This window comes from Microcoleus sp. AT3-D2, from assembly GCF_036705715.1.
GTDB lineage: Bacteria > Cyanobacteriota > Cyanobacteriia > Cyanobacteriales > Microcoleaceae > Microcoleus.
Genome location: NZ_JAUBVE010000057.1, coordinates 1 through 47450, shown reverse-complemented (window position 1 = coordinate 47450; position 47450 = coordinate 1). Strand labels below are relative to the sequence as shown.

Here is a 47450-nt window from a genome sequence, read left to right as displayed (position 1 = left end):
GCGGCTGGTAGCCCGCGCGCAGTATGCAGCGCTTATTCCCAGCCATCAAAATAATAACATCAGTGTGTGGGGATTCAATCTAGATATTTTCCCGGTTGTTTTAAAGAACAAAATATGAATGCCCCTGTTGTGAGGACGGAACCTGGGGCAAAGCAGAGGCCGCTCATCCAACAGACTTGAGATGACAGTAGTCAGAAAGTAGGTAATAGAAGGTCTCGGGGTCAGAGAGCTAATTTCTTGTTATAGTTGTCATTTTTCTTCTGGGCGAGTGAGCCCCGCTGCAGCGCTTTACGAGGGCGAAAGCGGTAAGAGGAAACGGGGGGAAGGGATACGGCGGTATAATTGATCGCTTCTGGTTGTGTTTGTGAACCGGGTTGTTGAGGGAAACTAAGCAATTCCACTCCCATTGCTGGGGTGAAGTTAGCACGCGCCTTTGTTTTCTGAGCTGATTCGGCTAATGGCACGTCCTTAACCCAAATAAAAATGTTTAACCCTTAACGACAGAACAGAGGACTAGCTACGCATCCGCTTTGTGTCATTACTCAAAAAACCTAGACATCAAAGGTATCAGGCTGCTCAACTAAAAATGAAGTTTTAGGCCCGAAGCCCAGTCACTTCCGTGCTGGGTCCTTGACTACTTTCAACAATCTTATTCCAGTATAATATTAATATATAATTTGTTAACTTGTACTTAACACTATCCGGGTAAATGAGCAATCCAACTCAACTCACCCCCGATTTCACGATCGGACATCTGCCGTGTCACGACTTCCAAGTGAGCGCTGCAACTCTAGGACAGGTAGTGGCTGAAAGATTTGAGCAAGAACCCGACCTGCCGGGAGTCATTATTACTCATGAATCACAGGTATTGGGCATGATTTCTCGCGTCAAATTTCGAGAGCAAATGAGTTTTCCCGATCGCGTAGAACTTTACGGGTCACACCCGATTCGAGCCTTGTTAGATTTTATTAGAATTCCGCCTTTGCTGCTTTCGGAAAACTGGAAAATTGACGATGCCGTGCAAGCCTCATTCAACAGGCACAAAGACTTGATTTATGAACCGATTATTGTGGTAATGGAAGACCAGAGCCACCGCCTTTTGGACGTTAAAGTTCTGGTAATTGCCCAGTCAAAGCTTTTAGCGCAAGCTAACAAACTTATTCAAAAATACCGAGTAGAAAGACACAAGTATTTGGCGCTACTTCAACAAGAACAGGCTAAGGTTCACGAATGTAATGAGCTTTTAAAAATCCAACAACGTCAAACAGAAAAGCTGCATACCAATCCCAATTCCCAGCAAGTGGCGCTGGTCAAACAAGCTGAAGAAATTGCTCAAATGAATCAGCGATTTGTGAGGATTGCGAAACTGATTTCTTCGGAAGGTCGCCAAGCATTTCAAGCTACTTTTCAAGGTGCTAATTCTATTTGCAACAATACAGATAAAATTTTGGGCGTGGGCAAAGCAATAGCTAATGATTTAGAAACGGTTAACCGCACTTCCCGAACCATCCGGGAGGCGATCGAACAAGTCAGGCATTTAGCAGTACAGGTGGCTGTAGTTACCAATCAAATGGGAAGTCAGCCCAGCGGTCTGAGCAAAGTGAGTCTAGAAATTGGCAGACTGGCAAGTAAAACTTTTGAATTGGGGACTCAAATGGAGCAAATTGCCAGCCGGTTTAAACTTCGAGTTCACGAACTCACGGAGGCAGCAAGAGCGGGTGCTAATGTGGCTAAATCCGTGACTATCAAGATCGATCGCGCAGAAATGGCCCTGTTAGAGTTGGAAGAATTAATAGCGGAAAAAAAATTCAATTCACACACCGCTATCCAAGAACCTTTGGGAGTCATAAAAAGTGTTACCGCTGATTCTTTAGTTCGAGAGATAGAACAAGCCGAAGTAGCAGTTTCCGAGTTAGAAGACTTAGTTAAACATCAAGATTCCTCGCAATATCTGATTCAAAAGATTCAGCAGGCGCTGAAGTCCAAAAAGCCATAAAATCCCACCCTGAATCTAATGAAGCATTTTGAGAGGAAAACAAATAGAATCAAAATAATAATTTACAATTATTCTATTTCAAGAATACTATTTGTTATACTGAAGGTGGAAGAAATTTCCATTCAGTTGTAAAAAGGCTATTTAATTAGCCCTAAAAACCGCTAAAAAATTCCAAAAACAGTTGGAAGGACAGGTGACGTTTATGAAAATCCTGCTGGTAGAAGATGACACAGTTACAGTCAGTTTGCTGACTCAAGCGCTGGAGTCTCACAATTACAATGTGAATGCGGCAGCAGACGGTGAAACAGCGTTGCATTTGGTGCAGGCATATGATTACGACCTGATTGTTTTGGATGTGCTGATTCCTAAACTCGACGGGATTAGTTTGTGTCGGAAATTGCGAGCGTCCGGCTGCCAAATGCCGATTTTACTGCTGACAGCGCTAGATAGCAGCAACGATCGAGTCCAAGGTTTAGAGGCGGGTGCAGACGATTATGTGGTCAAACCCTTTAATCTCGAAGAATTAATCGCTCGAATTCGGGCTTTGCTGCGCCGGGGTAAGGCAACTTTGTCAAGTACAAATTTGACCTGGGAAAAACTGCAAGTCAACCCAGACACTACGGAAGTAACTTATGCCGAAAAAGTGCTGCACTTGACTCCCAAAGAGTACAATTTGCTAGAACTTTTCCTGAGAAATCCTCGGCGCATTTTCAGTCGCAGCGCCATCCTCGATCGCATTTGGTCGGCCGGCGAATTTCCTCAAGAAGAAGCCGTTACCGCTCACATCAAGGGGCTGCGGCAGAAACTGAAAGCAGCCGGGATGACTGTAGATTTAGTGGAAACGGTTTACGGATTGGGCTATCGGCTCAAAAGTCTGCCGGAGGAGATTGAGAGGCAACAAGTTGGGCAGGAAACGGCAGAAACTGCTAAAACTCAAGAGACTTTATCTACTGAATCCAGCGGGTCGAACCCGGAATTAAACAAAGACGAGCGCCGCCTCAAAGTATTGAATGCGATTGCCCAAATGCGGGGAAATTTAAAAGCTAATTTTATAGAAAAGGTGGCGATATTTGATCGCGCGATCGCTCAACTTAAAAGCGGAACCTTGGAGGGCGAACTTCGGCAGGAAGCCCAGGCTCAAGCTCACAAATTAGTCGGTTCTTTGGGAACGTTAGGGCTGCCGAAAGGTTCAGAAGTGGCGCGCCAGATAGAACATTTGTTCAAGGCTGAAAATATCTGGAAACCGGATACGGCTCAGCAGATTGAGGGATTTCTGCATAAGCTCAAACAGATATTCGATCGCCCGTCGGCCGAACCAGAAGGCGATTTGGTTCCTGCGGTTTCCCAAAAGCGTCGAATGCTGGTTGTGGATGATGATACTTTTGGGAGCGATCGACTGAAAACAGTAGCATCCGGTTCCGGCTTCCAGATAGAAGTCGCCAACTCTCCGCAAGCGGCAAGAAATGCGATTTCTCAACAGCCTCCCGACGCGATTTTGCTGGATTTGACATTTTCCAGATCTCAGGAAAACGGACTTTCTCTCCTAGCCGAACTCCGCAGTGAAAAACCCGAAATTCCGGTGATGGTTTTTAGCGGGCACAATCAATTGAGCGATCGAATAGAAGTTGCTCGTTTGGGAGCTTCGGGCTTTTTACACAAATCTATGCCCCCAGCAGATATACTCAAAGCAGTCGCCCAACTACTCGACCAGACTGGCCCTGCTGAAGCAAAAGTTATGGTGGTAGACGATGACGTGCAACTATTGGCTGCACTGCAAGTGATTCTAAAACCTTGGGGATTTCAAGTAACAACATTGAACGATCCCGAAAAGTTCTGGGAGGTACTCGAAACGACTTGTCCCGATTTGCTAATTTTAGATGTGGAGATGCCCGGTTACAGCGGTATCGAGCTGTGTTTGGCAGTTCGCAACGATTTGCGCTGGAGCAAGCTCCCCGTGCTATTTTTGACAGCTCATTCCGAATCGGAAATAGTGCGCCAAATGTTTGTCGCAGGTGCTGACGACTACGTTAACAAGCCGATCGTGAAACCGGAATTAATTGCTCGCCTCCTGAATCGTTTGGAGCGGACTCAACTCAGAAACAGACTGGCTCAGGCACAGCGCTAATCCCATTTTAGATTTAAAAGATTAAAGAATTAAAGAAGTGAAGAACTGGGAATGACTGATGAGATATGGGTTTCGAGCACGTACCTACAGTTGTATTCTTTTTTTAAACTGGTATAACTAGGAGCAAATATGCAGTGCGTGTCCGCAACAAATCAGGAAGCCTTCGCCAAGACTTGGGATTGTTAGATTGTGTGATTTCGACGCGGTGCTGTTGATTGATGCTTGCCCGCCGATCAAGAACACAGACTAATTTAGAGAATTATTAATCAGATGAAAGCAATGGTATTGCCCTCAGACACAGACAATCTCAATGACAGCGACTGCGAACTAATTTACGCCCCGGCTGCGATCCAACCTCATGGTATCCTTTTAGTGCTGGAACCTCCTGAGTTAAAAATTTTGCAAGTTAGCAACAATATTTTTGAGGATCTCGGCATTTATCCCGAAGAACTTTTGGGCAAATTTTTACAGGAATTTGTCGAAACTGAGGAAATTGAGGCTATAGAAAAATCTTTATTTGAAAACTGCCATCAATCTAACGCTATCAGATTATCATTCAAAAGCCAAAACCGCCAGTCTTTTTTTCAGGGGACGCTGCATCAATCTAGTTCAGCATTAATTCTTGAACTCGAGTCGGCTGTTTCCCCAAAACCTAGCGATGCTTTCAATTTTTATCATTTAGTCCAAGAGCCAGTAGACAAAATCCACAGAACACCAAACCTGCAAGTGCTGTGTCAGACAGCAGTTGAAGAAGTGCGGAGGATGATCGGTTTCGATCGAGCCCTGGTCTATCAATTTGATGCCACAGGTGCGGGGCAAGTTGTCGCCGAAGATAAAGTAGAAAATTTGGCTCCTTTATTGGGACTGCACTATCCGGCTACCGATATCCCCCCCCAGGCAAGAAATCTCTTCCACATGAATTTAATTCGGTTTATTCCCGATATTAACTGTCAGCCTGTAGAACTAATTCCTCACTGCAATCCGCTGACGGGTCGCCCTTTAGATCTGGGCGGTTCTTTGTTGAGAACAGTTTCGCCTTGCCACGTTCAATATCTCACAAATATGAACGTTGCCGCTAGCATGACCCTGACACTAATCAAAGATAAAAAACTCTGGGGATTGATTGCCTGTCACCATCCAACACGAAAGTATGTTAACTACGAAACAAGAACTGCTTGCGAACTTCTAGCCAAGTTTGTGAATCTAGAACTCAGTTACAAACAAGATAGCGAAAATTGGGAATATGCAATTTATTTAAAAGAAAATTGCCATAAATTTGTCACAAAAATTTCTCAATCACACTGCTTTGTAGAAGGTTTACTTAAATCCCGATATGAATTGCTAGCCTTAGTGGGCGCTACCGGTGGAGTTGTGTGTGCCAATGAAAATTTAACACCCATCGGCAAAACCCCGGAATTGGTAGAAATCGAAAGCTTAATTGCTTGGATAAAAACTCAAAGAAATAATGATATTTTTCATACAGATTCTCTCTCAAAACTGTATCCGCCATCCGAGAAGTTTAAAGAAGTTGCTAGCGGTTTGCTGGTACTTGCCATGTCCGAAATGCAAAATTATTACATTTTGTGGTTCCGTCCAGAAACAATTCAAACTGTCAACTGGGCCGGCAAACCAGACGGGGAAATTGAAGTGAAACCGGATGGCAGCCGGCCGCTGTCTCCTCGCAATTCCTTTGACTTGTGGCAAGAAACTGTGAGGTTAAAATCTTTGCCTTGGCAGCGGTGCGAAATCGAAATAGCCCGAGAACTTCGAGTTGCTATTACTAGCATGGAGTTGCGGAAAAAAAATCAGCAGCTTAGCTTAGCTTTGTCCGCTACCAAAATCGGATTTTGGGACTGGGACTTGCAGAAAAATCACATTGTTTGGTCGAGGGAACACGAAGAGTTGTTTGGGTTGACCCCGGGTACTTTTGCCGGAACTTATCAAAGTTTTGCAGCTTGCGTTCACCCAGAAGATTTAAAAAGTATGGAGAATGCGATAAATCAGACCCTGGCCCAGCGAGCAGATTACTTTCTGGAATACCGCGTGGTTTGGCCCGACGGCAGCATTCACTGGATCGAGGGAAAAGGTAAGTTTTTTTACAACGAAGCCGGCGATGCAGTGCGGATGGTGGGGACTATTACAGAAATTACCGATCGCAAAGCTAGAGAATTGCAGTTGCGCCTGTTGGAATCAGCAGTCACCACCACTAACGACGCCGTGTTAATTACCGAAGCTGAACCGATTGAGGAACCGGGCCCGCGAATTCTTTATGTCAACCCAGCTTTCACGCGGATGACCGGCTATACGCTAGAAGAAGTTGTGGGCAAAACGCCGCGCATCTTGCAAGGAGAAAAAACAGACCGCGCAAGTCTCCATCAAGTTCGGACAGCTTTAGAAACCTGGCAGCCGGTGCGGGTTGATTCGATCAATTACCGCAAAGACGGGACGGAATTTTGGGTAGAAATGAGCATTGTGCCCATAGCTGGCGAAACAGGTGAGTTTACCCACTGGGTATCAGTGCACCGCGATATTAGCGATCGCAAACTTGCTGAAGCAGCTCTCCAACAGCTCAACGAACAGTTAGAAATGCGAGTTTTGCAGCGAACCAGAGAACTAGAAAGCTCTCAAGCAGAACTTCAGGAAAGCGAAGCTTTATTTCGCTCTCTGAGCGAGAGTTCCCCCGTGGGCATTTTCAAAATCGATACTGAGGGGAAATGTACTTATACAAATCCTCGCTGTCAAGCAATTGGTGGCTTCACATCGGCAGCAGCTTTAGGAAACGGCTGGATGCGGTTTGTTCACCGCGAAGACCTCAAACTAATTCTGTCTAAGTGGTCCCAATCGCAATCGCTAGATGGGGAATTTTCCTGCGAATTCCGCCACATCCAGCGAGACGGAACCATCCGGTTTTGTCGGCTTAAAACAGCTCCGATCTTTTCCGACAGATCTCAACTAATTGGTCACGTCGGCACAGTTACAGATATCACAGAAAGTCGGGCAATTGAAAAAATGAAAAATGAGTTTATTTCGATTGTCAGCCACGAACTGCGAACTCCGCTTGCGTCCATTCGCGGTTCTTTAGGTTTGCTGGCGGCTGGGGTACTGAAAAGTAAACCGGAAACTGCCAAACAGATGTTAGAAATCGCTTCGAGCGATACCGAACGGTTAGTGCGTTTGGTAAACGATATTCTCGACTTAGAACGGCTCGATTCGAGCCAAGTTATCCTCGTCAAGCAGTGGTGCGATGGCCAGGTTTTGATGCGGAAGTCTGCAGAAGCTGTACTTTCTTTGGCTGCTGAAAATAACATTGATTTGTCGATTCTGTCGGGGTCAGCCAAAATTTTGGCTGACCCCGACAGAATCGTTCAACTGCTGGTAAATTTGTTGAGCAATGCGATTAAATTTTCCGCTCCAGGGAGTACAGTAACTGTCAGGGTTGAAGATTTGGGCAATCGGGTTTTATTTGAAGTCAAAGATCGAGGGCGGGGGATTCCTAGAGATAAACTAGAAACTATCTTTGGACGGTTTCAACAGGTCGATGCTTCTGACTCCCGCCAAAAAGGAGGTACTGGTTTGGGTTTGGCTATCTGTCGCAGCATAGTACAGCAGCACGGCGGCAGAATTTGGGTCGAAAGTGTTGTCTCACAAGGCTGCAGTTTCTATTTCACAGTGCCTGCACCGTTGGAAGGCGAAGGGGGAAAAAGTTTGGAGGTTTGAGATTGCTTTGATAAGATCTCGCGACAGCTCAAGTTCCTGGCAACCCACGCGGGGAGGGTGATTTTGGGAGCCTGATAGGTCGATTTTTCTGTTCAGGGTTAAAGTAGGTGAGCAGCACAATATATAAACCGTTCCCGACGATTAGGACGTTTTTAATTGCTGAAACTCTTTATTTTATTGCTTCTTCCTGTTGCTACATCTGTGAATAAAGCGGGTTGATGAGCCAGGGTGCAAAAGTCATTTTTCAGTTTACGATGATTAGTTTACCATGATTAATTTAAAATTTGAGTTTTAATTATGTCAGCAAAACGTATTCTGGTAATCGATGATGAAAAAAACCTTTGCAGCGTGATCCAGGCCTGTCTGGAACATTTAGGTGGCTGGACGGTACTAAGCGCGCCCGACGGCGGGCAAGGATTGCTTTTAGCTGAAACTCAACTCCCTGACGCTATTCTGCTAGATGTGATGATGCCGGATATGGACGGACCTACTCTGTTTGGTTTGCTGCAAAAGAATGCGGCGACTCGGGGGATGCCGGTGATTTTCCTGACGGCTAAGGTGCAGGCGATGGATTTGAGCGAATTTGCTGATTTGGGGGTAGCGGGGGTGATTGCAAAGCCTTTCGATCCTTTGAGTTTGGCACAGCAAGTGGCGGAAATTCTGGGTTGGGAACCGTTGCTTTAAACTGGGGTAAAATTCGATCGCAGATAGCAGATCAAACTCGGCAGTTGAAACCGCTACTAGACCAACAAAGTCGGCCCAGCGCGACGGAAGAATCAAGGGGGCATTAAAACCGGATGACGATCAAAAATCCGCTTTCTCATTCCCTTGATTCTTGCAAAAATCATGAAATTATGTTATTAAACCGGGTTTATGCGTCCAGGAAAGTTCTAGTTTTTCCTGCTATTTTCATAATTTCCTCATTTTTTTAATTTAGCTTTGAGATGGATCGGTGATTGGTTAATTTAAACTCTGATTCCCTAGAATTTCTAGAGATGATCTCAGGGAGTCGGGGTTTTTTGTTACCCGCAAAGCCGATCGGCTAATACCATATTTACAGGCCGAATAACCCCGCCAGAAGTTACGCACACTTGTGTCAAAAACGGTTTTTTTTAACCCGGGATCGCAGAGACAGGGAAGTTTTTTGCTAAAAAACCCGGTTTCAGCCTGCTAATCCAAGATTGACGCAGAGTTCCCTCAGAAACCGGGTTTTTTAACCCAGGATCACAGATGCCGCCAAGTTTTTGGCTAAAAAACCCGGTTTTTGCCTAACTGTTGTAATCCCTGCTTCGGCAAAAGTATATTTATCAAAAAAAATGATGGTCTTCATAATTTCCTCATATTTTTTAGATAAAGTTTACTCCAAGCTCTGGATTTGAAGACCGATCGCACTCTCAGCACCATTCCGCTGCCAAAGAGTGAATCTGTTGTTAGGAGAGTTCGGGAAAGTGACGGTACTTTCAATTAACTGCTGCTACAGCACAACCAACCTCAATAAGTCAGGGCCTAGGCCCTGCATACCAAACAAACCGGGTTTTTAAACCTGGAAAAACGGAGTTTCTGCGCCATACCTCTAAGTGTTGGCAGGATAACTCAATGCTACAAAAATTAATAACTGAAGATGTGATTTGCGATCTCGAATAACACCCCAAAAATAAGTCGGTCGTTTGATCGAGAGCCAAACTCGCAATTGCCACTAACAGGCAAAGCCAAGTCTCAGTAAGTTTTTGAAAGAGTGTGGAGATTTTTTCAATGTCTGATCAGCTATCTTATAAAGGTAACAACCAGATTCTGTGCTATTACGCAAATGTTACCAACCTAGTTCAAGTGGTTCGGATTGGGAACATTCCTAATTGGTACTTTGAAAGAGTGATGTTTCCGGGACAGCGACTGATGTTTGAAGCTGCTGCTGAAGCAGTCTTAGAAATTCACACTGGTACAGTGGCAAGTGCTATTTTATCCGACAAGATTCCCTGCTACGTGCTGCGGGTTATAGAAGAGGTAAGTTCCGAGTTCGAGCTGGTGATCACCGAAGAACGATTGGCGGTATTAGCCGGTTAAAATTCATGAGAAATCAGACGAGATCGAGAACGGCCACAAGAATATTAGTTAACGAGTGTTTGGGGACGGGGAAAATGCAGAAAAATCTTGTCAATATTACCTTAGCTGTAGTCACAGAGGAAGTAGAAATTATCTTGGAGTCTTATCCGAAGCACCCATACCAACAAGCTTTTTCGCCTTCGGGATTGCGACAAGATTTAATTGCTTATGTGCTCAGCCGAGTTCCTAATAGATATACTGCGATCGACTCCGGCGAGTCTGTGTCAAACCAAACAGTTCAGGTTCGCTGTTCTTCGGAGCAGTTGCTGCACATAGAAAATTTGATTCATACTGGCATTCGCGAGGTGCTGCACAGCTATCAGAAGATAGATTACTGCCTGCCTGAAGAAGTTAAATTTGATTCCAGAGTTGCTAGTTGGTTGTGATAGTTTCTCGTGAAGGAGGGAGACGCCGAGATTCTCGGCCCTCTCGGTTGGGCGAGGTGGAATTGTGTACTGACCGAAAGCATCCAGGATACAAGCCCCCGGATTCATTCCTTCGCAGACTCAGGACCCAGAAATAAAAAACCTGTATCCGATAAAGGCGCCCCCAAATTTATCCGTGGGGTCAATGCTTAAATCTAAAATCTAAAATCTAAAATCTAAAATCGATTGACTAGATGGTTCAAGACTTTTGGTAATCGCAGCAGCAGTTGCACGGGCCATTGGGATTGACAGCGCAGCGCAGAATTTCCGATCGAGCATTAAAGCGACAGCTAGCATCTCCGATAACCCAGATGCCGCTTACAAAAGTTCTTTCCGTCGGCGGTGTGGCCGACTGCACGTACAGGGCAATTTTTTGCAGTCGGTAGCGGCCGGATTTGAGTTGATAGCGGTGGTGGCGTTCCAAGACAGCGTAGGTTTGTCCCTCTAAATCTAGATAGTTCCCCGGTTGTGGCGTCCAATCCAGCCGAATGCTACCTAAATATTGGCGGGGGTGAGAGAGAATCACCTCTACGGGTAAAGTATTTTGTTCCATTTGGCGGTGCGTTGGCGAACTGAACTAAAGGGGCAAATAGTTGACTCAACCTACATCTGGTTCATCTAGAAAGATAAGTTTTTATAGAGAAAGTAATTTAGGTTTAGGCCCTACACTTAACTATAGAACCTTTGGCGATCGGGGGATAGCCGACTCCCTCCATTACGTTGGGCCCAACAGGCTAGGAAATAAACTTCAACTCGCTTGAGGTAACTAAAGTTAAGTTCGATTAGGTTTGATAAAGCAGTACACGCTGATGGTATCGCAACTCGCAGGTTCGATCGATACGCGGTTGAGATTGCTGAACATATTTTAACTGTTTGCAGGACTTGGGGTGCTTCGGGTGCTTTTGTACTGAGGACTTCAGTCCTGTGATTTGTATGAGGACTTCACTGCTCACTACAAACCAAACCCAATTTTTGGCAATCAAAATTCCCAAAAATATGCCATTCCTTCCATGATTCCCCAAGCGCAAGCAGAACTAGCTAAATAATGATTTTCAGTGCCGCATTCGCGATGCCATTCTAATAGTTCTGATAGAGCATTAGCGACGATTACTCCCCGGACATCCTGTTCAAACATATTGATATCATTGCCAGAATCACCGCAAACTAATGTTGCCTCAAATGGAATTTGTAGGCGCTTTTGTAAATAAGTAAGGGCATTGCCTTTATTGCTAGTTTGCGGTAAAATATCCACATCACGATTGCTGCTAAAAATGATTTGAGCTGGCAGTCGCGATTCAGTTAACTTTTGCTGCAAAGCCTGGACAGTCGAGCTATTTTCTGCTGCTGGTTCCAAACAATAACTGATTTTCCAAGGATTTTGTTCTTTTAGGGATTGGGGTTTAAGCTGGGAAAACTGCTGAGCTAAAGAGGCGATCGCCATTTTATCCCAGTCTTGAGAAAGATATTCCGCCCAATCTAAATCGAGGATTCCGTCTTGGTAAATTTCGCTACCTACACCTGCGATCAAATAGTCGGGTGCTAGCAGTTGCTTTTGGGCAATTAATTCGCAAGTTGAAGCATGAGAACGCCCGGTAGCGTAAACCAAACAAATTTGCGAGCGGTGTGATTGCAAGCGCTGGTTAAAAAATTGAGTTGCTTCGTCATCTCCGACTAGCGTGTTGTCTAAATCTGTAACTAATAAAAACTTCATTTTGGGAATTAGTCAGCAGTCATCAGTGATTAGGGATTGGGAATCGATGGCTTCCTAAAATAATTTTAACTATTTATAAGAATTTGTTAAACCAACTACATTTATAAGCAAGCTTATCGGTTAAGCTTGGCGAGATTTAATTTTCAACAAGTGGTGTGAGTTTTATGGTGAATAATGCAACCTCCGTTAAAGCTTTTTGGCTGTCTTTCTTGATTTCTGGTGCGGCAGTGCCTTTGGGGCCGATCGCAGCAACAGCTCAAATTCAGGATACCTCAACTCCAGAAGTTGCGCTAGAAGCGAGTGCCGTCCCTACGGCTACCCCAGACGCAGCGCTGGCAGCAGGTAAGATTGAGATACCGCAGTTAGCGGCGATTACCACAGAGACTAACTCCGCAGTCGATCGCGCTTTACCCGAAACAGATGCAGCATGGGTGAATCGTGCTTTACCCAAACAAGATATAGCAACAGTCGATCACGCTTTACCTCAAACAGATGCAGCAACAGTTGATCGCGCTTTACCTCAAACAGATGCAGCAACAGTCGATCGCGCTTTACCCGAAACAGATGCAGCAACAGTCGATCGTGCTTTACCCGAAACAGATATAGGATGGGTGAATCGCGCTTTACCCAAACGAGATAAAGCAACAGTCGATCGTGCAACAACAGCCCCAGAAATAACGGAGGCAATTCGCGAATTGCCCCCACAGGAGTTAGAAATTGCAAACTCTCCTCAGTCTCAAAACCTTGCTGAAGCCAGCAAAGTTGCCGACATCAGCAGCGAGACGGGCACCGCTGATGACCTCAGCATACAAGAAGACGCAGCACAAGTCACTTCTGTTTCCCAACTCTCCGACGTGCGGCCTACAGATTGGGCTTTTCAAGCCTTGCAATCCCTAGTAGAAAGATACGGCTGCATTGCGGGATATCCAGACGGCACATTCCGAGGCAATCGAGCAATGACTCGGTATGAATTCGCCGCCGGATTAAACGCTTGCTTAGACCAAATTACCAAACAACTTGGCGGTTCTACTGGTAATTTAGTCAAGCGAGAAGATTTACTTGCTTTGCAAAGATTGCAAGAAGAATTTGCAGCAGAATTAGCTACATTGCGCGGTCGAGTAGATGCTTTAGAAGCCCGCACTGCCGAATTGGAGGCCAACCAATTTTCAACTACTACTAAACTCAACGGATTTGCTTGGTTTAACCTGACTGGAGCTTTTGCGGGCGATCGAGTCCGAGTTGAAGCAACAAATGGAAATGCTGCTCCGCTCGATCGAGTAGCCGGACGCGATCCAGTCACCAACAGACCAATTGTGCAGAGAGTGGACGATGATCCAGAAATCACTTTCAGCCAATTAGTTTGGTTGACCCTCACTACTTCCTTTACAGGGAAAGACGAATTGATTACACAGCTAGCTGTAGGTAACGGCAATTCCCCAGCCAATCAATATACTTCTACAGGCCTGTTCAATACCTTTGGCACTCCTTTTCTCGACCAGACTGCTGGGGTGAATCCCAATGAAGTTACCCTGCGAGAACTTTCCTATCGGTTCCCGCTTAGCAACAGCTTGCAAGTAGTAGTCGGGCCGCGGATTAATTTTTACCGCTACTTTGACAACAATAAATTTAACTTTTTCGTAGACGGTGCGAGCAGCTTTAATTCTAACAACAGCCCTTTGTTAAGCGCTACCCGACGCGGTGCCGGTGCTTTGGTTTTGTGGGATATCGCCCGCGCATTGAAACTGCGTTTTGGCTATTTGGGCGAGAGTACAGAATTTTTGCCAACTTCCGTGTTTAATTCCGCTTCCAATCCGTCTCAAGGCTTGTTTGGTGGGACAAATACGACTACAGCAGAATTAACATTCAGTCCGAGCGATCGAACTAATTTGCGCTTTTTGTACAGCCGTTCCAACATCCAGCAAATCGGTGGCTTAATTGGATCTCCTAACAGCAAGCCGTTAAACGGTGTGGCAGATGACGGTTTTGGTGGCCGCCTGGGGAATGCGACTGCGAATACTTATAGTTTCAATTTCGATTGGTTAGTCGCTCGCCGCTTTGGTCTTTTCGGCCGCTACGGCTACGCCGAAACCAATATATTTCCCAAGACTAACCGACCCGACGGCACGATCAAAAATCAATCTTATCAGTTAGGAGTTGCATTTCCCGATTTGTTCAAAGAAGGAGCTTTGCTTACGGTATCATATTTAGTACCTTTTGACTTTACTGGCGGTCGGAGGTTTCTGGTTTCTGGCGGAGGGAATGGCGGCACGCAGTACGAAATTGAGGCAACTTATTATTTTCCTATCACCGACCATGTTTCGATCGTGCCAGCATTTTATGCGATCGCCAATGCCAATAATTTCGATAACAACCCGACAATTTTTGTGGGCAATTTGCGGACTCAGTTTAGTTTTTAATTCCCAGCATAAGTAGATACCGTAGGGTGCGTCGCTACCCTCCAATCTGTAATTAAAATAGAAAATCTGGTAGCGACGCACCATACAAGATACCGACGTTGCAGCCAAAAGAAACCGGGTTTTTTGGATCAACCCGGTTTCTAGATATCGGACTGTTCCTTTTTCCTTCTTCCTGATTCCTTCTACTTAATTGGAATTTCGATGATAAATTCAGTACCTTTACCGGGTTCCGAGAGGCATTGCAATTTGCCGTTGTGTTTTTCAACGACAATTTGGTGCGAAATTGATAAACCCAAACCTGTGCCTTTGCCTACGGGTTTTGTGGTAAAAAACGGGTCAAATAAACGCACAATCTGATCTTCGGGGATGCCCTGACCGTTGTCTTTAATCCGAATTAAAATGCTCTGGTCATCAATCGTTTCAGTTTGAATCGTGATAGTAGGAAAGGTAGAATCTGCGGTGTCTTTTGCTTGGCTGCTGCTTTCTTCCAAAGCGTCGATCGCATTTGCCAATACATTCATAAATACCTGATTTAACAGTCCGGGATGACAGTTTATTTGCGGCAGTTCTCCGTATTCTTTGATAACTTTAATGCCCTGCCATTTTGCCTTGGCTTTCAGCCGGGTGTTCAACATTAACAAGGTACTTTCTAAACCTTCGTGAATGTCGGCAGTCTTAATTTTCGCTTCGTCCGCCCGCGAGAAATTGCGAAGAGTTTGAATAATTTCTACAATGCGCTCGCATCCGGTTTGCATCGAATTGAGCAATTTTGGCAGGTCTTCTGCTAGAAATTCTAAGTCTATATCTTCGGCTTGTTGCTGAAGTTTTGCTGGGGGATTTGGGTACTCTTCTTGATAGACTTGCACGATTTCTAACAAGTCTAGAACGTAGCCTCGGACGTGGCAGAGGTTGCCGGCGACAAAGCCAACTGGGTTGTTAATTTCGTGGGCAATTCCTGCTAGCACCTGTCCGAGGGAAGACATTTTTTCGGTTTGTACTAGCTGCATTTGAGTTTGCTGCAAGTCGCTCAAAGCTGTTTGCAGTTCTTGGGATTTTTGCCGATCGCGATCGGCGGCGGCGGCCCGTTCTTCCTCCACTCCGATCGCCCCAGCAATAATTCCGATCAGCTTGCAGTCGGCTTCTGTGGGCGCGATCGACTCAGTGTTGACAACGCACACCGCACCCACGTAATTGTCGCCCAGCCGCACTGCTTGTCCCAGATAGCTTCGCAGTTGGTAGCGGATGACAGCGGGATCGGTTTGGGCGTAGATCGTGTTCTGCAAGTCAGGAATGGCCACAGCCCGATCGCTTCCTTTGCTGCATACGTCGGTGCAGATGTGGCCCTCGGCGCGATCGACCAGCGGGTAGTCCGTCGGCGCTTGCCAAGTCGCGATCGCGCGCAGCAGACCGCCACCGACGCGGCTGTAGATAGCGCAGCTTCCGCCCAAAAGCTCGCCGGCTAAGGATGTCAAGCGCTGGATGTTGTCGGCGGCGTCTGTGGTGAATCCCAAAAAGCACTCGTTGATTTTGCTGAGGCGGTACTCTGCTTGCCTGCGCGCCGTCATGTCGCGGGAGTTGATCACAATTCCTTTCACAGCGGGGTCTGCTAGCAAGTTGATGCCTACACCTTCGAGAAAACACCAAGAACCGTCAGCGCGTCGTAACCGACCTTCTAGGGCGATCGGATCGCCTGGATTTGCGCTCAGTTTTTCGCTGTCGGAAATCACCGAGGCAAGGTCGTCAGGGTGGATCAAATCGAGAGCAATTTGACCGGCGAGTTCATCGGGTTCGTAGCCTAAAACTCTTTCTACAGAAGGGCTTTCGTAAACAATGCGACCGCTGGCGTCGAGAATACTAATGATGTCAGAACTGTTGAGAATTAGCGATCGCCACTTAGCCTCATTTTGGAACAAAGCTGACTCGGCTTGTTTGCGATCGGTAATATCCTCTACCATTTGCAAAATAAACTGTGGCGTTCCCTGACTGCTGTCGATGACAGAGGTGCTGAGGCGTCCCCACCTGATGCTGCCGTCTTGGCGGAGGTAGCGCTTCTCGATTTGGTAAGCTTCGCGGCAGCCCGCGACTAACTGTTGGCGCAACTCGCGCGAAACTTGTGCGTCTTCCGGGTGCGCGCAGTCGTCGAGGCCGAGACCCCGCAGTTGAGCTTCCGATCGCCCCAGCATAGCTTGAAATGCCGGATTAGTGGCGATCGCAACACCTTCGAGGGTAGCGACTACCATGCCGATCGCAGCGCGTTCAAAAATTGCCCGAAACCGCTGTTCGCTGTCGCGCAAAGCTGCATCCGCTGCCACTTCCTGGGTGATGTCCCGCCCCGCCACTGCCAAACCTTTGCGCGAACCGTCGGGGTTGAACAGCGGCACTTTCCGCACTTCAAACAAATTGCTGCCGCCTGTGGGCAAGGAGACTATTTGGCGGCTGGAGGTAAGAGTACCTGCTTGCCAGGTGGTTTCGTCGGTTTCCTGCCAAGTTAGCAGGATTTCTCTGACTCTCGGATTGGCGGCGGCAGCGAGTTCGGCAGTAGTTTTGCCCTGGTAGTCTGCGGTTTCCCAGCCCAAAAGTTGCAGGGCGCAGTCGTTGGCAATCAGCCAGCGCCCCTCGCTGTCTGTGAGGTTGATCGCGTCGGGGACGGCGTTGATCGCGGTTTTCAGCCAGTATTCTTGATTTCGCAGGGCTGCTTCGGCTTGTTTGCGATCGGCGATTTCGGCGACGGTTCCCTCGTAGTAAAGGAGTTCGCCATCTGCGTCGCGGACTTCGCGCACGTTTTCCGAGATCCAGGTAGTGCTGCCGTCTTTGCGGCGAACGCAGGACTCAAACTCTTTCAGGGAGCCGTTTTTGCTGATTTCTGCCATAAAGGAAGCGCGGCGGGTGCGATCGGCGTAAAGTTTTTTTGCCGAACATTTTGCGATCAGTTCTGACGGGGAATCGTAGCCGTACATTCGGGCGAGTGCCTGGTTAGCGCTAAGGTAGCGCCCGTCTGGGGCGGTTTGAAATATGCCTTCGGTGGCGTTTTCAAAGATGCTGCGGTATTTTGCCTCGGCTTGTTTGAGGGCTTCTTCTGCTTGTTTACGATCGGTGATATCAGATTGGACGCCGATGAAGTGGGTAACGAGTCCGCTGCTGTCGCGCACCGGCGAGATGCTGAGTTCGTTCCAGAAGGCGGTGCCGTCTTTGCGGTAGTTTTTCAGAACTACTTTGCAGTCATGCTGTTCTTTGAGGGCCACGCGGATTTGATCGACGGCCGCGCGATCGGTATCCGGGCCTTGCAGGAAGCGGCAGTTCTGCCCGATTATTTCGCTGCGATTGTAGCCTGTAATCCGCTCGAAAGCGCCGTTGCAGTAGACTATAGGCTTGTCCGGCTGGGTAGCGTCCGCGATCGCGATGCCGTTGCTGGTAGCTGCCAGGGCGCGATCGTACAGCCTCCAGACTTCTTCTATTAAATTTGGTGTGCCGCCAGTACGAGTCGGCGATAGCGTTTCAGAAGGAATGCTTATATCGATCTGCATGAGTTTCTATAAATTGAGTTTATTGTAGATACCGACTGCCAGCACACCCTATAGTTTAACAGAATTGTCTGTTTTCCGAAGGCAGAAGTTAAAAGGCTATCATGCAGAATTGGGGCGGTAAATTCTACCTAAATAAAATCTGGCTTCCCTCGGTTTTTTTTCCTTCTGCCTTCTGCCTTCTGCCTTCTACCTTCAAAGGAATCCTTGTTGTTAATTTATAATAGTTGTTCCAGCGATAACTCTATCTCTGGTATGGTTTACTTGGCAGAGTTTAGGCGGCTTACAATTTCGTTCATTTATTTTTTTAATTAAATAAAAACTACATTATCCGGCTCTAGTAAAAAAAATAATTAAATCCTTTATAGTTAAATGAGTCAAACTCTTCTCTAAAACAAACCGAGGAAAAATTAATTTTGAACGAACACAGCAAGTTCTGAAATATCGTCGATCGCGAAAGTCGGCTCTAGGGCGAGACACTCAGCGCGATCGCCATATCCGTAAGCCGCCCAACCAACATCTATCCCAGCATTTTTAGCAAACAGCAAATCAATCGCTGTATCGCCAACCATTAAAATTTGACTGTTATCCAACTCCGGGAACAGCGGTTTAATAATCGAGTGAAAAGCAGTCGGATTTGGTTTCGGAATTATTTGTCCGTTATCACCTAATATCAAATCAAAAAAACTGTGAATTCTCAAATTTTTTAGTAACACATTAACAAAAGTAACCTGTTTGTTGCTGAAAACTCCCAGGCTCAATCCAGACTGACGCGCCAACTGCAACACTTGCTTTGTCCCGTTAAATAACTCTACCTGCTTTTCACCTTCCGTCCGATAATAAGAGCGGTAAGTTTCAACCCATTCGGGAATTGCGCTTTCCTCGATCGCCGGATGCAGGATTTTAAAACTATTTGGTAAATTGATGCCGATGGTACTTATAATAGTATCAGCAGCAGGCGGGGTAATATTGAAAGTTTCAAAAGTTTTTGCAAAGCAAAATACAATAGCTTTGTGAGTAATTGCTAAGGTGCCGTCGAAGTCAAAAATTATTAACTTGTACTGACTCATGTTATTTAAAATATTCTATATATCAATCGGAGGTTTGCCACGACATAATAGCATAATTAATCTCTCATTCACCAATTATAAGTATAATCTTTAAACATTCAAGAGGTCAACATGAGTGTCACCTAAAAATCAGAAATTCTAGCCACAGATTTCCCAGACCACACTCAATTACCAGACTCCGACGGTACTTTTGTGAAAAACTTTCAAAAACATCCTCAAAGCATCCTGTTACCAACATCAATTAGACCGATTTTAGACCAAGTTCATTCCGACGGACAATACTGCATCGGTCAAGATTCCGGTATTTATTAGCGGGTAGCCCTGCCCCCGGAACCGCCAGAAAGAGGAGCCAAAGCACCTGATTGTTTTACGTTCCCGACGTGCCGCCAACTCTTGACGGAAATCTGCGCCATTCCTATGTCATGGGGCGGGAACTAATGCGGCCTCTGATTGTACTTGAATTTGTTTCTGGCGATGGCAGTGAAGAAAGAGATAGGACTCCTCGCCAGGGAAAATTATGGATTTACGAGCGGATAATTTGACCTGCTTTTTACGGCATTTATGAAGTCACAAAAGCACAAGTTAAAGTGTATCATTTGGTAGAGGATCGCTTCGAGTTAGTCCCACAAAATCAGCGCGGACATTACGCGATCGCACAAATAGGATTGGAATTAGGCATTTGGCAAGGGGTTTATCAGGGCGTAGAGCTGCCTTGGCTGCGCTGGTGCGATGCCTCCGGGAATTTGCTGCCGGCGGCCGAGGAACGGGCAGAACAAGCCGAATTAGTGGCAGAACGAGAACGACAAAGGCGCATAGAAGCTGAGTTGCGAATTCAAGCTTTGGAAGCGCGTTTGCGAGAGTTAGAAGGCGAGTAATTCGATTTGAGATTTTAGATGTTAGATTTTAGATTGGGGATGACTGAGGACTATCGGGGTTAAGATCTTCATAAGTCATTCGCAATTATTCAATTCTTCAATCAACAATCTAAATTTGCATCAGTCGCAGGTTCCGGTAGGGACACGGCAATTCAGTGTCTCTAGGAATATCATGTGCTGTAAAAACCCGATCGCCTAGCAGCCTCCTCAGAAACGATATAAACATTCATCGGTTATTATCAAAAATTTGCGTATATTAACTTAAGTATTGCATCACTTTTTGTGTAAGTCCTATGGCACTAATTGTTCAGAAATATGGCGGAACCTCGGTTGGTACAGTCGATCGCATTCTGGAAGTAGCCCGACGAGTTGTAAAAACAGCACAGCTTGGCAACTCTTTGGTTGTCGTACTTTCGGCGATGGGCAAAACCACCGACGGTTTAGTTAAACTCGCCAAGGAAATTTCCGCAAATCCCAACAAGCGGGAAATGGATATGTTGCTCTCCACTGGCGAACAAGTCTCGATCGCACTTTTGAGCATGGCATTGCAGGAAATGGGACAGCCCGCCATTTCCCTCACCGGCGCCCAAGTCGGCATTGTCACCGAAGCCGCCCACACCCGCGCCCGGATTTTGCGAATCGACCCAAATCGGCTTGAAAGCCAGTTAAAAAGCGGTAAAGTCGTTGTGGTTGCGGGTTTCCAAGGCATCGCCAATGCCGGAGAATTGGAAATTACCACATTGGGGCGCGGCGGTTCCGACACAACAGCAGTAGCCCTCGCCGCAGCGCTGCGGGCCGACAGATGCGAAATTTACACCGACGTACCCGGAATTCTGACTACAGATCCGCGCTTGGTTGCCGACGCCCAATTGATGGACGAAATCACTTGCGACGAAATGCTGGAATTGGCGAGTTTGGGCGCAAAAGTCCTACACCCGCGCGCGGTAGAAATTGCCAAGAATTACGGCGTGCCGCTGGTAGTGCTTTCTAGCTGGAGTGACGCCCCGGGTACGCGGGTAGTGTCCCCACCCCCGCAACCTCGGCCTTTGGAGGGCTTGGAGCTCGCAAAAGCGGTGGATGCGGTGGAATTTGACTTAGATCAGGCGGGGGTGTCGCTACTGCGTTTGCCCGATCGCCCCGGCGTAGCAGCGCGGTTGTTTGGTGCGATCGCGCAACAAAACCTCGATGTAGACTTAATTATCCAGTCAATTCATGAAGGAAATACTAACGATATTGCTTTCACAGTGACGAGAAATTCGCTGAATCAAGCTGTCGCGGTTGCTGATGCGATCGTACCCGCCCTCGGCAAGAATTCTCGCCCAGAATTGGGAGAACCGGAAGTGAAAGCAGAAGAGCGGCCAATAGCTAAAGTTAGCATTGCGGGTGCGGGAATGATCGGTCGTCCGAGGGTAGCGGCGCAGATGTTTAAGACTTTAGCGGATGCGGGAATTAACATTCAAATGATTTCCACTTCCGAGGTGAAAGTTAGTTGTGCGATCGATGCCGAAGATTGCGATCGGGCCGTTGCCGAACTCTGCAAAACATTTGATGTCGCCAACTCCCCTATTGGGCTGCGTTCATCATCCCAAAAACGGCCCGCAGTCCGCGCCGTTGCGTTGGATCTCAATCAAGCGCGTCTAGCAATTCGCCAATTGCCCGATCGACCCGGAGTAGCAGCAAAACTGTTCGGACTTTTAGCCGAGGAAAATATCAGCGTAGACACGATCATTCAGTCGCAGCGCTGTCACAATATCGACGGCATATTAACTCGCGATATTGCATTTACCGTCGCGCAAATTGACGCCGAAGCTGCTAAAATAGTCCTCCAAAAAGCCGCCCCCGAATTCGGATGGGGCGAAGTAGCAGTCGATACACAAATTGCCAAAGTTAGCGTTGTTGGTTCCGGGATGGTAGCGCATCCGGGAGTAGCCGCAAAGATGTTTGAAGCGCTTTCCCGCCAGCAAATCAACATTCAAATGATTGCCACTTCCGAGATTAAAATTAGCTGCGTTGTGGATGAAGGACAAGCCGTAACTGCTTTGAAGGCAATTCACGCAGCCTTTGAACTTGCCGGCACCGAAAGAATCCAGGTTCCCGCCTAATCGAGGTTTGTAGTTGCGCTTCAGCGCCGGCAGACTCTGAATCCCAACTACAAGCTTAAAAATTTCATTAATTAAAGTTTTCGGTAAGGATACGGCACTGCCGTGTCCTTGCATATATCGCGGACACAGCAGTGCTGTATCCCTACAAATATATTCCGATTTGGACACCGCACTGCCGTGTTCATACAAATATCGATCGACAGTCAACGATCGGAGTTTTGAGTGCAAATTGCACAGCATGAGGCTGTGTTAAAATGAAATTGGCGATCGGCTAAAAGGGATTGAATCTTATGACGGTAGCGAAAGAACAGATTACTGATAGCGGTAGCAACTACAGCCGCTCAGGACTGAGTATCACTCTCAAACGTCTGGGAGAACTTTATGAAGGCGAAGATGATGAGGATGAATACGGCATTTTAAAACCCAGCGACTTTGCTTTTAAAACAGCACTTAATTTGGTTGTAGAAGCACATTCTATGATGGGAAGCAGTTTTCCAAAAGCATCAGCTTGTACAGATCATCAAGGCGGTGTTAGCCTGACTTGGACAAGTGTAAATCCAGCTTGTAAAGTTCGCTTGTTTTGTCCGTTTATTGACGATGACGAGCAACCTGTTCGCATTTATCATCGCAAAAATGATGAACACGGTTCAAAGAAGGTAATTTCAGCAACAACATTAGTCGAGCGGCTACAGTGGTTTAATCAAGCATGAACGAACAAAAATTTAGTAATCAGGCAGAGTTTGAACCACTACCTAATAGGGCTATTGTCTACCGGGCTTTACTTCGCAAACCGTGGATAAATGAGGATACTGAACTGGTTGAATCTGAAGCTTACTATTTGCGGAAAAATAAAAATGAACAGGGTATTTCTGTAAACATTGCTAGTGTTTGTTCTCCTGAAGAATGTGCTGCAAGATTCAGAACGTGTTATGGAGTTGCTCGCCTTGAGGTAGGTGGCATTCGCGAGTTAGGTTTAGATGTAATTCCTGACTCTATATCTCACGCTCAGATAGCAGGTCTACCTTATGCTGAAGATGACCCTGAGATGGCTGATTTGCTGGCTGATTTGTTAGCACAGCAATCTCAAATTGTATGGAAACCTTCGCAAATATAGCGCAGCAAGTTGTTAAAGAATTTCACAGCATTAGGCTGTGTTAGCATAAAACTAGCGCGATCGGCTAAAAGGGATTGAATCTTATGACAGTAGCGAAAGAACAGATTACTGATAGCAGTAACAATAGTGGTTTATCAAATTTCCGCATTACGGTCGAACGTCTGATCGAGCTTTTAGATTTAGAAGAAGACGATGAGTACGGAATTTTGAGGCCGACTGAATATGCTTTCAGGACAGCTATGAAGTTAGTTGTAGAAGCCTACGATAGCATGGGAAACAGTTTTCCAAAAGCCTCAACAGGTACAGATGACCAAGGCAGTATTAGACTTGCTTGGCAAAATATAAAAGCCGATCGCAGAGTACGCTTATTCTGCCCCCACTCTTCTGATGAGAAAGCTTACATTTATCATCAAGATAGTGATAAATATGCCTCAGAAAATATTACTTCAGGAGCAATTTTAGTTTATTGGCTAGAGTGGTTTAACAAAGTATGACACATACATATTTTAGGAGTAACTCAGATGTAGTCATAAATATCTAATGATTCATTATAGTGGCAAATAGAATAGCAGATAGCTTCTATATTGCGTGTAAAAAACTATTTTAAGTGTTAAAAAGTGCTATATAGTATTTATTGTTCGTGAACCGAGTTTATCCGCTATGTTCTGCGAATGATATGCTTATCACTAAATACTTATGAGTACAAACTATCCATTCGATGCTTTAGCTGACAGTGCTATTGTCTATAGAGCTTTACTCCGCAGATCGTGGATTGACGAAGCAAACTTAGTTGTATTTTTTGCTTATTTACTGCGACCCAATGAAGCGGGTTTATCGGTAACAATTGCCAGTGTTTGTTCGCCAGAACAATGTGCAGCAAAATTTCAAAATTGTTACGGAGTTGCTAGTCTGCAAGTAGGACAAATTCGTGAATTAGGTTTAGATGCAGTATCTGATTCAGCATCCCACGCTCAGATTGTCGGCTTACCTCATGTGAAAGATGACCGAGACAGAGCTGAAAGATTAGCCGATTTGTTAGCAGAGAGATCGATAATTGTATGGCAACCTTCGCAAGTATAGCGTCGCAAGTTGTCAGATAAAATTCGGGTTAAAAGCCCCTGATAATACTCGGCGGTTTCAAGCGCTGAGTATTTCTTGCGCGATCGCCTCCACAACCGGCACACAAACCGAATTCCCAATTTGCTTGTAACTTTCCCCCGCACTCGGATAACTCTTAAAATCTTCAGGAAAACCCATAAGACGGTAACATTCCTTCAGCGTCAATTTTCTCACCATATCTTGCTCAGGAATGTAGATAAAAAACCTGCCTGATGTTTCTTGCGAAGGAATTGTCGGATGCACTCCATCTACCGAATAAATGCGATTAGGCTGTCTGTGAACTCTCGATAAATGTTCTGTATTTGGTCTCACGCCAGTTTTCCAAGTACCTTTATTTCTGTAACCTACAAACAAAAGTCCCGAATCTTGCTTTCTCGGATAATCAATTAAAGTATACTCTGATTTGTCCAATATTTCAAAATCTCCTGTCTTGTCTAGAAATTCCCTGAGTTGCGGAGGAAACTTGCTTTTAAGTCGAGAAAAATTAAATTCTTTACCTTTAGTTGCAATGATAAATATTCTTTCACGATGTTGAGGAATTCCAAAGTTTTTAGCATTCAGCATTTTGTAATTCACGCTGTATCCTAAATCTTCCAGACTGGCAATAATTACTTTTAAGGTATTTCCCTTGTCGTGATGGATTAAGTGCTTGACATTTTCGAGAACGATAACTTTAGGCTGCTTGATTTTGATGATTTTACAAATCTCGAAAAATAGCGTACCTCTAGTATCTTCAAAACCCAGCTTTTTGCCACAGATGCTAAAAGGTTGGCACGGAAACCCGGCGACTAAAATCTCAAAGTCTGCTAAATCGGTGGGATTGATGTTACTGATATCGGGAAAAGGAACATCAGCAAAATTCTCCGTGTAAACTTGTCGGCATTTACTGTTAATTTCGCAGGAAAAAACGCATTTAAAGCCAATTTTTTCAAAACCTTGTCGGAAACCTCCTATTCCTGCAAATAAATCTATAAAGTTCATTTATAATTTAATCCCAAAAAATACTCACCCCAATGATAACAGATTTTGTTCCTCTCTCTTCTTTGACTCTGTGTTCTCTGCGTTCTCTGCGGTTCATTCTATCAATTTCAACAAGTCTTGCTACAGTCCTCAATCTTATACCAATCGTTAAAAGTCGCAGAAGCCCGAACCGGACTTAGCCTGGGCTGTGTCCCCACAGATATCGCGTAGAATGTCGATCGCCCGAAATTTCCCCCGCATTCAACCAACCAATGTCCCAAACTTGTCCCGCAGCCGACTAAACTAGAAATAGCAGCAAAAATTACAGTTATTGTTTACTTCCTTTTACCAACCATGAGTCAAACCTTGGAAAACCTCACCGCAATCGATGACAAGCTATCCAAACGCCACCTCGACCTCGATCCGGGCGGCTACTTCATCATCTATCTCGATCGCGAAACCAGCTTAATTTGTGCCAAACATTTCACCAACATCATCGACGATAGAGGCCTCGCAGTCGATCCCGAAACTGGTAAACCAATCCCCGCCCGTGGCAAAGTAGAACGCACCCAATCCACACTTTTTACCGGCAGAACCGCCAAAGAACTTTGTGTCAAAATTCTAGAAGAAACCCGCCCCAGCCCGGTGACAATGTTAGATCACGCGGCTTATCTGGGACGGGAATTTGTACGGGCAGAAATTGCATTGTTGAGCGATCGAGAATACGTTCAAGATTAGTGCAGCCCTGCCTTAATTTCTGGACAAAACCACAACCGATCGAATTAATCAGCACCCGATCACGAAAAACCTTGATACCAGAAATAAGTCACCATCGGAATTACTGTCGCCAACACCAACAGCACAACCACAACAACTGTGGCATTGCCTTGGTCTGTTTCTTCAGCTTTTTTAAACGTGCCTTCAACTTGAATGTTGTCAACAACTTCAGGAGGACCCGGATCGGGTTCGCCCGACAAAACAGTTGCAATGCGCGTACTTGCAGCCGAAAAGGCCTCGTTGTATTTATTCGCTTCCCGCAGCGGCACTTGCACGGTTTCCCCAGCCACACTCTGGGCAATTTCATCGGTTAGCAGGGATTTCACCCCTTCCCCGGTGCGAATTGCCGCGCTGTTGGTAACAGTGTCGAGAACGAGTAAAATTTGATTAGTCTGGTCTTCTTTTGCGGGAAACCACTGTTCAAACAGTTGGTCGGTGAAAGTGGCAGCCGTTTCACCGTAGTCTAAGCGGTGGAAGGTGACAAACCTGACTTGTTTCCCTGTTTTGTTTTCCAGGTTGTCGAGCACGCTGCTGATATTGCTTTCGCTGCTGCGGCTGAGCACGTCGCCTTTGTCGAACACCCAAGTTCGATCGCCCGCCGACAACACCGGTATTTCGTAAACGCCAGTCGCCAATGCCGGCAATACCGCCATCTGGGATGCGATTAGGGTGATCGCGATCGCCGCCGCCAAAGGTTGGAGATATTTTCTCCAGCTAAATAATTGCTTCAGGAGTCTAGTCATGAGGTTAACCGTAAAACTGACTTTTTTCCAAAAATACTATAGAAACCCCCGTAAAATTCATTTTATGCAGGGCAATATTTACAATTAGCTCACCAGTGGAACTCCCTGCCCGATTATTTTAGGATTCTAACTATGGAACCAGCAGACACTTATAAAGGTTGGATTATTCAATCCCAGAAAGTCTTCTACGTCGAGGTTTGGGATAGCCGCGGCAACCGCCACGTCGCCGTCCAAAATGCCAAGACTGAGGAGGAAGCTTTGGAATTGGCCAAAAAGTGGATAGACAAATATGAGTCAAAACCCGGAAGAATGCCGATCGACGTACCCCATCCTTTCGGAGACATGATCGATATGCCATTTTAAGTCAGTTGACTGTTGACTGTTGACTGTTAGTATCACAGCTTGTAGGGTGCTCTACTAGAGAAAAAACCTCTTCAAATCGAGCAATTATGGCAACTGACGCATCTGAATAATATGCCAGTTGCGTCCAAGAGTGCGTTTTTCCTGAAATACAATTACGAAATTCCTCGCAATTTCCGCGTATTTTCCACTAAACTTCGAGCAAATTCGTCGAACCTTTCCGACAGTTTTTCATCCAACAATTTACCATCAGGACTAAAAGCTTTCCAAGCTTGTCCGATCGCAATTTGTTCGGGAATTACCCAAGCGTGCACCCATCTCAAAATCACGCGCAAATCGTTGAGTGCGTTGTTGTTAACTTGCCCTCCCAAAACGCTAATCCCACCCGCAACTTTCCCGTCCAAATGCTCAAAACTCATCAAATCCAGGGCATTCTTGAGAGCACCGCTGACGCTACCGTGATACTCCGGCGTTGCCAAAATCAAGCCGTCGGCTTGCTTAACCGCATTCTGCAGCTTTTCCACATCCGGGTAATCGATATAATCATTCTCACCATTGCAGAATGGCAGATTGAGCGATCGCAAATCGAATATTTCAACTTCCGCGCCCAGGGCCTCGGCCCGTTCTGCTGCCACCTTCAACGCTAACTGGCTGTAGGAGCCAGCCCGCAAACTTCCACCAATGCCGACAATTTTTACCATAAAGCTTAAAAACAATAACTGCTTTACTAAAACGTACTCATTACGAGTATGATTAACATAGCAAGTTCGATCGGCAACTGTCAATCGATTTTAGATTTGAGATTTACGGAGGGGGCCGAGAAACGGGGTTTTTTGAGCAAAATCCTTAGTTATAGCCCGCAGATTAGGTAAAAAACCCGGTTTCTTGAGGAGCCGTGGATTCAAAACCCCCCTCTTGAGGGGCGTTTCTTAAGATGGCGGCGAGAGATAAACCCATCCAACACCCGCCATCTTGTTAAAATAAATGAACGTAGCAAACCAAAAGCGGTCAATCTTGGCACTCTTCAACCTTGGGCAAAGCAATATGAAAAATTCTTGGAAACACGCATGGCTGGGGCATCTAGCTGTAAACAAAGACAAGTCGAGCCAGAATCCTAAAAAATCAATTCCAGGACGGAATCTTTGGCGCATCCTGGGCAGTTTGGTGATTTCTCAAGGAATATTGCTCTCGACCCCGGTGTTTGCCGAGAGTGCGCCAAACACCATGAGTTACAGCCAACTGATCGAAAACATAGAAAAAGGGCAAGTCAGTAGAGTAGAAGTAGACGAAACTCAAAAAATTGCCAAGGTTAGGCTAAAAAATCAAAAAAGCGATCAAACCCAATCAGTTAGTCTGTTCGACTACAACAACCGAGAACTGTACTCGCAAATCCGCGCCAAAAAGATTGACTTTGAAGTCAAACAAACAGCCGACAACGCCGCCGCAGTCAGTTTAGTAGTAAACTTGCTAGTGATTTTTGCAGTGTTGGCAGTGTTGATGGCAATCCTGCGCCGATCGACTCAATCTCAAGGAAATGCCATGAACTTCGGCAAATCCAGAGCTCGTTTCCAAATGGAAGCGAAAACCGGCGTGATGTTCGACGACGTAGCAGGCATCGAAGAAGCTAAAGAAGAACTGCAAGAAGTCGTAACCTTCCTCAAAAAACCCGAACGCTTCAACGCCATCGGCGCCAAAATTCCCAGAGGAGTTCTGTTAATCGGGCCTCCCGGAACCGGCAAAACAATGCTGGCAAAAGCCATCGCAGGCGAAGCAGCCGTCCCCTTCTTCAGCATCTCCGGTTCCGAATTTGTCGAAATGTTTGTCGGAGTTGGCGCATCCCGCGTCCGCGACTTGTTCAAGAAAGCTAAAGAAAATGCCCCCTGCATCGTCTTCATCGACGAAATAGACGCCGTAGGAAGGCAGCGCGGCGCTGGTATCGGCGGCGGCAACGACGAACGCGAACAAACTCTCAACCAGTTGCTGACAGAAATGGACGGCTTTGAGGGTAACAGCGGCGTGATTGTGATTGCAGCTACTAACCGGCCCGACGTGCTCGATACCGCCCTGCTGCGGCCCGGCAGGTTCGATCGACAAGTAACGGTAGATTTACCCAGTTACAAAGGGCGTTTGGGGATTTTGCAAGTTCACGCGCGCAACAAAAAACTCGACCCAGAAGTTGCCCTAGATACGATCGCCCGCCGCACTCCCGGCTTTTCCGGCGCCGACTTGGCAAACTTGCTCAATGAAGCAGCTATTCTCACAGCGAGGCGTCGCAAAGACACGATTACTAACTTAGAAGTTCACGACGCGATCGACCGGATCACGATCGGGCTTACGCTCAACCCGCTGCTGGACAGCAAGAAAAAGTGGATGACAGCATACCACGAAGTCGGACACGCCCTAGTCGCGACCATGCTCAAAAATGCCGACCCGGTGGAAAAAGTAACAATTATTCCGCGTTCCGGCGGGGTCGAAGGCTTTACTAGCTTTGTGCTCGACGACGAAATGCTCGACAGCGAAGGTTTGAGAAGTCGGGCTTTGCTGTTAAACCGAATTAAAGTAGCTTTGGGGGGACGGGCGGCGGAGGCCGAAATTTATGGCGATGCTGAAATCGACACCGGTGCCGGTAGTGATCTCAGAAAAGTTAGCAGTCTCGCGAGGGAGATGGTAACGCTTTATGGAATGTCGGATTTGGGGCCTGTGGCTTTGGAAAGTCCGAACAATGAGGTCTTTTTGGGTCAGAGCTGGAATTCGCGATCGGAGTATTCCGAAGACATGGCAATCAAGATCGATCGGCAAGTCCGGGAAATTGCCTTTGACTGCTACGAAGAAGCTCGCCGAATAATCCGCGAAAACCGCGCTTTGGTAGACAAACTTGTCGAAGCGCTGTTGGAGGAAGAAACGATCGACGGCGACGAATTCCGCCAAATTGTCGCTCGCTACACCGAGTTGACAAAAAAAGAGTTGGCACCCACCTAAAGAGTCATTAGTCCTTGGTCATTAGTCATTAGTTATTCAATTTTGTAGTGAGGACTTTATTCCTCATTCTCGAAAAAATCAGGACTTTAGTCCTTACTACAAACCAATAAAAATGACTCCTAACTAATGACTAATGACTACTAACTAATGACCAATTAAGATTGTTGGGAGTACATTTCCCGCAATACCAAAGCCGGGTCTACCCAGCGGCCGCCGTACTTCAATCCCCAGTGCAAGTGAGGCCCACTGGTGCGGCCGGTCATCCCAACTCTGGCAATTCTCGCACCCGCAGGCACTGTTTGACCTTGCCAAATTTGCAAGGTACCTTCGCGATCGGTATAATAACGCCCTCCATTAGCCGTTAGCACTCGGCCTCTAAGGTGACAGTAGATGTGTTCCCAATTTCCCGATCGCACCACCATACCAGTGCCGCACCGGCCATCTTCCCAAACTTCCACAATTTGCCCGCCCCACCAATTGCGGATATAGCTGCCTTCCGGGGCGGCCAAGTCCAACCCGTAATGAAAATCCCCGCCACGGGGGCCGAAGGCGGAAGTGTATGTTTCAAAGTTTTCGACTGGAAAAGAAGCTTCTTGCCACAAATTACCCGTCGCTACTCTGGTTGGTAAGCCTGACTGAGCTTTGACCACCTGCTGCTGCAAATAAGGGCTGATCAACACAATGCCGATCGAAAGTGCCAGCAGCAGCATCTGTCTGAGACGAAAAAAGCGTTTTGCCGTCAGCGGGCCTCTAGAGTCTTGCAGGATTTTTTTCACGGCTCAAAGTTAAATGTGTGTGGGAGTTTGCGTTGTCTGTTAGGCTCTCATCTTGCACCAATGTCAATAAAGCTTTCAGGGGCGGGCTTTCCGGCCCGTTCCACAAAAAAATCATTCTTTGTGGAACGGGCCGGAAAGCCCGTTTCTGAGGTGCAAGATGTAAGTTAGGCCAATTCGCTGCAAGATTGGCTTTGAGCTCTACCCGCGATCGCGAATCAGTTTAATAACAACGTGTATCTTACTCCATCCAAAACCGGTGTCAAGGCTTCCGGGTAAATGTCCAGGGGTGATAAAAAAAATTGGCCGAGGAATTCGTGCTGCGGTTGAATTCGATCGAGCTTTTGCTTGACACTATAGTTAAGTTCGGGGATTTTGGATAACATCCAAAATCTCAAATTCATCACAAACATCAAGCAATGCTTACTGAAATTTTTCCCTTTAGTTTTGCGATAGATGCAACTGCGATCGCCGGTGCGTCCTTGTGGTCTTTGGCCCTATACTGGGGCCTGTCGCCCCTCACAGAATGGGTAATCCTGCAACTCAACCGCTGGATGAATTTTGCCGAGAGATCCCTCTACACCTCGGAAGCCGAGTTTGAAAGAACCCGCCAAGCCAGAGAAGCTCAAAATGCGTTTTACGCTTCGCTGTTGAGCATTGTACCCTTTTTGATTGCGGGCGGATTGTGTAATTGGGGCGTAGAATTTTCTCTGGGTACTGGTTGGGCGGTATCTATGGGTACGATCGCCTGTATTGGTGGCGGCGTGTACGAACTCGGCCGCCGTGACGGTCAATCTTAGGCGATTTTAGATTTTGGATTTTGGATTGGGATTGCTCAAGAGATTCGGAGATTTGCCAGCCTCTAGAATGGATGATAATCTCAAATCCAAAACTCCAAGTCTCAAATAACTTTGACATTATAATGTTGATGGATTTGTGACAGATATTTTTTTTGATGAACCGCAGAGGGCGCAGAGGACACAGAGAAAGAGAAGAAAAGAGAAAGGAATAGAAGAGAATAGATGGTGTTCATATTTCTTCTAAGGCTTGCTATACAGGTGGTTCAACAAAATTAGCAATGTATTTCAACCGTAATTTGACTCAGGATGTTTGCCTAAAAGCCGCAGTTGCCGTTCAGTAGCGGTAGCGATAATTTCGGGGTTAAACTGCCACGGCCAAGGCGAAAATTTCTGCGCGATATTGCGGTGGGAATAATGCACTTGCAGTAAGTAGCGAGTTCCATCTGTTGTCGTATTTTTGCCGCCGGAATGCCAAATTTCACTGCGGAAAAACAGCACATCTCCTGCTTTGCACAACACTGGTTCTGGGGAGTGTCCGTTCCAAGTTTCTTCCCCGCGATCGGGTCTTCGACCAGATTTGTGACTACCAGGAATAATGTAGGTAGGACAGAGGTTTTCTGGGATGTCGCTGAGATAGAAATGGGCTGTACAAATCCAAACTGGTAGTTGAAAAGTGCGATCTGCAAACACGCTTTCGGGCACGGGTACAAACACCTGATCGACGTGGACGCGCCAACCATCATAACCGGGTCCGCTTTTCCACGCAGTCATGCCGATAATATGGCAATCGCTGCCCATTAATGCTTCGGCTAATTCAATTATACCCGGTCGATCGGCATAGGAAAGCCACAGGCGATCGCGATTAAAAACGCACTTAAAATGCTGGTTCAATTCACTCCAACTGCTACCATCGAGTCCGAAGGGTTGCAGGCGATCGAGTGCTTCCTTGGTTTGCGCCACTTCCGACGGACTGAGTACACCAGGAATCAGCGCAAAACCATCTTCGCGCACCGCTTCTACCGCCCCCGCTGTATCGAAAAGATCGCAAGTCTTTTGCCGATAGCTGAAAACTTCGCTTAACGTGCTTGCGTTCATAATTCAAAAAGTAAAATTATTAACTGTTATTAAATTAACACTTATTCTGCTCGATACTTGCATACTATGAAACCAGCCACCCGGTTTCTTGGTACATCAGGACTTACACAAAATTTAATTATGTAGGACACGCACTGCTCACATTATGTCTGATTTGGGGATAAATCAAATGAAATACGAACCAGAACCAACATCATTAAATCAAGCCCGCGCCGCCTTCCAAAAAATTTGGGGATACGACGACTTTCGACCACCCCAAGGAGAAATCGTCGGCAGTTTATTAGCGGGAAAAGATACACTTATAATTATGCCAACAGGTGGCGGCAAATCAATCTGCTTTCAACTGCCAGCTTTGTTACAAACAGGCTTAACGTTGGTAGTTTCGCCGTTAGTCGCACTGATGGAAAATCAAGTGCAAGAATTGCGCGATCGCAATCTTCCCGCTTCCCTCCTCCACAGTCAATTGCCAACAGCGCAGCGCCGACAAACTATGCAGTCGCTGCAACAAAATAAATTAAGATTGCTGTACCTGTCTCCCGAAACATTACTCAGCAAACCTGTTTGGGAAATTATCAGTCAGCCGCACATCCAAATCAACGGTTTAATATTAGATGAAGCTCACTGTTTAGTACAGTGGGGTGATACTTTTCGACCAGCTTACCGCCGCTTGGGAACAGTGCGGCCGGCTTTGTTGAAAGCTAAACCAGCAAATAGTAAAATTGCGATCGCAGCTTTTACCGCTACCGCCAACCCGGAAGCACAGCAGACAATCAAAAATGTCTTGCAACTGCAAAAACCCGAAGCATTTCTGCTAAGTCCCTACCGTTCTAATCTGCACCTGCAAGTGCAAACAGTCTGGACGCCGAGAGGACGCAAACAGCAATTATTAAATTTTATTAAAGCTCGACACAAACAAGCAGGTTTAGTCTATGTCCGCACTAGAAAAGATAGCGAAAATTTGGCGGATTTGTTGGAAGCAGCAGGTTATGAAACAGCAGCATATCATGCAGGTTTAAGTCCAGAATCACGACGAAAAATAGAAACAGCTTGGCTGAACAATGAGCTAAAATTCGTGACTTGTACCTCAGCATTCGGTATGGGAATTAATAAGCCCGATGTCCGATGGGTTGTTCACTTTCAAGCACCTTTGCTATTATCGGAATACATTCAGGAAATTGGTAGAGGCGGACGCGACGGCAAATCGGCGATCGCCCTGACATTGATTAGCGAACCGACGGGTTTGCTTTATCCCGAAGATAAACAAAGAAAGGAATTTTTTCAAGATAAATTGCGATCGCAATACCGAGAAGCTCAGCAATTAGCAAAAAAACTGCCAGTTAAAGGCGATATAGAAGCTGTTTCCCGTGAATTTCCCGAAAGCGCGATCGCCCTTTCAATCTTGCACAGCAGCGGACAATTAAGATGGCACGATCCTTTTAATTATGCGATCGACAAATCCGCACAGCAAAAAGCGGAAAAATCAAATTTTACCGCCGCTGAGGAAATGGCTAAATATCTCAAACATCGCAAGTGTAGGTGGCAATTTTTGCTGCAAGCTTTTGGGTTTGCCAAGGAAGCTACATCAATGCGCTGCGGCCACTGCGACAATTGTCGATAGAATAGACGATTATACTCAAACAACTTAACCACTCCGACCAAAGAAACCGGGTTTTTTACCCAGTCGGCGGGCAGAAACGAAGTATTGCTGTGAAAAAAACCGGTTTCTCGCTACCCGTGCGATCGCGAACTAACTCACAGATGTTATGATTAAGATATTTGCTTTACACACTTGGCAAAAAATAGTAAAAAGTAAATGATAGAAACAGACACTGCGGCACAGATTTACACAGTAGAAAATACAGAGGAATTCGATCGCAGTAATGTCAATCAGCGATTAGATATTTGGCTGTCAAACCAGATACCGGACTTATCTCGATCGCGAATCCAAACCCTCATATCACAAGGTAACGTCAAAGTCAACGACGAAACCTGCACCTCGAAAAAAATATTAGTAAAAACGGGCGATCGCATCCACCTCACTTTACCCGAAACCCAGCCCACTTCCTTGCAGCCCGAATCAATTCCCCTCGACATTCTCTACGAAGACGACAGCCTAATTATCATCAACAAACCAGCGGGATTAGTCGTCCACCCAGCCGCCGGACACCAAGACGGTACATTAGTCAACGCCCTCTTAGCCCACTGTCCCCTAGCAGAAATAGGCGGAGTTCAGCGGCCGGGAATCGTGCACAGATTAGACAAAGATACGACAGGTGCGATCGCGATCGCCAAAACCGACATTGCCCACCAACATCTGCAAGCCCAACTCAAAACCAAAACCGCCCGCCGCGAATATTTAGGCATAGTTTACGGCACTCCCAGCACCGAAACAGGCACAATAGACCTACCCATCGGGCGGCATCCCACAGACCGCAAAAAAATGGCGGTAGTACCAGTAGAAAAAGGCGGTCGCCCCGCAGTTACTCACTGGACAATCAAAGAAAGAATCGGCAACTATTGCTTAATGCACTATCAATTAGAAACCGGCCGCACCCATCAAATTCGCGTGCATACAGCCGAAATAAAACATCCGATTGTCGGCGATCCGATGTACAGTTCCAACCGTTCTATCGGCGTTAATTTAACAGGACAAGCCCTCCACGCATGGCGGCTGACATTGCAGCATCCCGTAACAGGAAAATTAATAGAGGCGATCGCACCTTTACCAGAGCAATTCAACACCCTGCTAAAAATATTGCGCCTGCGCTCTCACACTTGATATCTTGGGCAGTTAAAACTGCTAAAGTCCTTACTATAAACATTTTTTGCCATTCCTTTTTTCTTCATTTAACTTCTTGCCTAAATCTTTGATGCAAGAGGGAAACCGCATCCCGATCTGACCCGCAATATAGCTAAAACCAATGGCGGAATGAAACTAAGAATTTATCTTCATGGTGCTCAGTATTTCAGCGTTTCCTTGACTCCGAGTTTGCTTGGCTGAAAGATAGAAACCATTCGACAGAATTTATGGAATACTGTGTAATACTCTTCCCCACTATCAAGATCCTGCCAAAATCTTTGGTTGTGCATTGCTTCTCTTGCATAATAGCCAAATGTGTACAGTGCAATTTCCTTTTTCAGTATACCAGACATAATCATAAAGTAAATCTCTTCTAAAAAGCAGATAAATACCTCTTTTTCCTGTTTTGTGACTGATATGCTGCTAGAGCTATTTTGCAAAAGCTCACAGACTTTCTGGATTGACTCGTTCTCATCGAATCTTTTGCTCATCTCATGAAACTTCTCATATCTACGTATCCTATTGAGATCTACGAACTCAAGAATGCCTTTCACAAAAGCTAGAATTCCTATTAGTCCACCAATAATTTCAATAAAGTTTTTCATCATGATTATATATCAAGTAGGAAGAGATGATAATTATTCCCTACTATACTGCAATACTCTGGACAGTTTTGGAAACGAGACTACAAGCTTACGCGGGGCAAGGATCATAAATAAAGTCAAATTAAATTCAACGAGCGGGGTGGAGCTGACATTGATTTAATATCCACAGTGGGTCAAAGTCAAGCGAGAATAAGCCATTGGACTATATAAAAACTGTCCTGACTATTGATACTGATGCTCGACAAAAAAGTTATGGTGAAGTTTATCAGTATTTATACTCATCGCAAAAGTGACACATTCCCGAAACCGCAGATGAAAGTAGATGCACGCAGATATATTTAAAGATAGTTTGCGAAGGCATGCAATTCAAGTCTAATATTTCTCCATTAAATCCCGTACATTGCTAATTGGCGAAATTCTTCCCAAAAAATTATGAGTCCCGAGTTTTGGATTCCAAGTTTAGCAAAAAACTCAAACCTCAAAACTCAAGACTCAAAACTCTCTCAGCCTAAAAGCCGATCGATTCACTTGATCGCCCGACACAAATAATCGCATCAGGGCAGCATCAATTACCGGCGACGGGGAACCATCGTGTCGATATTGATATTAGCTAGAGGCACGCGCTGCGGCGGAGTAGCAGGCATGGGCATATTGCGCGCCATACCCAAATAGTTCGACGGATCGCCAGCCTTCGGTTGCTTCTCTTGAGGAACAAAACGGCGCACGCCAGTCTGCCAGATGATTTGCGGGAAGCCAAGCTGCGAACGGTGGTACTCACCGTAGCGGGGCGTCTTCAAGTTGAAAGGAGTTTCCCCTCCAACTCGCTGAGGCAAAATTCGGCGCTGCTGGTAAGGTACTGTATCGTAGCCGAACTTATCCAGGTACTCTTCGCTATTGACCAACTCGTCAATAAAGCCTTGAGGCCCCTTATTGGCTACTACGATCGACCAAGCAATCTTTTCGCGCTCGCTGTAAACATCCCGGCCCAAAATGCGCTGTACGCACATTTCCACAAATCGGTAGTTGCTGTTAGTTTGATAATTCCGCTCCAAGAAAGGAGAAGAAGTCGCCAAACCACGAATAAAGTCCCGCACAGTAATTTGGCCGAACTTGAGTTGCGACTCCAAAGACTTTTGGCGGTTGCTCTTGAGGATTTGGTGTTCGCTGTAAATCTGGCGATATCCAGCCCAAATCAAATTTTCCATGTCTCCAGACGAGAGCACATTTTCAGTTGTGAAAATTCTCGGCTGCTCGTCGCTCCCCACTTCAAAACCAGCAACGCGCTGGTTTTGGCTGTTGGGGGCGTAGCTTAATAAAGGAAGCGCCACGTTAAAATCTCCGTTATCTCAAATTTCAGAAATAGTTGACACCGTGAGCTGCCAGCAAAACGGATACAACTAACCAACATACAGATTAGGGGATTCCCGCAATCTAAATCTGATTTTCCTGAATTTTTGCAACAATCTGTAACATTTGTTGACTGTTGTCAGTGGGCAGTTGGCAGTGGGCAGTTGGCAGATTTTAGTCAACCGTAAACAGTCAACCGTAAACAGTCAACTGTTCACAGTCAAATAAATTACCAGCCCAGAGCCGAATAAAACTCGCTGGCGGCCACTTGAGAGCCTGCAGCTTCTGATGTTGCATCCGAGTCTGGTTGCACCCGAATTTCGGTACAAAAAGTCGATGTGCTGAAACCGCCAAAGCGCTTTACGGTACTCGTCCGCATCCGCACGTTCGGATTAGCAAACCAGAAACGCTCGATCGAACTCATCGTCTCGTATTCCGTAATCAGCAGCAGCCCATCCTCATCATCCATCTCAAAACGGCCAGCCACCGGCACAATTTCCGCATAGCCCCGTTCGCGCAACATTAAACCCTGCCGCGGATTTTCAGGATCGGGGACGATCGCGAACACCGTAGACCCTTTATGATTCTCATCATCCTTATCCCACGCCATCGAGCCGTGCCAAGTCACAAAAGCCCCCCCAGCAGCCCGGATCGGATCTACTTCGTGCATCTTGCAAATCTCGGCGACTCTCGCGTCATCCGCACCCAGCGCCGTTACCTGAATATTTGAATCCCCAATCTCCGCTTGGCGGAAAGCGAGGTGGTGAGTGCTGCGCTGAGAACGCCACTCCCCAGCACTGCTTTGAAAAAACTCCATGGCATCCATACGAACTAGCTCCTTTGGCTTAGGCTTCCCTGTCTTTACGCCTTTTTATGATAAAGCTCCCCCCACTTAGATGTACTTTTGCTACACAAATTAGTCTCAAAATGTCTACTTTGGACATATTGTCAAGCGAATGTTATGATAGTTTACAATATTAGGAGACACAACAAATCCTGCGAAACGTCATTCCGATCAATTTCGCATCAATCTCAGCAAACTGGAGGAGCGATTTATGGATATGCCTACAACCAGCCTCAGCATGGAACAGCAGTTCAAACTTCAAGTGCTGCGCGAAGAAGTCAAAAGGTTAAGCCAAGACCAAGCTCAGGAATACTTGCTCGAAGTTATGCGGCAAAACATGGTAAAAGAAAACCTGTTAAAGCATTGGATGAAGAATATGTGAACTCTTCGAGCATTTCTTCACAAAAATCAGTGGCTTGTATCTGCAAAAACTGCGATCGAGCTTTTAATCATAAAACCCAGAATCCCGCTTTCTCCAAGAAAGCGGGATTCTAAATTCAGAAAAGTTTTATGCAGTTTTTTTTGTCGCTAGCATACTCAGCAAATTAAATGTTTTTAGTCTCAAGCGAGAGAGACGATAGTTTGTGTAGCGACAGGCTTCAGCCTGTAGGGGACTCAACCAAAACGGCCGCTCACATAATCTAAAGTAGACTCTTCCTTTGGACTTTGGAAAATTATCTCAGTCTTGTCACACTCCACAAGATAGCCAAACCGCTTCCCATCGTCAGAAAGTTTAGCATTAAAAAAAGCAGTCAGGTCAGAAACCCGAGAAGCCTGCTGCATATTGTGAGTAACGATCACAATCGTATACTTCTCCTTGAGTTCCCGCATCAACTCCTCAATCTTAATCGTAGAAATCGGGTCAAGAGAAGCGCAAGGTTCATCCATTAACACTATATCAGGATTAATCGCGATCGCCCTAGCAATACACAAACGCTGCTGCTGGCCACCCGAAAGAGAAAAACCGCTTTGCTTCAACTTATCCTTCACCTCATCCCACAAATAAGCTTGGCTGAGCGATTTTTCCACCAGCTCATCCATATCCCCCTTATAATTGTTCACCCTCGCACCGTAAGCAATATTGTCATAAATCGACTTCGGGAAAGGATTCGGCTTTTGAAACACCATCCCAATCTTGCGGCGCACCTCCACAGCATCAATATCAGGATCGTAAAGATTTTGACCCTTGTAATCAATTCTACCCTCTAAACGAAAACCGCTCACTAAATCGTTGAGGCGGTTAAAACATCGGAGAATTGTACTTTTACCGCAGCCAGACGGCCCAATCAAGGCAGTAATGCGATTTTTAGGAATCTCCATTGAAACATTTTTAACCGCGTGAAAAGCGCCGTAAAAAATATTGATATTTTCTGTCCGTAAAACTGTTTCCGTTTGCTGGTCTAAATCCATCATCATACAGCTAACTATCCAATCGAATTTTACAAAATAAGCAGAAGACGAGAGTGGGAAAATTGGAGATAAGGAAAATCTTCCTTCTTCCTTCTTTTTACCCGTTCGCCAAGTCGAAGAATCTTCTTCCTTCAATAAACTTTTTGGCGAGTAGCCCAGCGAGAAAGAATACTCGTCAGCAAAACCATAAGCACCAAAATCAAAGATGCCGCCCAGGCCAATTCTTTCTGTGCCTTAAAAGGAACCGTTGCAAAGTTGTACACCAAAACCGAAAGACTCGGAGTTGGCTTATCAAATCCTGCCGGCCAAAAAGGCGAATTGAGCGCCGTGAAAATCAAAGGAGCCGTTTCTCCAGCAGCGCGAGCAATTGCCAGAGTCACACCCGTTAAAATAGCCGGAATTGCTGCAGGCAAAACCACCTGCAACACCGTCTGATAATTAGAAGCACCCACACCAACCGACGCCCATCTAATATCTTGCGGGACGATTTGTAGAGCTTCGTCAGTAGTCCGCACAATCGTGGGCAACATCAGCACAGCCAATGCCGCACCCCCTGCAATTGCCGAAAAACCTCCCATATTTACCACGAACAAACCGTAGGCAAATACCCCGGCAATAATCGAAGGAACGCCGCTGAGGACATTAGTAGCAAAGCGTACCCAGCGAGCTACTTGGCCGCTGCTGAACTCCGACAAATAAACTGCTGCCAATACACCAAAAGGAACAGCAATTAAAGAAGCAATTCCCACCGTCATCAATGTACCGAGAATTGCATTAGCAATACCGCCTCCCGATAGTCCGGGCGGCGGTGGCAGCTTGGTAAACAAGTCTAAATTCAGGCGATTGAAACCTTGTACGGTGACATAGGAAAGAACTGCAAACAAAGGCAGCAGAGTGATGGCCAGACTAGCTCCAGCCAGTACAGTCATTGCCAGATTAAACAGCGCTTGCTGGCTGTTTTTAACCTTCTTCAAACTGCCTGTTTTCGATACGAAAGGATTCTCATCGGAGACGCTATTTGACATAAACTAAAACTATGTAGGAAATTGCGACAAACTTCTAGTTGTACTTCGCTCTTACTTGAGAAACAATCCACTCTGCCAAAATATTAACAATCAGTGTCATAATAAACAGAATTAGCCCAGTGTACATCAGAGCTGCTACTTGCAATCCCGAAGCTTCCGCAAACTGATTTGCCATCAGAGAAGCAATAGTATTTGCCGGAGCTAGCACAGAAAGACTTAACTGATTGGAATTGCCAATTAACAGAGTTGCGGCCATTGTTTCTCCCATCGCGCGACCGAGCCCAAGCATAATTCCGCCGACAATGCCGGAAAAAGCCGCCGGTACGAGCACTCTAAAAATTGTTGTCCAGCGAGTAGCTCCTAAACCGAGAGATGCTTGCCGCAATTCGGGGGGGAGACTTGCCAAAGAGTCGCGGGAGATAGCAGTAATAATGGGCAAAGTCATGATTCCCAATATTAATCCGGCTGGTAACATTCCCGGGCCCACTGGCGGGGTGCTAAAAATCGGCAGCCATCCCAAAGTGCCGTTGAGAAACTTGCCCAGACTGGTAATAATGGGAATCAATACAGCAATTCCCCACAAACCGTAGACTACGCTGGGAATGGCAGCTAAAAGTTCTACTAAAAAAACCAAAGCTGTACGCACTGGCAGTGGCAAAAAATCTTCACTCAGGAAGATGGCAGTCCCTACTCCTAATGGTACTGCAATTAGGAGCGCGATCGCCGAACTGACGATCGTCCCGTAAATCATCGGCAGCGCACCGTACTCTTCTTTAACCGGATTCCAGCTACTGCTAAACAGAAATCCCAAACCGTACTCTTGAATCGCAGGTAAAGCCCTGTAACCAACGGTGAGGGCGATTAGCAGCAAAATTACACCTACTCCTATGCCCAAAATCCGCGTGAGCCAGATAAAGCCTTGATCTAAGGATTTTTCTGCCCCAGAGCGCGATCGACTCTCTGATTGAGCGCTGTTAGTATCTGAAATCATAGAAAAAAAACCAAATATATAGTAGCGGAAAATAGTCTGTTTCGGAAAAAGCTAGAAGGAAGTAGAAACAAAAACCGTAAATCAAATCCCAGAAGGGCGGGTTGATTAATTCCCTGACTTTTTAACAAATATTTCTGGTAAAACCTGACCCTTGTATTTTGAAAGAGGTAAATGGCGATTTACCGTTGGGTGGGGCGGGTTTATCAGATTATTGATTTTAGGCAATTATTGTCGGTGAACCCGCCCCTACAGAAATATCTCTCTTCCTTCTTCCTTTTTTCCCTCTGCCAACTGTCAACTAACAACTGCCAAATGTCAACTGCCAACTGACTTCAATTACTATTTGGCAACCTCAATCTTGTAGTCTGGGCTGATGCCGTCAGCTGCCGCGGCTACTTTTTCTCTAACGTTTTGGGGCAGAGGAACGTAGCCCAATTCGGAACTAACTTTTTGACCTTGATTCAAGCCGTATTCAATCATAGCCTCGATTGATTTGGCTTTGTTGGGGTCAGCAACTGTTTTGGGGACGAGCAGCCAAGTGTAGCTAACAATAGGATAGGATTCTGCCCCTTCCGGATCGGGAATGAACGCCCGGAGATTTTCCGGTAGTACCACTGCTTCAAGGGTTTTGGCCCCCGCTGCGTCGTTGTAGACTACAAAATTGCCGGCTTTATTTTCCAGGGCCGCAAACTTGATATTGTTGTTTTTGGCGTAGCCGTACTCAATGTAGCCAAGGGCGCCAACGGTTTGTTGAATAGAAGCTGTCACACCTTCATTCCCCTTGCCACCAATCTTACCGGCAGAAGGCCACTCTACTGTCTTGCCTTCCCCTACTTTTTCTTTCCATTCTGGACTGATGGCGCTGAGGTGTTTTGTGAATACGTCTGTCGTACCGCTGCCGTCAGAACGGTGTACAACTGTGATATTTTGGTCTGGCAGCTTAGCGCCTGGGTTAGCAGCAGCAATTCTGGGATCGTTCCACTTGGTGATGTTTCCCAAGAAAATATCTGTGTAAACATCTCTTGGCAACTTCAGTTCGGGTACGTCTGGCAGGTTGTAGGCGAGGACGATGCTGCCAGCCGACATCGGCAGCATGAGCAGGCCTTTGTCCGCTGGCACCTTCCCAATTTCCTCGTCACTCATGGCGGTGTCGCTGGCTCCAAAGTCTACCGTACCTTTGGTAAACTGTTCGACTCCGGCGCCGCTGCCCACTGACTGATAGTTGATCTGTAATTTGGGATTGGTTGTGTTGAAATCTTGAAACCAGCGCTGGTACAGGGGTGCTGGGAATGACGCGCCGGCACCCGTGAGGGCTACGTCTGAGGCTAGGGCGAGTTTGGTGTTTGGTGCTGTGCCGGTGGCTGCAACGGGTGATGCTGCGGTGTCGCCAGGGCTAGGGCTGCTGACTGTGTTTGTGGTCTCGCTGCGGCAAGCTGCTACACTGAGGGCGATCGCCATAGCGGAAATTGCAGTAGTCAAACGCTTTGAATTAATCACGTTGAGACGAAAAAGCATAGGTATAAAAAATCTGCGATCGTTATATGGGTGTCCCGCATCAGCATAGCGCGCAAAAGTAAAGGTTAGGTTAAGAATCTTTACACTTAATGGCAATTTAATATTAATTAATATTATTAATTGATGAGCTTGACAATTGTGATTGTATAAGATAAAGGCCAGATAAATTGGTACGGAAACAAGCATTCGATGCCCGATCGCGAAAAATTCCCCATTAAATTATCACAATATCCAGGCTTGAGAACCAGAAAACCATACAATGGTGGTTATTTTGACAGTAGTGCTAGTATTAAGAATTTAAAAGCTGCGGGCATTGAAGCTTGCATCTGACAAATGCCTTCTGCCTTATACCTTCTGACGAATGCCGTTTGATGATAATGCCTGCTCCTATTGAATTAATCTGGGCTGTTATTGGTTTGCTCCTGACGATAGGAGGCACTTTTTTGCCTGCATCTGTCACAATTCCGATTGGGTTGTGGGACGATCGAGGACTTCAGGCGTACTCTTTAGGTGTTACCTATCAAATTGGAGCCGTCTTGCTAGTAGGCTGCATGGGGGGGAAAAATGCTGCGGCTCTCTCGCAAATTGCTTATTTGGCATTAGGATTAACTTTGTGGCCAGTTTTTTCTCAAGGCGGCGGCATCGGCTATCTCAAAGAAGCGAGTTTTGGGTATTTGCTGGGTTTTGTGCCTGGTGCTTGGGTGTGCGGCTGGGTGGCTTTTAAGGTGGCTTCGCGGCTGGAATCTATGGCTTTTAGCTGTTTGTGCGGTTTGTTCACTGTTCACGCGATCGGCTTAATTTATCTAATTTTTACTTATTGGCTACCTCCGGCTAAAAAAACACCTTTATTCGATGAGATTCTTAAATATTCGGTTTATCCCCTGCCAGGGCAATTGGCGGTAGTTTGTGCGATCGCAGTGCTGTCATTTACTTTGCGCCGCTTGATGTTTTATTAATTGGGGAATTGGGAATTGGGAATTGGGAATTGGTAATAGGGGATTGGTTGTTGTGTCAAATAAGGTTATACTATACATTGCCCAACGAGAGAGTCATCGCGCTGCGGCTGGGATTGCTTTCCTGCACTGCATTCTGCTCATAATGACACGTGAGATTGGAGTAAATTCTCTCATGCCCGATGCCCCATTTTCTATTGCTTAATTCATGCGTTTTAAAAGAAATCCTTTGTTCTGGGTGGCTGCTGTTATCAGTTTAGTTTTAGACCACCTGACTAAGTTTTGGGTGGTACAAAATTTTGACTTGACGGTTCCTCCGCAGACACAGCCGCTGTTACCTGGGGTGTTTCACTTCACTTATGTTGTTAATACTGGTGCCGCTTTTAGTCTTTTCAGCAATGGCGGGGCGATTTGGTTGCGGTGGCTGTCTTTGGCCGTTAGTGTCGGATTGATTGTGCTGGCTTGGTTCGGGCCGCGAATTAACCGCTGGGAACAAGCTGGCTACGGTTTGATTTTGGGGGGAGCACTGGGGAATGGAATCGATCGATTTGTTTCGGGCCATGTTGTAGATTTTATCGATTTTCGGCTGATTCGGTTCCCGGTATTTAATCTAGCCGATGTGTTTATTAATGCTGGGATTATCTGTTTGCTGATTGCAACTTTTCACAGTGTACCGCCGACTCCAAGAAGTCAGGACGATCGCAATTCTATTTCAGACTAACTTTCAACAAGTCAATCAATTTTAGATTTTAAATTTTAGATTTTAGATTAACCCACGCACGGGTTGTACCGTTCTCAGGTTTATCGGATGCCGATCTTTTTTTGGCTGATCCACTGATGAATCCGGCTTAAGGTTAGAGTCACTTATGAGCTATAATTAGATTTTTTATTGCTAAGGCTAAACTTGCGCGCGATCAAAAGCAATTTGGTCACAAACCCCCGGATTTATCCGTGGAGAAATTCCCTAATCTAAAATCTAAAATCTAAAATCTAAAATCGGATGACTCCTAATCCCTTTGCTCAAGAACGCTTACTATTTGCCCCAGCAACTCCCGATGCTGATGCTATCCCGACTATTTTTGCTTTTCCCAACGAGTACACGGTGGGTATTACCAGTCTCGGCTATCAGATAGTGTGGGCAACTTTGGCTGTGCGATCGGATATTGAAGTGGGCCGTTTATTTACTGATATCCGCGAACAACTTCCCCAACATCCAGAATTACTGGGATTTTCGCTTTCTTGGGAACTAGACTATGTAAATATTCTCAATTTATTGGAATCTCTAGAAATTCCGATTTGGGCGTCAAAACGAACTGATAATCATCCGCTCGTCTTCGGCGGTGGCCCGGTTTTTACGGCGAATCCAGAACCTTTTGCCGATTTTTTTGATGTGATTTTGCTGGGAGATGGCGAACATCTCATAGACAATTTTATTGATGCTTGTAAAGAAGTCCGTACCGCCGATAGACAAACTAAATTGCGGCATTTAGCCCAAGTTCCAGGAGTTTACATCCCCAGTTTGTACGAAGTAACTTATCTGGATGCGACTGAGGGGATTAAATCGATTCATCCTGTCGATTCGGAAATTCCCAGTATGGTTGAAAAACAGACTTATCGCGGCAATACTTTATCTGCTTCCACCGTGGTGACAGAAAAAGCGGCTTGGGAAAATATTTACATGGTGGAAGTGGTTCGGAGTTGTCCAGAAATGTGCCGTTTTTGTTTGGCAAGTTATCTGACTTTGCCGTTTAGAACTGCGAGTTTGGAGGCTTCGCTAATTCCGGCGATCGATCGCGGTTTAGCTGTGACTAATCGTTTGGGTTTGTTGGGTGCTTCGGTCACTCAGCACCCGGAATTTGAAGCGTTGCTGGATCATTTGAATCATCCGAAATACGACGGCGTGCGGTTGAGTCTTTCTTCGGTAAGGACGAATACGGTGACAGTTAAATTGGCAGAAATATTGACAAACAGAGACAGTAAATCTGTGACAATTGCGGTGGAAAGCGGGAGCGATCGCATCCGCAAAATCGTTAACAAAAAACTCACAAATGACGAAATTATTCAAGCTGCTATCAATGCTAAGGCGGGCGGCTTAAAGGGAATTAAACTTTACGGGATGGCGGGAATTCCCGGCGAAGAAATGGAGGATTTAGAGGAGACGGTGGCGATGATGCGGGCGATTAGAAAAGCTGTTCCCGGCTTGCGGTTGACTCTGGGATGCAGCACTTTTGTCCCGAAATCTCACACTCCTTTTCAGTGGTTTGGAGTGAATAAAGATGCGGAGAAGAGGCTGAAGTTTTTAGATAAAGAATTGCGGAAGTTAGGTTTAGAATTTCGACCTGAAAGCTATAACTGGTCTGTGATTCAGGGTTTGTTGTCAAAGGGCGATCGGCGGTTGTCTCGGCTGTTGGAATTAGTGCGGCATTACGGCGATACTTTGGGCAGTTATCGACGGGCTTTTAAGGAGTTGCGGGGACAGTTGCCGGAGATGGATTTTTATGTTTTTCAAGAGTGGGAATTGGATCGGGTTTTGCCTTGGAGTCATTTAAAAGGGCCGCTACCGGAGGCGACTTTGAAAAAACATTTGGCTGAGGCGATGAGTCATACAACACGACAGCAAAATCAAGAATGTGAGAATTCACTAAGTCGCGTTTAGTAAAAAGGAGAAATGGAAAAATGACGACTGGTTTGAAAACTCCTAGTAGCTACTATATTGAGATAATTACAACTTTTCCACCGCCTCCAATTACTTGTGAATCTGAGTTAATCGCTACACAAAATCGGATGGATTCTATTGTGAGTCGGAGCAATCTCACGCAGGACGATCGGGATTACTTAAACGTGTTGGGTACTCTTGTTTATGATTACGAACAAAAACATGAGCCAATGCCAGTCTTGAAAGGTATCGCACTACTGAAAGCATTGATGGTTGAGGACAATATTCAAGAAAAAGATTTGGTTGATATTTTTGAATCCGAGTCTTGGGTATCTGAGATGATGGATGGAAAGCGGGAACTGACGGCGAGTCAAATTCAAAAATTAGCTAAGTTTTTCCATCTTTCCCCTGTGGCATTTCTTGAGTATAATTAATTGCCAGTATACAGGCAGGGCTATTTCATTCTAAACAGCTTCTTCAAAACGTCTAGACCATAGCCCGCGAGCCGTTGTGCCTGTGCCATAT

Annotated in this window: 41 protein-coding genes and 1 pseudogene; 24 read left to right on the top strand and 18 right to left on the bottom strand. The window is 46.0% G+C overall.

What is annotated here, in order from left to right:
- Nucleotides 1-221 precede the first annotated feature (221 nt).
- The gene (locus tag QUB44_RS21355) at nucleotides 222-464 is read right to left on the bottom strand and encodes a hypothetical protein (protein WP_333370552.1); all 243 of its coding nucleotides are present in this window, start codon (nucleotides 462-464) and stop codon (nucleotides 222-224) included.
- Nucleotides 465-709: 245 nt separating this feature from the next.
- On the opposite strand from QUB44_RS21355, the gene QUB44_RS21350 reads away from it, so the two are divergent.
- The 6 genes from QUB44_RS21350 (at nucleotide 710) to QUB44_RS21325 (ending at nucleotide 10324) form a co-directional block, all read left to right on the top strand.
- A complete protein-coding gene (locus tag QUB44_RS21350; RefSeq protein WP_333370550.1) occupies nucleotides 710-1996 on the top strand; it encodes a chemotaxis protein in 1287 nt (428 codons plus the stop codon).
- 202 nt (nucleotides 1997-2198) lie between these two features.
- Nucleotides 2199-4121, top strand: a complete 1923-nt coding sequence (locus QUB44_RS21345) for a response regulator (protein ID WP_333370548.1) — start codon at nucleotides 2199-2201, stop codon at nucleotides 4119-4121.
- Between the two features lie 270 nt (nucleotides 4122-4391).
- Nucleotides 4392-7838, top strand: a complete 3447-nt coding sequence (locus tag QUB44_RS21340; protein ID WP_333370546.1) for a PAS domain S-box protein — start codon at nucleotides 4392-4394, stop codon at nucleotides 7836-7838.
- 297 nt (nucleotides 7839-8135) lie between these two features.
- Nucleotides 8136-8522 (top strand): response regulator, encoded by a 387-nt coding sequence (locus tag QUB44_RS21335; protein ID WP_333370543.1) that lies wholly within the window; start codon nucleotides 8136-8138, stop codon nucleotides 8520-8522.
- Between the two features lie 1068 nt (nucleotides 8523-9590).
- Nucleotides 9591-9899 carry a DUF1830 domain-containing protein gene (locus QUB44_RS21330; RefSeq protein WP_333295431.1) on the top strand — a complete coding sequence of 103 codons (309 nt, stop codon included), beginning with the start codon at nucleotides 9591-9593 and terminating at the stop codon, nucleotides 9897-9899.
- A gap of 74 nt (nucleotides 9900-9973) precedes the next feature.
- Nucleotides 9974-10324, top strand: a complete 351-nt coding sequence (locus tag QUB44_RS21325) for a late competence development ComFB family protein (RefSeq protein WP_333370541.1) — start codon at nucleotides 9974-9976, stop codon at nucleotides 10322-10324.
- 238 nt (nucleotides 10325-10562) lie between these two features.
- On the opposite strand, the gene QUB44_RS21320 is transcribed toward QUB44_RS21325, so the two are convergent.
- Nucleotides 10563-10916, bottom strand: a complete 354-nt coding sequence (locus QUB44_RS21320; RefSeq protein ID WP_333066483.1) for a DUF6464 family protein — start codon at nucleotides 10914-10916, stop codon at nucleotides 10563-10565.
- 426 nt (nucleotides 10917-11342) lie between these two features.
- Nucleotides 11343-12074, bottom strand: coding sequence for a sucrose-phosphate phosphatase (locus QUB44_RS21315; protein ID WP_333370539.1), 732 nt, complete (start codon nucleotides 12072-12074; stop codon nucleotides 11343-11345).
- A 164-nt stretch (nucleotides 12075-12238) separates the two neighbouring features.
- Between QUB44_RS21315 and QUB44_RS21310 the strand changes: the two genes are divergently transcribed.
- Complete coding sequence (locus QUB44_RS21310; protein ID WP_333370537.1) at nucleotides 12239-14491, top strand: iron uptake porin; 2253 nt, start codon at nucleotides 12239-12241, stop codon at nucleotides 14489-14491.
- A gap of 182 nt (nucleotides 14492-14673) precedes the next feature.
- Here QUB44_RS21310 and QUB44_RS21305 read toward each other — a convergent pair whose 3' ends face one another.
- Both QUB44_RS21305 and QUB44_RS21300 read right to left on the bottom strand, forming a co-directional pair.
- Nucleotides 14674-18015, bottom strand: a complete 3342-nt coding sequence (locus QUB44_RS21305; protein ID WP_333370535.1) for a PAS domain S-box protein — start codon at nucleotides 18013-18015, stop codon at nucleotides 14674-14676.
- A 407-nt stretch (nucleotides 18016-18422) separates the two neighbouring features.
- A complete protein-coding gene (locus tag QUB44_RS21300; protein ID WP_333370533.1) occupies nucleotides 18423-19082 on the bottom strand; it encodes an HAD family hydrolase in 660 nt (219 codons plus the stop codon).
- Nucleotides 19083-19217: 135 nt separating this feature from the next.
- On the opposite strand from QUB44_RS21300, the pseudogene QUB44_RS21295 reads away from it, so the two are divergent.
- The 6 genes and pseudogenes from QUB44_RS21295 (at nucleotide 19218) to QUB44_RS21270 (ending at nucleotide 24253) form a co-directional block, all read left to right on the top strand.
- A pseudogene (locus tag QUB44_RS21295) lies at nucleotides 19218-19957 on the top strand (Uma2 family endonuclease).
- A 293-nt stretch (nucleotides 19958-20250) separates the two neighbouring features.
- Nucleotides 20251-22059 (top strand): aspartate kinase, encoded by a 1809-nt coding sequence (locus QUB44_RS21290; protein WP_333370531.1) that lies wholly within the window; start codon nucleotides 20251-20253, stop codon nucleotides 22057-22059.
- A 290-nt stretch (nucleotides 22060-22349) separates the two neighbouring features.
- A complete protein-coding gene (locus tag QUB44_RS21285; RefSeq protein WP_333370529.1) occupies nucleotides 22350-22769 on the top strand; it encodes a hypothetical protein in 420 nt (139 codons plus the stop codon).
- Nucleotides 22766-23173 carry a hypothetical protein gene (locus QUB44_RS21280; RefSeq protein WP_333370527.1) on the top strand — a complete coding sequence of 136 codons (408 nt, stop codon included), beginning with the start codon at nucleotides 22766-22768 and terminating at the stop codon, nucleotides 23171-23173. Before QUB44_RS21285 ends, QUB44_RS21280 begins: the two co-directional genes overlap by 4 nt.
- 83 nt (nucleotides 23174-23256) lie before the next feature.
- A complete protein-coding gene (locus tag QUB44_RS21275; RefSeq protein ID WP_333370525.1) occupies nucleotides 23257-23667 on the top strand; it encodes a hypothetical protein in 411 nt (136 codons plus the stop codon).
- Between the two features lie 202 nt (nucleotides 23668-23869).
- Entirely contained in the window at nucleotides 23870-24253 is a 384-nt protein-coding gene (locus QUB44_RS21270) for a hypothetical protein (RefSeq protein ID WP_333370524.1), read from the top strand.
- A 57-nt stretch (nucleotides 24254-24310) separates the two neighbouring features.
- Here the strand turns inward: QUB44_RS21270 and dcm are convergent, their stop codons facing one another.
- Nucleotides 24311-25273 (bottom strand): DNA (cytosine-5-)-methyltransferase, encoded by a 963-nt coding sequence (dcm, locus tag QUB44_RS21265; RefSeq protein ID WP_333162716.1) that lies wholly within the window; start codon nucleotides 25271-25273, stop codon nucleotides 24311-24313.
- Nucleotides 25274-25606: 333 nt separating this feature from the next.
- On the opposite strand from dcm, the gene QUB44_RS21260 reads away from it, so the two are divergent.
- Nucleotides 25607-25990 (top strand): DUF4346 domain-containing protein, encoded by a 384-nt coding sequence (locus QUB44_RS21260; RefSeq protein WP_333370522.1) that lies wholly within the window; start codon nucleotides 25607-25609, stop codon nucleotides 25988-25990.
- 59 nt (nucleotides 25991-26049) lie between these two features.
- Here the strand turns inward: QUB44_RS21260 and psb32 are convergent, their stop codons facing one another.
- Nucleotides 26050-26772: a photosystem II repair protein Psb32 gene (psb32, locus tag QUB44_RS21255; RefSeq protein ID WP_333370520.1), complete on the bottom strand. Its 723-nt coding sequence runs from the start codon at nucleotides 26770-26772 to the stop codon at nucleotides 26050-26052.
- 132 nt (nucleotides 26773-26904) lie between these two features.
- Between psb32 and QUB44_RS21250 the strand changes: the two genes are divergently transcribed.
- Nucleotides 26905-27135, top strand: coding sequence for a hypothetical protein (locus QUB44_RS21250; RefSeq protein ID WP_006635545.1), 231 nt, complete (start codon nucleotides 26905-26907; stop codon nucleotides 27133-27135).
- A gap of 152 nt (nucleotides 27136-27287) precedes the next feature.
- Here QUB44_RS21250 and QUB44_RS21245 read toward each other — a convergent pair whose 3' ends face one another.
- A complete protein-coding gene (locus QUB44_RS21245; RefSeq protein ID WP_333370558.1) occupies nucleotides 27288-27833 on the bottom strand; it encodes an NADPH-dependent FMN reductase in 546 nt (181 codons plus the stop codon).
- 343 nt (nucleotides 27834-28176) lie between these two features.
- Here QUB44_RS21245 and ftsH point away from each other — a divergent pair, with 343 nt between their 5' ends.
- A complete protein-coding gene (ftsH, locus tag QUB44_RS21240; RefSeq protein ID WP_333370518.1) occupies nucleotides 28177-30111 on the top strand; it encodes an ATP-dependent zinc metalloprotease FtsH in 1935 nt (644 codons plus the stop codon).
- Between the two features lie 155 nt (nucleotides 30112-30266).
- Here the strand turns inward: ftsH and QUB44_RS21235 are convergent, their stop codons facing one another.
- Entirely contained in the window at nucleotides 30267-30821 is a 555-nt protein-coding gene (locus QUB44_RS21235) for a M23 family metallopeptidase (protein ID WP_333370556.1), read from the bottom strand.
- A gap of 281 nt (nucleotides 30822-31102) precedes the next feature.
- The gene (locus tag QUB44_RS21230) at nucleotides 31103-31270 is read right to left on the bottom strand and encodes a hypothetical protein (RefSeq protein ID WP_333370516.1); all 168 of its coding nucleotides are present in this window, start codon (nucleotides 31268-31270) and stop codon (nucleotides 31103-31105) included.
- A gap of 33 nt (nucleotides 31271-31303) precedes the next feature.
- Between QUB44_RS21230 and QUB44_RS21225 the strand changes: the two genes are divergently transcribed.
- Nucleotides 31304-31684: a hypothetical protein gene (locus QUB44_RS21225; RefSeq protein WP_190657649.1), complete on the top strand. Its 381-nt coding sequence runs from the start codon at nucleotides 31304-31306 to the stop codon at nucleotides 31682-31684.
- A 285-nt stretch (nucleotides 31685-31969) separates the two neighbouring features.
- Here QUB44_RS21225 and QUB44_RS21220 read toward each other — a convergent pair whose 3' ends face one another.
- Entirely contained in the window at nucleotides 31970-32779 is an 810-nt protein-coding gene (locus tag QUB44_RS21220; RefSeq protein WP_333370514.1) for a phytanoyl-CoA dioxygenase family protein, read from the bottom strand.
- A gap of 169 nt (nucleotides 32780-32948) precedes the next feature.
- On the opposite strand from QUB44_RS21220, the gene QUB44_RS21215 reads away from it, so the two are divergent.
- Both QUB44_RS21215 and QUB44_RS21210 read left to right on the top strand, forming a co-directional pair.
- Nucleotides 32949-34397, top strand: coding sequence for a RecQ family ATP-dependent DNA helicase (locus QUB44_RS21215; RefSeq protein WP_333370512.1), 1449 nt, complete (start codon nucleotides 32949-32951; stop codon nucleotides 34395-34397).
- A gap of 195 nt (nucleotides 34398-34592) precedes the next feature.
- Complete coding sequence (locus tag QUB44_RS21210; protein ID WP_333370510.1) at nucleotides 34593-35558, top strand: RluA family pseudouridine synthase; 966 nt, start codon at nucleotides 34593-34595, stop codon at nucleotides 35556-35558.
- 179 nt (nucleotides 35559-35737) lie between these two features.
- On the opposite strand, the gene QUB44_RS21205 is transcribed toward QUB44_RS21210, so the two are convergent.
- The 3 genes from QUB44_RS21205 to QUB44_RS21195 form a co-directional block, all read right to left on the bottom strand.
- On the bottom strand, nucleotides 35738-36187 hold the full coding sequence (locus QUB44_RS21205; protein WP_333370508.1) for a hypothetical protein: 450 nt from the start codon (nucleotides 36185-36187) through the stop codon (nucleotides 35738-35740).
- 566 nt (nucleotides 36188-36753) lie between these two features.
- Nucleotides 36754-37512: a phycobilisome rod-core linker polypeptide gene (locus QUB44_RS21200; RefSeq protein ID WP_333370506.1), complete on the bottom strand. Its 759-nt coding sequence runs from the start codon at nucleotides 37510-37512 to the stop codon at nucleotides 36754-36756.
- A gap of 248 nt (nucleotides 37513-37760) precedes the next feature.
- Nucleotides 37761-38357: a phycobiliprotein lyase gene (locus QUB44_RS21195; RefSeq protein ID WP_333370504.1), complete on the bottom strand. Its 597-nt coding sequence runs from the start codon at nucleotides 38355-38357 to the stop codon at nucleotides 37761-37763.
- Nucleotides 38358-38586: 229 nt separating this feature from the next.
- Between QUB44_RS21195 and QUB44_RS21190 the strand changes: the two genes are divergently transcribed.
- Complete coding sequence (locus QUB44_RS21190; protein WP_242716365.1) at nucleotides 38587-38757, top strand: NblA/ycf18 family protein; 171 nt, start codon at nucleotides 38587-38589, stop codon at nucleotides 38755-38757.
- A 233-nt stretch (nucleotides 38758-38990) separates the two neighbouring features.
- Here the strand turns inward: QUB44_RS21190 and pstB are convergent, their stop codons facing one another.
- The 4 genes from pstB to pstS all read right to left on the bottom strand — a co-directional run bounded on the left by pstB (nucleotide 38991) and on the right by pstS (nucleotide 43316).
- Nucleotides 38991-39791 (bottom strand): phosphate ABC transporter ATP-binding protein PstB, encoded by an 801-nt coding sequence (pstB, locus tag QUB44_RS21185; protein WP_333370554.1) that lies wholly within the window; start codon nucleotides 39789-39791, stop codon nucleotides 38991-38993.
- 125 nt (nucleotides 39792-39916) lie between these two features.
- Nucleotides 39917-40810, bottom strand: coding sequence for a phosphate ABC transporter permease PstA (gene pstA / locus QUB44_RS21180; protein WP_333370502.1), 894 nt, complete (start codon nucleotides 40808-40810; stop codon nucleotides 39917-39919).
- A 34-nt stretch (nucleotides 40811-40844) separates the two neighbouring features.
- The gene (gene pstC / locus QUB44_RS21175) at nucleotides 40845-41801 is read right to left on the bottom strand and encodes a phosphate ABC transporter permease subunit PstC (protein WP_333370500.1); all 957 of its coding nucleotides are present in this window, start codon (nucleotides 41799-41801) and stop codon (nucleotides 40845-40847) included.
- 339 nt (nucleotides 41802-42140) lie between these two features.
- Complete coding sequence (pstS, locus tag QUB44_RS21170) at nucleotides 42141-43316, bottom strand: phosphate ABC transporter substrate-binding protein PstS (RefSeq protein ID WP_333370498.1); 1176 nt, start codon at nucleotides 43314-43316, stop codon at nucleotides 42141-42143.
- Between the two features lie 377 nt (nucleotides 43317-43693).
- Here pstS and QUB44_RS21165 point away from each other — a divergent pair, with 377 nt between their 5' ends.
- The 4 genes from QUB44_RS21165 to QUB44_RS21150 all read left to right on the top strand — a co-directional run bounded on the left by QUB44_RS21165 (nucleotide 43694) and on the right by QUB44_RS21150 (nucleotide 47359).
- Complete coding sequence (locus tag QUB44_RS21165; RefSeq protein WP_006635529.1) at nucleotides 43694-44272, top strand: biotin transporter BioY; 579 nt, start codon at nucleotides 43694-43696, stop codon at nucleotides 44270-44272.
- A gap of 205 nt (nucleotides 44273-44477) precedes the next feature.
- Entirely contained in the window at nucleotides 44478-44990 is a 513-nt protein-coding gene (gene lspA / locus QUB44_RS21160) for a signal peptidase II (protein WP_333370496.1), read from the top strand.
- A gap of 279 nt (nucleotides 44991-45269) precedes the next feature.
- Complete coding sequence (locus QUB44_RS21155; protein WP_333370494.1) at nucleotides 45270-46925, top strand: radical SAM protein; 1656 nt, start codon at nucleotides 45270-45272, stop codon at nucleotides 46923-46925.
- Nucleotides 46926-46945: 20 nt separating this feature from the next.
- Nucleotides 46946-47359, top strand: a complete 414-nt coding sequence (locus QUB44_RS21150; RefSeq protein WP_333370492.1) for a transcriptional regulator — start codon at nucleotides 46946-46948, stop codon at nucleotides 47357-47359.
- Nucleotides 47360-47450: the final 91 nt, after the last annotated feature.

Coding starts and splice junctions, on each gene's coding strand:
- QUB44_RS21305 (WP_333370535.1), bottom strand. CDS start 18,015: ATGCAGATCGATATAAGCATTCCTTCTGAAACGCTATCGCCGACTCGT.
- QUB44_RS21150 (WP_333370492.1), top strand. CDS start 46,946: ATGACGACTGGTTTGAAAACTCCTAGTAGCTACTATATTGAGATAATT.
- QUB44_RS21300 (WP_333370533.1), bottom strand. CDS start 19,082: ATGAGTCAGTACAAGTTAATAATTTTTGACTTCGACGGCACCTTAGCA.
- dcm (WP_333162716.1), bottom strand. CDS start 25,273: ATGAACTTTATAGATTTATTTGCAGGAATAGGAGGTTTCCGACAAGGT.
- QUB44_RS21235 (WP_333370556.1), bottom strand. CDS start 30,821: ATGCTGCTGCTGGCACTTTCGATCGGCATTGTGTTGATCAGCCCTTAT.
- QUB44_RS21275 (WP_333370525.1), top strand. CDS start 23,257: ATGACAGTAGCGAAAGAACAGATTACTGATAGCAGTAACAATAGTGGT.
- QUB44_RS21205 (WP_333370508.1), bottom strand. CDS start 36,187: ATGATGAAAAACTTTATTGAAATTATTGGTGGACTAATAGGAATTCTA.
- pstB (WP_333370554.1), bottom strand. CDS start 39,791: ATGATGATGGATTTAGACCAGCAAACGGAAACAGTTTTACGGACAGAA.
- QUB44_RS21350 (WP_333370550.1), top strand. CDS start 710: ATGAGCAATCCAACTCAACTCACCCCCGATTTCACGATCGGACATCTG.
- QUB44_RS21310 (WP_333370537.1), top strand. CDS start 12,239: ATGGTGAATAATGCAACCTCCGTTAAAGCTTTTTGGCTGTCTTTCTTG.
- ftsH (WP_333370518.1), top strand. CDS start 28,177: ATGAAAAATTCTTGGAAACACGCATGGCTGGGGCATCTAGCTGTAAAC.
- QUB44_RS21325 (WP_333370541.1), top strand. CDS start 9,974: ATGCAGAAAAATCTTGTCAATATTACCTTAGCTGTAGTCACAGAGGAA.
- QUB44_RS21270 (WP_333370524.1), top strand. CDS start 23,870: ATGAGTACAAACTATCCATTCGATGCTTTAGCTGACAGTGCTATTGTC.
- QUB44_RS21285 (WP_333370529.1), top strand. CDS start 22,350: ATGACGGTAGCGAAAGAACAGATTACTGATAGCGGTAGCAACTACAGC.
- QUB44_RS21165 (WP_006635529.1), top strand. CDS start 43,694: ATGCCTGCTCCTATTGAATTAATCTGGGCTGTTATTGGTTTGCTCCTG.
- QUB44_RS21245 (WP_333370558.1), bottom strand. CDS start 27,833: ATGGTAAAAATTGTCGGCATTGGTGGAAGTTTGCGGGCTGGCTCCTAC.
- QUB44_RS21280 (WP_333370527.1), top strand. CDS start 22,766: ATGAACGAACAAAAATTTAGTAATCAGGCAGAGTTTGAACCACTACCT.
- QUB44_RS21320 (WP_333066483.1), bottom strand. CDS start 10,916: ATGGAACAAAATACTTTACCCGTAGAGGTGATTCTCTCTCACCCCCGC.
- QUB44_RS21195 (WP_333370504.1), bottom strand. CDS start 38,357: ATGGATGCCATGGAGTTTTTTCAAAGCAGTGCTGGGGAGTGGCGTTCT.
- QUB44_RS21215 (WP_333370512.1), top strand. CDS start 32,949: ATGAAATACGAACCAGAACCAACATCATTAAATCAAGCCCGCGCCGCC.
- QUB44_RS21220 (WP_333370514.1), bottom strand. CDS start 32,779: ATGAACGCAAGCACGTTAAGCGAAGTTTTCAGCTATCGGCAAAAGACT.
- QUB44_RS21335 (WP_333370543.1), top strand. CDS start 8,136: ATGTCAGCAAAACGTATTCTGGTAATCGATGATGAAAAAAACCTTTGC.
- QUB44_RS21260 (WP_333370522.1), top strand. CDS start 25,607: ATGAGTCAAACCTTGGAAAACCTCACCGCAATCGATGACAAGCTATCC.
- QUB44_RS21345 (WP_333370548.1), top strand. CDS start 2,199: ATGAAAATCCTGCTGGTAGAAGATGACACAGTTACAGTCAGTTTGCTG.
- pstS (WP_333370498.1), bottom strand. CDS start 43,316: ATGCTTTTTCGTCTCAACGTGATTAATTCAAAGCGTTTGACTACTGCA.
- QUB44_RS21250 (WP_006635545.1), top strand. CDS start 26,905: ATGGAACCAGCAGACACTTATAAAGGTTGGATTATTCAATCCCAGAAA.
- QUB44_RS21290 (WP_333370531.1), top strand. CDS start 20,251: ATGGCACTAATTGTTCAGAAATATGGCGGAACCTCGGTTGGTACAGTC.
- QUB44_RS21330 (WP_333295431.1), top strand. CDS start 9,591: ATGTCTGATCAGCTATCTTATAAAGGTAACAACCAGATTCTGTGCTAT.
- QUB44_RS21230 (WP_333370516.1), bottom strand. CDS start 31,270: ATGTTATCCAAAATCCCCGAACTTAACTATAGTGTCAAGCAAAAGCTC.
- psb32 (WP_333370520.1), bottom strand. CDS start 26,772: ATGACTAGACTCCTGAAGCAATTATTTAGCTGGAGAAAATATCTCCAA.
- QUB44_RS21190 (WP_242716365.1), top strand. CDS start 38,587: ATGGATATGCCTACAACCAGCCTCAGCATGGAACAGCAGTTCAAACTT.
- pstA (WP_333370502.1), bottom strand. CDS start 40,810: ATGTCAAATAGCGTCTCCGATGAGAATCCTTTCGTATCGAAAACAGGC.
- QUB44_RS21155 (WP_333370494.1), top strand. CDS start 45,270: ATGACTCCTAATCCCTTTGCTCAAGAACGCTTACTATTTGCCCCAGCA.
- pstC (WP_333370500.1), bottom strand. CDS start 41,801: ATGATTTCAGATACTAACAGCGCTCAATCAGAGAGTCGATCGCGCTCT.
- QUB44_RS21315 (WP_333370539.1), bottom strand. CDS start 12,074: ATGAAGTTTTTATTAGTTACAGATTTAGACAACACGCTAGTCGGAGAT.
- QUB44_RS21225 (WP_190657649.1), top strand. CDS start 31,304: ATGCTTACTGAAATTTTTCCCTTTAGTTTTGCGATAGATGCAACTGCG.
- lspA (WP_333370496.1), top strand. CDS start 44,478: ATGCGTTTTAAAAGAAATCCTTTGTTCTGGGTGGCTGCTGTTATCAGT.
- QUB44_RS21210 (WP_333370510.1), top strand. CDS start 34,593: ATGATAGAAACAGACACTGCGGCACAGATTTACACAGTAGAAAATACA.
- QUB44_RS21340 (WP_333370546.1), top strand. CDS start 4,392: ATGAAAGCAATGGTATTGCCCTCAGACACAGACAATCTCAATGACAGC.